The 55,268-nt window shown below is 64.9% G+C and carries 59 protein-coding genes and 1 pseudogene (2 of these 60 cut by a window edge); 24 read left to right on the top strand and 36 right to left on the bottom strand.

Annotation, left to right across the window (positions count from 1 at the left end):
- The 3 genes from ACFQU1_RS09840 to ACFQU1_RS09830 form a co-directional block, all read right to left on the bottom strand.
- Window positions 1-139, bottom strand: the 5' portion of a protein-coding gene (locus ACFQU1_RS09840) for an aspartate aminotransferase family protein (RefSeq protein WP_378131880.1). It extends 1,241 nt beyond the left edge of the window; the window shows 139 of its 1,380 coding nt (coding positions 1-139); its start codon is at window positions 137-139; its stop codon lies off the left edge, out of view.
- A gap of 28 nt (window positions 140-167) precedes the next feature.
- Window positions 168-1,658: an NAD-dependent succinate-semialdehyde dehydrogenase gene (locus tag ACFQU1_RS09835; RefSeq protein ID WP_378131878.1), complete on the bottom strand. Its 1,491-nt coding sequence runs from the start codon at window positions 1,656-1,658 to the stop codon at window positions 168-170.
- A gap of 148 nt (window positions 1,659-1,806) precedes the next feature.
- Entirely contained in the window at window positions 1,807-2,307 is a 501-nt protein-coding gene (locus tag ACFQU1_RS09830; protein WP_378131876.1) for an Lrp/AsnC family transcriptional regulator, read from the bottom strand.
- A gap of 91 nt (window positions 2,308-2,398) precedes the next feature.
- On the opposite strand from ACFQU1_RS09830, the gene ACFQU1_RS09825 reads away from it, so the two are divergent.
- From ACFQU1_RS09825 to doeB, 10 genes are all read left to right on the top strand, one after another.
- Window positions 2,399-3,784, top strand: coding sequence for a PLP-dependent aminotransferase family protein (locus tag ACFQU1_RS09825; RefSeq protein ID WP_378131873.1), 1,386 nt, complete (start codon window positions 2,399-2,401; stop codon window positions 3,782-3,784).
- Between the two features lie 136 nt (window positions 3,785-3,920).
- On the top strand, window positions 3,921-4,706 hold the full coding sequence (ehuA, locus tag ACFQU1_RS09820; protein WP_378132102.1) for an ectoine/hydroxyectoine ABC transporter ATP-binding protein EhuA: 786 nt from the start codon (window positions 3,921-3,923) through the stop codon (window positions 4,704-4,706).
- A gap of 36 nt (window positions 4,707-4,742) precedes the next feature.
- Window positions 4,743-5,609 carry an ectoine/hydroxyectoine ABC transporter substrate-binding protein EhuB gene (ehuB, locus tag ACFQU1_RS09815; protein WP_378131871.1) on the top strand — a complete coding sequence of 289 codons (867 nt, stop codon included), beginning with the start codon at window positions 4,743-4,745 and terminating at the stop codon, window positions 5,607-5,609.
- Window positions 5,610-5,795: 186 nt separating this feature from the next.
- The gene (gene ehuC, locus ACFQU1_RS09810; RefSeq protein WP_378131869.1) at window positions 5,796-6,455 is read left to right on the top strand and encodes an ectoine/hydroxyectoine ABC transporter permease subunit EhuC; all 660 of its coding nucleotides are present in this window, start codon (window positions 5,796-5,798) and stop codon (window positions 6,453-6,455) included.
- Between the two features lie 3 nt (window positions 6,456-6,458).
- Window positions 6,459-7,115: an ectoine/hydroxyectoine ABC transporter permease subunit EhuD gene (ehuD, locus tag ACFQU1_RS09805; RefSeq protein ID WP_378131867.1), complete on the top strand. Its 657-nt coding sequence runs from the start codon at window positions 6,459-6,461 to the stop codon at window positions 7,113-7,115.
- 12 nt (window positions 7,116-7,127) lie between these two features.
- Window positions 7,128-7,976, top strand: coding sequence for an ectoine utilization protein EutA (gene eutA / locus ACFQU1_RS09800; RefSeq protein WP_378131865.1), 849 nt, complete (start codon window positions 7,128-7,130; stop codon window positions 7,974-7,976).
- Entirely contained in the window at window positions 7,973-8,971 is a 999-nt protein-coding gene (gene eutB, locus ACFQU1_RS09795) for a hydroxyectoine utilization dehydratase EutB (RefSeq protein ID WP_378131863.1), read from the top strand. Before eutA ends, eutB begins: the two co-directional genes overlap by 4 nt.
- Window positions 8,959-9,951, top strand: coding sequence for an ectoine utilization protein EutC (gene eutC / locus ACFQU1_RS09790; RefSeq protein WP_378131861.1), 993 nt, complete (start codon window positions 8,959-8,961; stop codon window positions 9,949-9,951). The genes eutB and eutC overlap by 13 nt, the downstream gene beginning before the upstream one ends.
- A 15-nt stretch (window positions 9,952-9,966) precedes the next feature.
- On the top strand, window positions 9,967-11,145 hold the full coding sequence (gene doeA / locus ACFQU1_RS09785; RefSeq protein WP_378132099.1) for an ectoine hydrolase DoeA: 1,179 nt from the start codon (window positions 9,967-9,969) through the stop codon (window positions 11,143-11,145).
- A 16-nt stretch (window positions 11,146-11,161) separates the two neighbouring features.
- Complete coding sequence (doeB, locus tag ACFQU1_RS09780) at window positions 11,162-12,163, top strand: N(2)-acetyl-L-2,4-diaminobutanoate deacetylase DoeB (RefSeq protein WP_378132097.1); 1,002 nt, start codon at window positions 11,162-11,164, stop codon at window positions 12,161-12,163.
- A gap of 21 nt (window positions 12,164-12,184) precedes the next feature.
- Here the strand turns inward: doeB and ACFQU1_RS09775 are convergent, their stop codons facing one another.
- The 16 genes from ACFQU1_RS09775 to ACFQU1_RS09700 form a co-directional block, all read right to left on the bottom strand.
- Complete coding sequence (locus tag ACFQU1_RS09775; RefSeq protein ID WP_378131859.1) at window positions 12,185-12,598, bottom strand: Rieske (2Fe-2S) protein; 414 nt, start codon at window positions 12,596-12,598, stop codon at window positions 12,185-12,187.
- Window positions 12,595-12,915 carry an amidohydrolase family protein gene (locus ACFQU1_RS09770; protein WP_378131857.1) on the bottom strand — a complete coding sequence of 107 codons (321 nt, stop codon included), beginning with the start codon at window positions 12,913-12,915 and terminating at the stop codon, window positions 12,595-12,597. Before ACFQU1_RS09770 ends, ACFQU1_RS09775 begins: the two co-directional genes overlap by 4 nt.
- Entirely contained in the window at window positions 12,875-13,669 is a 795-nt protein-coding gene (locus tag ACFQU1_RS09765; protein ID WP_378131854.1) for an amidohydrolase family protein, read from the bottom strand. The genes ACFQU1_RS09770 and ACFQU1_RS09765 overlap by 41 nt, the downstream gene beginning before the upstream one ends.
- Window positions 13,666-14,766, bottom strand: coding sequence for an amidohydrolase family protein (locus ACFQU1_RS09760; RefSeq protein ID WP_378131852.1), 1,101 nt, complete (start codon window positions 14,764-14,766; stop codon window positions 13,666-13,668). Before ACFQU1_RS09760 ends, ACFQU1_RS09765 begins: the two co-directional genes overlap by 4 nt.
- 222 nt (window positions 14,767-14,988) lie before the next feature.
- Window positions 14,989-15,879, bottom strand: coding sequence for an oxaloacetate decarboxylase (locus tag ACFQU1_RS09755; RefSeq protein ID WP_378131850.1), 891 nt, complete (start codon window positions 15,877-15,879; stop codon window positions 14,989-14,991).
- Between the two features lie 82 nt (window positions 15,880-15,961).
- Window positions 15,962-16,957, bottom strand: coding sequence for a Bug family tripartite tricarboxylate transporter substrate binding protein (locus tag ACFQU1_RS09750; protein WP_378131848.1), 996 nt, complete (start codon window positions 16,955-16,957; stop codon window positions 15,962-15,964).
- A 129-nt stretch (window positions 16,958-17,086) separates the two neighbouring features.
- Complete coding sequence (locus tag ACFQU1_RS09745; protein ID WP_378131846.1) at window positions 17,087-18,595, bottom strand: tripartite tricarboxylate transporter permease; 1,509 nt, start codon at window positions 18,593-18,595, stop codon at window positions 17,087-17,089.
- A 9-nt stretch (window positions 18,596-18,604) separates the two neighbouring features.
- Window positions 18,605-19,180 (bottom strand): tripartite tricarboxylate transporter TctB family protein, encoded by a 576-nt coding sequence (locus tag ACFQU1_RS09740; RefSeq protein ID WP_378131844.1) that lies wholly within the window; start codon window positions 19,178-19,180, stop codon window positions 18,605-18,607.
- 554 nt (window positions 19,181-19,734) lie between these two features.
- Window positions 19,735-20,721 carry a branched-chain amino acid ABC transporter permease gene (locus ACFQU1_RS09735; RefSeq protein ID WP_378131842.1) on the bottom strand — a complete coding sequence of 329 codons (987 nt, stop codon included), beginning with the start codon at window positions 20,719-20,721 and terminating at the stop codon, window positions 19,735-19,737.
- Between the two features lie 8 nt (window positions 20,722-20,729).
- Window positions 20,730-21,611, bottom strand: a complete 882-nt coding sequence (locus ACFQU1_RS09730) for a branched-chain amino acid ABC transporter permease (RefSeq protein ID WP_378131839.1) — start codon at window positions 21,609-21,611, stop codon at window positions 20,730-20,732.
- A 40-nt stretch (window positions 21,612-21,651) separates the two neighbouring features.
- Window positions 21,652-22,368 (bottom strand): ABC transporter ATP-binding protein, encoded by a 717-nt coding sequence (locus ACFQU1_RS09725; RefSeq protein ID WP_378131837.1) that lies wholly within the window; start codon window positions 22,366-22,368, stop codon window positions 21,652-21,654.
- Window positions 22,361-23,146 (bottom strand): ABC transporter ATP-binding protein, encoded by a 786-nt coding sequence (locus tag ACFQU1_RS09720; protein ID WP_378131835.1) that lies wholly within the window; start codon window positions 23,144-23,146, stop codon window positions 22,361-22,363. The genes ACFQU1_RS09725 and ACFQU1_RS09720 overlap by 8 nt, the downstream gene beginning before the upstream one ends.
- 22 nt (window positions 23,147-23,168) lie before the next feature.
- On the bottom strand, window positions 23,169-23,906 hold the full coding sequence (locus ACFQU1_RS09715) for an SDR family NAD(P)-dependent oxidoreductase (RefSeq protein ID WP_378131832.1): 738 nt from the start codon (window positions 23,904-23,906) through the stop codon (window positions 23,169-23,171).
- Entirely contained in the window at window positions 23,903-25,168 is a 1,266-nt protein-coding gene (locus tag ACFQU1_RS09710; RefSeq protein WP_378131830.1) for an ABC transporter substrate-binding protein, read from the bottom strand. The genes ACFQU1_RS09715 and ACFQU1_RS09710 overlap by 4 nt, the downstream gene beginning before the upstream one ends.
- A gap of 69 nt (window positions 25,169-25,237) precedes the next feature.
- Entirely contained in the window at window positions 25,238-26,002 is a 765-nt protein-coding gene (locus ACFQU1_RS09705) for an acetoacetate decarboxylase family protein (protein WP_378132095.1), read from the bottom strand.
- A 59-nt stretch (window positions 26,003-26,061) separates the two neighbouring features.
- A complete protein-coding gene (locus ACFQU1_RS09700; protein ID WP_378132093.1) occupies window positions 26,062-27,180 on the bottom strand; it encodes an L-lactate dehydrogenase in 1,119 nt (372 codons plus the stop codon).
- Between the two features lie 307 nt (window positions 27,181-27,487).
- Here ACFQU1_RS09700 and ACFQU1_RS09695 point away from each other — a divergent pair, with 307 nt between their 5' ends.
- A complete protein-coding gene (locus ACFQU1_RS09695) occupies window positions 27,488-28,489 on the top strand; it encodes a GntR family transcriptional regulator (protein ID WP_378131828.1) in 1,002 nt (333 codons plus the stop codon).
- A gap of 135 nt (window positions 28,490-28,624) precedes the next feature.
- Window positions 28,625-28,870, top strand: a complete 246-nt coding sequence (locus tag ACFQU1_RS09690) for a type II toxin-antitoxin system VapB family antitoxin (protein ID WP_378131826.1) — start codon at window positions 28,625-28,627, stop codon at window positions 28,868-28,870.
- A gap of 68 nt (window positions 28,871-28,938) precedes the next feature.
- Here ACFQU1_RS09690 and ACFQU1_RS09685 read toward each other — a convergent pair whose 3' ends face one another.
- The 8 genes from ACFQU1_RS09685 to ACFQU1_RS09650 all read right to left on the bottom strand — a co-directional run bounded on the left by ACFQU1_RS09685 (window position 28,939) and on the right by ACFQU1_RS09650 (window position 37,597).
- Window positions 28,939-30,030: an amidohydrolase family protein gene (locus ACFQU1_RS09685; RefSeq protein WP_378131824.1), complete on the bottom strand. Its 1,092-nt coding sequence runs from the start codon at window positions 30,028-30,030 to the stop codon at window positions 28,939-28,941.
- A 90-nt stretch (window positions 30,031-30,120) separates the two neighbouring features.
- Window positions 30,121-31,194 carry an ABC transporter substrate-binding protein gene (locus ACFQU1_RS09680; protein WP_378131821.1) on the bottom strand — a complete coding sequence of 358 codons (1,074 nt, stop codon included), beginning with the start codon at window positions 31,192-31,194 and terminating at the stop codon, window positions 30,121-30,123.
- 79 nt (window positions 31,195-31,273) lie between these two features.
- Entirely contained in the window at window positions 31,274-32,140 is an 867-nt protein-coding gene (locus tag ACFQU1_RS09675) for an ABC transporter permease (RefSeq protein ID WP_378131819.1), read from the bottom strand.
- A gap of 1 nt (window position 32,141) precedes the next feature.
- Complete coding sequence (locus ACFQU1_RS09670; protein WP_378131817.1) at window positions 32,142-32,945, bottom strand: ABC transporter ATP-binding protein; 804 nt, start codon at window positions 32,943-32,945, stop codon at window positions 32,142-32,144.
- 184 nt (window positions 32,946-33,129) lie between these two features.
- A complete protein-coding gene (locus ACFQU1_RS09665; protein WP_378131815.1) occupies window positions 33,130-33,774 on the bottom strand; it encodes a GntR family transcriptional regulator in 645 nt (214 codons plus the stop codon).
- 228 nt (window positions 33,775-34,002) lie between these two features.
- Entirely contained in the window at window positions 34,003-34,380 is a 378-nt protein-coding gene (repC, locus tag ACFQU1_RS09660) for a plasmid replication protein RepC (RefSeq protein ID WP_378132091.1), read from the bottom strand.
- A gap of 464 nt (window positions 34,381-34,844) precedes the next feature.
- On the bottom strand, window positions 34,845-36,575 hold the full coding sequence (locus tag ACFQU1_RS09655) for a M28 family peptidase (RefSeq protein WP_378131813.1): 1,731 nt from the start codon (window positions 36,573-36,575) through the stop codon (window positions 34,845-34,847).
- Window positions 36,575-37,597 carry a ketopantoate reductase family protein gene (locus tag ACFQU1_RS09650; RefSeq protein ID WP_378131811.1) on the bottom strand — a complete coding sequence of 341 codons (1,023 nt, stop codon included), beginning with the start codon at window positions 37,595-37,597 and terminating at the stop codon, window positions 36,575-36,577. Before ACFQU1_RS09650 ends, ACFQU1_RS09655 begins: the two co-directional genes overlap by 1 nt.
- A 131-nt stretch (window positions 37,598-37,728) precedes the next feature.
- On the opposite strand from ACFQU1_RS09650, the gene ACFQU1_RS09645 reads away from it, so the two are divergent.
- From ACFQU1_RS09645 to ACFQU1_RS09610, 8 genes are all read left to right on the top strand, one after another.
- On the top strand, window positions 37,729-38,472 hold the full coding sequence (locus tag ACFQU1_RS09645; RefSeq protein WP_378131809.1) for a GntR family transcriptional regulator: 744 nt from the start codon (window positions 37,729-37,731) through the stop codon (window positions 38,470-38,472).
- The gene (locus ACFQU1_RS09640; RefSeq protein WP_378131808.1) at window positions 38,469-38,624 is read left to right on the top strand and encodes a hypothetical protein; all 156 of its coding nucleotides are present in this window, start codon (window positions 38,469-38,471) and stop codon (window positions 38,622-38,624) included. The genes ACFQU1_RS09645 and ACFQU1_RS09640 overlap by 4 nt, the downstream gene beginning before the upstream one ends.
- Before the next feature lie 134 nt (window positions 38,625-38,758).
- Complete coding sequence (locus ACFQU1_RS09635) at window positions 38,759-40,390, top strand: ABC transporter substrate-binding protein (RefSeq protein ID WP_378131806.1); 1,632 nt, start codon at window positions 38,759-38,761, stop codon at window positions 40,388-40,390.
- Window positions 40,391-40,559: 169 nt separating this feature from the next.
- A complete protein-coding gene (locus ACFQU1_RS09630; RefSeq protein WP_378131804.1) occupies window positions 40,560-41,501 on the top strand; it encodes an ABC transporter permease in 942 nt (313 codons plus the stop codon).
- Window positions 41,498-42,397: an ABC transporter permease gene (locus tag ACFQU1_RS09625; RefSeq protein WP_378131802.1), complete on the top strand. Its 900-nt coding sequence runs from the start codon at window positions 41,498-41,500 to the stop codon at window positions 42,395-42,397. Before ACFQU1_RS09630 ends, ACFQU1_RS09625 begins: the two co-directional genes overlap by 4 nt.
- Entirely contained in the window at window positions 42,390-43,469 is a 1,080-nt protein-coding gene (locus ACFQU1_RS09620) for an ABC transporter ATP-binding protein (protein WP_378131799.1), read from the top strand. The genes ACFQU1_RS09625 and ACFQU1_RS09620 overlap by 8 nt, the downstream gene beginning before the upstream one ends.
- Entirely contained in the window at window positions 43,469-44,545 is a 1,077-nt protein-coding gene (locus ACFQU1_RS09615) for an ABC transporter ATP-binding protein (RefSeq protein WP_378131797.1), read from the top strand. The genes ACFQU1_RS09620 and ACFQU1_RS09615 overlap by 1 nt, the downstream gene beginning before the upstream one ends.
- 3 nt (window positions 44,546-44,548) lie before the next feature.
- Entirely contained in the window at window positions 44,549-45,925 is a 1,377-nt protein-coding gene (locus ACFQU1_RS09610) for an MmgE/PrpD family protein (RefSeq protein WP_378131795.1), read from the top strand.
- Window positions 45,926-46,071: 146 nt separating this feature from the next.
- On the opposite strand, the gene ACFQU1_RS09605 is transcribed toward ACFQU1_RS09610, so the two are convergent.
- Complete coding sequence (locus tag ACFQU1_RS09605) at window positions 46,072-46,278, bottom strand: FCD domain-containing protein (protein ID WP_378131793.1); 207 nt, start codon at window positions 46,276-46,278, stop codon at window positions 46,072-46,074.
- Between ACFQU1_RS09605 and ACFQU1_RS09600 the strand changes: the two genes are divergently transcribed.
- Entirely contained in the window at window positions 46,180-46,941 is a 762-nt protein-coding gene (locus tag ACFQU1_RS09600; protein ID WP_378131791.1) for an autotransporter outer membrane beta-barrel domain-containing protein, read from the top strand. The genes ACFQU1_RS09605 and ACFQU1_RS09600 overlap by 99 nt on opposite strands.
- Window positions 46,942-47,215: 274 nt before the next feature.
- Here ACFQU1_RS09600 and ACFQU1_RS09595 read toward each other — a convergent pair whose 3' ends face one another.
- The 7 genes and pseudogenes from ACFQU1_RS09595 to ACFQU1_RS09565 all read right to left on the bottom strand — a co-directional run bounded on the left by ACFQU1_RS09595 (window position 47,216) and on the right by ACFQU1_RS09565 (window position 54,048).
- Window positions 47,216-48,280, bottom strand: a complete 1,065-nt coding sequence (locus ACFQU1_RS09595) for a serine hydrolase domain-containing protein (RefSeq protein ID WP_378131789.1) — start codon at window positions 48,278-48,280, stop codon at window positions 47,216-47,218.
- A 281-nt stretch (window positions 48,281-48,561) separates the two neighbouring features.
- Complete coding sequence (locus ACFQU1_RS09590; RefSeq protein ID WP_378131787.1) at window positions 48,562-48,717, bottom strand: hypothetical protein; 156 nt, start codon at window positions 48,715-48,717, stop codon at window positions 48,562-48,564.
- Window positions 48,717-49,949 carry a plasmid replication protein RepC gene (gene repC / locus ACFQU1_RS09585; RefSeq protein WP_378131785.1) on the bottom strand — a complete coding sequence of 411 codons (1,233 nt, stop codon included), beginning with the start codon at window positions 49,947-49,949 and terminating at the stop codon, window positions 48,717-48,719. The genes ACFQU1_RS09590 and repC (ACFQU1_RS09585) overlap by 1 nt, the downstream gene beginning before the upstream one ends.
- 195 nt (window positions 49,950-50,144) lie before the next feature.
- Window positions 50,145-51,167 carry a plasmid partitioning protein RepB gene (gene repB, locus ACFQU1_RS09580; RefSeq protein ID WP_378131783.1) on the bottom strand — a complete coding sequence of 341 codons (1,023 nt, stop codon included), beginning with the start codon at window positions 51,165-51,167 and terminating at the stop codon, window positions 50,145-50,147.
- Window positions 51,164-52,375, bottom strand: a complete 1,212-nt coding sequence (gene repA / locus ACFQU1_RS09575) for a plasmid partitioning protein RepA (protein ID WP_378131781.1) — start codon at window positions 52,373-52,375, stop codon at window positions 51,164-51,166. The genes repB and repA overlap by 4 nt, the downstream gene beginning before the upstream one ends.
- Window positions 52,376-52,556: 181 nt before the next feature.
- Window positions 52,557-53,731: pseudogene (locus ACFQU1_RS09570) on the bottom strand (site-specific integrase).
- Window positions 53,732-53,739: 8 nt separating this feature from the next.
- A complete protein-coding gene (locus ACFQU1_RS09565; protein ID WP_378131779.1) occupies window positions 53,740-54,048 on the bottom strand; it encodes a hypothetical protein in 309 nt (102 codons plus the stop codon).
- 60 nt (window positions 54,049-54,108) lie between these two features.
- Between ACFQU1_RS09565 and ACFQU1_RS09560 the strand changes: the two genes are divergently transcribed.
- The 3 genes from ACFQU1_RS09560 to ACFQU1_RS09550 all read left to right on the top strand — a co-directional run bounded on the left by ACFQU1_RS09560 (window position 54,109) and on the right by ACFQU1_RS09550 (window position 55,143).
- On the top strand, window positions 54,109-54,369 hold the full coding sequence (locus ACFQU1_RS09560; protein ID WP_378131777.1) for a type II toxin-antitoxin system Phd/YefM family antitoxin: 261 nt from the start codon (window positions 54,109-54,111) through the stop codon (window positions 54,367-54,369).
- A gap of 76 nt (window positions 54,370-54,445) precedes the next feature.
- Entirely contained in the window at window positions 54,446-54,712 is a 267-nt protein-coding gene (locus ACFQU1_RS09555) for a type II toxin-antitoxin system prevent-host-death family antitoxin (RefSeq protein ID WP_378131775.1), read from the top strand.
- A complete protein-coding gene (locus tag ACFQU1_RS09550) occupies window positions 54,709-55,143 on the top strand; it encodes a hypothetical protein (RefSeq protein ID WP_378131773.1) in 435 nt (144 codons plus the stop codon). The genes ACFQU1_RS09555 and ACFQU1_RS09550 overlap by 4 nt, the downstream gene beginning before the upstream one ends.
- A gap of 35 nt (window positions 55,144-55,178) precedes the next feature.
- On the opposite strand, the gene ACFQU1_RS09545 is transcribed toward ACFQU1_RS09550, so the two are convergent.
- Window positions 55,179-55,268: the 3' end of a protein-L-isoaspartate O-methyltransferase gene (locus tag ACFQU1_RS09545; RefSeq protein WP_378131771.1), read on the bottom strand. 582 nt of this gene lie beyond the right edge of the window; only the last 90 of its 672 coding nucleotides appear in the window; the start codon falls outside the window, past its right edge — the gene reads right to left on this strand; the stop codon is at window positions 55,179-55,181.

The following is a 55,268-nucleotide window of genomic DNA, read 5'->3' as shown; positions in this document are numbered from 1 at the left end:
GATCGACGATATAGACGCCCTCCCCGCCTTCCATGACGCGCGTCGGCAGTTCGCCGCGCGCATGGGCGGCCATATGGGTCGAGGGATGAAAGAAGTGGTCGCGGTCCCAGGCGGTCAGGTCGTTGCTGCGGTCGAGCATGGCGTGTCCTCGGTAATGGGCGGAAAGGTCAGGCGACGTCCAGGCAGAGATATTTGAGCTCCGTGAAAGCCTCGATGCCGTGACGCGAACCCTCGCGGCCGAGGCCCGACTGTTTGACGCCGCCGAAGGGGATGGGCGCGCCGGTGATCTTCACCCGGTTGACGGCAACCATGCCATAGTCGAGCGCACGACCGAGGCGCAGCATACGCGCGCCGTCACGGGTGACGACATAGGCGACGAGACCATAGTCGGTTGCATTGGCGCGGGCGATGGCCTCCGCCTCGCTGTCGAAAGGCGCCACGGCCGCGACGGGCCCAAACGTCTCCTCGCGCATGATGAGCGCCTCGTCCGGCACATCGACGAGCAGCGTCGGCTGATAGAAAAGCGGTCCCGCGGGATGGGCTCCGCCGGCGAGACGGCGCGCGCCGCGCGACAGCGCATCAGTGACCTGCGCCTCCACCTTGGCGAGCGCGCGTTCGTGCATCAGCGGGCCGATTTCCACGTCGGGCGCAAGGCCCGGCCCGACTTTCAGCCCCCGGATGCGCGCGGCGAAGGCTTCGCAGAAGGCGTTATAGATCGGCCGCTCGACATAGATGCGGTTGGCGGCGAGGCAGTCCTGGCCGGAGGTCGCGAATTTGGCGTCGATCGCGATCTCAACCGCACGGTCGAGGTCCGCATCGGCGAAGACGAGGAGTGGCGCATGGCCGCCGAGCTCCATGACGAGCCGCTTCATGCTGGCGGCCGAGCGTGCCGCGACCTGCCGGCCGATCTCCGTCGAGCCGGTGAAGCTGAGCGCCCGCACGCGCATGTCGTCGCACAAGCGCCCGACGATGGCTTCGGCATCGCCGGTGACCACGTTGAAGACGCCGGCCGGCAGCCCGGCGCGCTCGGCGAGTTCGGCGAGCGCCAGCGCCGAGAGCGGCGTATAGGACGAGGGATGAGCCACCACCGTGCAGCCGGCGGCCAGTGCGGCGGCTGCCTTGCGCGTCAGCATGGCGGAGGGGAAGTTCCAGGGTGTTGCCACGCCGACCACGCCGAGCGGCTCGCGGCGGACCAGCATTTCGGCGCCGGCGAGATGGCTCGTCACCGACTCGACATTGAGCCGTTTCGCTTCCTCGGCATACCACTCGACGAACGAGGCGGCGTAGTCGATTTCGCCACGCGCCTCGGCGAGCGGCTTTCCCTGTTCGAGGGTCATGAGCAGGGCGAGGTCTTCGCGGGCGGCGAGGATCAGCTCGTACCAGGCGCGCAGCCGGGCGGCGCGCGCCTGCGGCAGGAGGCCGGCCCAGGTGGGAAATGCGCGCGCGGCGGCGGCGATCGCCTCGCCCGCCTCCTCTGCACCGAGTGCGGCAATCCAGGCGAGTGCGGCGCCATTGGCCGGGTCACGGATCTCCACGACGGCGCCGTCGCCGCCGGCCGTCCATTTGCCGTCGACATAGGCGAGTTCGCGCAGGAGGCGGCGGTCGGCGAGCCGGGCGAGATCCGGATGGCGTTCGGGGCGTCCGAAATGGGCGGTCATGGATGAGGCTCCCTCGGCTGAAGCGCAGGGCCGATCGACCTCACTTTACGTTGGGCCGCGCGGAGAATGAGACCAAACTCCGCCGCCGGAACGGACCATCTATCGCCGCAACGGCCGATCCGCAGAGATAATCTCCGCGGACGAGGGCTCAAACCGTTTCGGCGGCGACCACCAGCGCGGCGAGCGGCATGGCCGGTTCGTCCTTCACCGTCTTGGTCACGATATAGGTGAAATACCGATCGATGCCGATCTCGCGCGCCAGGAGATCATCGACCAGCCGCTGGTAAGCATCGATATCCCGGGCGACGACCTTGACGAGATAGTCGACGCCGCCGCCGACGGACCAGCAGGCGACGATCTCAGGGATGTCCCTCACCGCCCGCTCGAAGCGGTCGAAATCGGCCTGACGATGAGCGCCGAGCGTCACTTCCATGAAGACGAGGGCGATAGGCGCAATGAGGCGCAGTGCCAGCCGCGCGTGATAACCGGAGATGATGCCCGCCTCCTCGAGGCGCTTCAGCCGCGTCCAGCACGGGGTCGGCGACAGGCCGACCCGCTCGGCGAGCGCGAGTTTCGTGATCCGGCCTTCCCGCTGGATCGCAGCAAGGATGCGCAGATCGGTCGCGTCGAGCTTGATCGGCGGCGGCATGGCGGCGATCCACTTGTTTTCCGTCGTGGCGGACCATGCCTCGGTGGCTTTCCGATTGTCAATTGCACTGATTTTAAGCATGAGTTGTCGCATGACAATGTGGCGCCCCGATCCGAATTCACTGAGCCGTCCGACCTATCTGTCGCTCGCCGACCAGATTGCCCGGGCGATCGCCGATGGGCGGCTGGGGCCGCAGGCCCGTCTTCCCACGCACCGGCAACTGGCGGAAGAACTTGGGTTGGCGACGCAGACCGTCAGCCGCGCTTATGAGGAGCTCAGCCGGCGCGGGCTCATCTCGGGCGAGATCGGCCGGGGAAGCTTCGTGCGGCCGCCGCAACGCGAGCCGGACCCGCCCTATATCCCGGAGCGGCTCGGCGAAGTCATCGACCTCTCGATCCTGAAGCCGGTCTGCGAGATCATGCATCTCGAGCGCATGAAGGCGGCGCTCGCCGATCTCGCCAAGACCCTGCCGGCGAGCGCCGTCCTGTCGTTCCGGCCGAATGTCGTTTTCCCGCGTCATCGGGCTGTGGCTGTCGACTGGCTGCGAACCTGCGGCCTCCAGGCGGCCGCCGGTAATGTCACCCTGACGAATGGCGCGACGGCGGGCATGACCATCGCGCTGATGACGGTCGCGCCGCCGGGCTCGGCGGTGGTGACGGAGGAAATCGGTCATCACACGCTGGTGCCGCTGTCGTCCTATCTCGGCCTGAAGCTGCGTGGCCTCCCCATCGACGCGGAGGGCATCCTGCCCGACGCGCTCGATCAGGCTTGCCGCGCAGGCGATGTGCGCGCCGTCTTCGTGCAGCCCACGGCGATCAGCCCGACCGCTACCTTGATGGGGCAGGCGCGCCGGGCGGCCATCGCCGAAGTGGCCCGGCGGCACGGCATCGCCATTATCGAGAACGACGTTCTCGGACCTCTCGTCGAGACCCGTCCCCCGCCGATCGCCGCGCTCGCGCCCGAGCGCACGCTCTATGTGACGAGCTTTACGAAATGCGTCATTCCGGGCCTGCGCATCGGCTATCTGGTGGTGCCGGATCGGCTGGTGCCGGCGGTTGCCAACCGCCATCTCGTCACCAATTGGATGGCTGCGCCGCTCTTGGCCGAGCTCGCCACGCGCTGGGTCGAGGATGGCACGGCGACCGAGCTCATGCTGTGGCAGCGCGGGGCCATTCGGCACCGCCACGCCCTCGCCGCGGAGATGCTGGCCGGCATCGCCTATCGGCATCAGCCGGAGAGCCTGCATCTCTGGCTGCCCCTCGCCGCCGAACGATCGGAAGAGGAGTTCGTGTCGCACGCCCGCCTGCAGGGGGTGGCGATCGCACCAGGGGCCTCCTTCTTCACGACGCCGGACGTGCATCATCCAGCCGTGCGCATTTCGGTCGGCTCGACCACCGAAGGCGAGTTGCGCGCCGGACTGGCGGTCGTCGCAAATCTCCTCCACGCGGATCCCGAGCCGGTGCTGCTCGCCATCTGACCGCCACGCGCGGACAGCACAGCGAGGAAAGCAAGCAAGACACACTCAAATTGTATTGAATTTATTTTCAAATTGACATGATTTAGGACCTCTCCCATCGTTACCCGATCTGCCGATGTCGCAACCAGGGGGCGACGTGACCGAGCCGATCATCGAATTCGACCGTGTCTCCAAGAGCTTCGGCGCCTTCACCTGCCTGAGCGAGCTCTCCTTTTCCGTCGCGCCGGGCGAAAAGCTCGCTCTCATCGGCCCGTCGGGATCGGGAAAGACGACGATCCTCAGAATACTGATGACGCTCGAATCGATCGATGGCGGGCATATCCGCATCGACGGCGAAGATCTCTTCGAGATGAAGCGCGACGGCGCCGCGAAGCCCGCCGACGAGCGCCACCTGCACAGGATGCGCGCCAAGATCGGCATGGTCTTCCAGCTGTTCAACCTGTTTCCGCATAAATGCGTGCTCGACAATGTGACGCTCGCGCCGGTGCTGACGCAGGGCGTCAAGCGCGCCGATGCGGAACGCCGGGCCATGGAGCTGCTCGACATGGTTGGCATGGCGGACAAGGCCAAGGCCATGCCTTCGCAACTCTCCGGCGGCCAGAAGCAGCGCGCCGCCATTGCTCGCGCGCTCGCCCTCCAGCCCAAGGTGATGCTGTTCGACGAGGTGACCTCGGCGCTCGATCCGGAGCTCGTCGAGGAAGTGCTCAATGTCATGCGCAGGCTCGGCCGCGAGACCGACATGACGATGCTGCTCGTCACCCACGAGATGAGCTTTGCCCATGATTTCGCCGATCGGGTTCTCTTCTTCGATGCCGGCCGCATCATCGAGGATGGCCCGCCCGACGCCATCTTCAGCAGTCCGAAGGAGGAGCGCACGCGCACCTTCCTCAAGAAGATCATCGCCGCCGGCCAACGTGTCTGACGGTGACGCGGCACAAATGAACCAGAGGAGAAGACCATGATCAGACAGAACGGATCGCGACGACTGCGCTTTGCGATACTCGCCGCAACGCTCGCGACCGCGGTCGCTGGCGCGACCGGTCCGGCTTCGGCCCAAGACACGCTGAATGCCCTGAAAGAGCAGGGCTTCGTGCGTATCGGCATCGCCAACGAGCCACCCTATACGGCGGTGAAGCCCGACGGCACGGTGACAGGCGCAGCGCCCGAGGTTGCCCGCGCCGTCTTCAAGCGCCTCGGCATCCCCGACGTCGTCGCCTCCATCTCCGAATACGGCGCCATGATCCCGGGCCTGCAAGCCAAGCGCTTCGATGCGGTGACGGCCGGCCTCTTCATGAAGCCGGAGCGCTGCCGGGCGGTCGCCTATTCCGAACCGATCCTGTGCGACGCCGAAGCCATGGCCGTGAAGAAGGGCAATCCGCTCAGCCTCGCGAGCTATGAGGACGTTGCCAAGAATCCGAAGGCGCGGATCGGCGCGCCGGGCGGCGGCACCGAGGAGAGGCTCGCGCTCCAGGCCGGTGTGCCGCGCGACCGCGTGATCGTCGTGCCGGACGGCCAGAGCGGCATCAAGATGCTGCAGGACGGCCGCATCGATGCCTATTCGCTGCCGGTGCTGTCGATCAACGACCTGCTCAAGAAGGCGAACGACCCGGGGCTGGAGACCATCGCCCCCGTCAGAGGCGCGCCGGTCTATTGCGACGGTGCCGCCTTCCGCAAGAACGACACGGCGCTCCGCGATGCCTTCGACAAGGAGCTCGCCGCAATCAAGGAATCCGGCGAATTTGCCAAGATCGTCGAGCCCTACGGCTTCTCGGCGAAGGCCGCCATGAGCACCAATCGCGACAAGCTCTGCACGGCGTCGCAGTGAGGATTGCGCCTCACCATCCTCCCCTCGAGGGGAAGGGTCGGCGCGCCGAAGGCAAGCCGGGTGGGGTGAATGACGCCCCCACCCCTCACCCCACCCCATAAGGGCGAGGGGCAAGCTGGGCACGAGGAGCCAGGCGGTGAAAGGTGCTGCCAACCGCCCTCGCGTCGCGACTGACATGGAAACCCGATGAGCCAGTGGCTCGGCTATATCCCCCTGATGCTCGAGGGCGCGCTGGTGACGATCGAGCTCACCGTGCTCGGCTCGGCGCTCGCGCTTGTCATGGCCTTCCTCGGGGGGCTCGGGCGTTTGTCGCCGAACCTGGCCGTGCGGGCGCTCGCCACCGCCTATATCGAGTTCTTCCGCGGGACTTCGATCTTCGTCCAGCTTTTCTGGGCCTATTTCGTGCTGCCGCTCTTCGGGCTCACGTTGACGCCGCTGCAGGCAGGCGTTGCCGCGCTCGGGCTCAATGTCGGCGCCTATGCCGCCGAGGTGGTCCGCGGCGCGGTCAAGTCGGTCGGCCGAGAACAGCACGAGGCCTGTGTCGCCCTTAATCTCACGCGCTGGCAGTGTCTCCGGCACATCATTCTGCCGCAGGCTTTCGTCGTCATGCTGCCGACCTTCGGCAACAATGCCATCGAACTCCTCAAAGGATCAGCGGTCGTCTCGCTCATCTCGCTCGGCGACCTGACCTTTCAGGCACAGGTGGTGCGCTCGCAGACGGGCAGCACGATGGTGCCCTTCGTCACCAGCCTGATCATCTATTTCGCCATCGCCTCCGTAATCTCGGCCGGGGTGCGCGGGCTCGAGCGGCGCCTGACGCGCGGCCTCGACGGCGTGAGGGCCTAGAGCATGGATTGGGATTGGGCCTTCGTTCGCGAGATCCTGCCGACGCTTCTCGAAGGCGTGAAGCTGACCATTCTGGCCACCTTGCTCGGCGCGGCCGTCGCCGCTGTCATGGGCCTCGTTTTCGCGCTCCTGCGGCGCTCGCGGAACCGCCTGGTGGCGCGCACCACCGCCTTCCTCGTCGAATTCGTACGCGGCACACCGCTGCTCGTGCAGCTCTATTTCCTCTTCTATGTACTGCCGGACCTCGGCATCCTGCTCGCGCCGCTGGTTGCCGGCGTCATCGGGCTCGGCCTGCACTACGGCACCTATATGGCCGAGGTCTATCGGGCCGGCATCGAGAACGTGCCGCGCGGCCAGTGGGAGGCCGCCAAGGCCTGCAATCTCACCACCACCCAGACATGGGTGCATGTGATCCTGCCCCAGGCTATTCCACCGATGATCCCGGCCTGTGCCAATTATTTCGTCGCCATGTTCAAGGAGACGCCGCTGCTCTCTGCGATCACGGTGCTCGAACTCATGAACCAGGCGCGCAGCGTCGCCAATTTCAACTATCGCTATCTTGAGCCGATCACCCTCGTCGGCGTGTTCTTCCTCATCATCAGCCTCGTGTCGGTCGTGGCGCTGCGCATGCTCGAGCGCCGCTTCGGACGGATCGGCTGACGGGAGCCCTTCATGCAGATCGACATCCAGCGGGCCGGCACGACACCACGCCTCGACGACAGACCGATCGAGAAGCGCATCGGGCTCGTCATTCTCGCCACCGACCACACGACGGAGGTCGATTTCCAGCGGATGGTCGCCAGCGAACGGATCGGGCTCTACACCGCCCGGATCGCCTATGCGAATCCGACTACCCCCGAGAACCTCAAGCGCATGCAGCCGCGGCTCAGCGAGGGCGCGAGCCTCATTCTGCCGGACGAGCCGCTCGATGCCATCTGCTATTCTTGCAATTCGGCCTCGGTCGTGATCGGCGATGCGGCGGTCGCGGCGGCGATTGAAGCCGCCAAACCCGGCGTGCCGGTGGTGACCCCGCCGCTCGCCGCTGTCGCCGGGCTGAAAGCGCTCGGCGTCAGGCGCATCAGCGTGCTGACGCCCTATACGGTCGAGACGAGCCGCCCCATGGCCGCCTATTTCGCGGGTCACGGTTTCGACATCGCGCGCTTCACCTGCCTCGGCTTCGATGACGACCGCGCGATGGCGCGCATCGGCCCGGCCTCTCTCGTCGAAGCGGCGGTCGAGGCGACGGCGGCGGATTCCGACGCGCTCTTCATCGCCTGCACGGCGCTGCGGGCCGCGGGCGCCGTGCCGGCCATCGAGCGCGCCATCGGCCGGCCGGTCGTCTCGAGCAATCTCGCGACCGCCTGGCAATGCCTTGGGCTGTGCGGCGAGACCGCGCCACGACCGGAGTCGGGGCGGCTGATGAGTTTGCTTGGGCGGACAGCGGACACGCCTGATCCCTCCCCTCAAGGGAGAGGATCGCTCGCCGTCGCGCCAGACGGTCACGGCGAGGGCTCGCCATGAGCCGCGTCACCCTCGCCGACATCGAGGCAGCGGCGCGCCGGATCGCCGGTCGCGTCTTGCGCACTCCGGTCGTCGCCTCGCCGAGCCTGACTGCGCGCTACGGCGCGCCCATCCTCCTCAAGATGGAGCAGCGGCAGACGACCGGCAGCTTCAAGCTGCGCGGTGCAACCAATGCGCTGCTGTCGCTGACGGCGGAGGAGAAGGCACGCGGGGTCGTCGCCGCCTCGACCGGCAATCACGGCCGCGGCCTCGCCCATGCAGCGGCGGCCGAGGGCGTGCGCTGCATCGTCTGCATGTCGGCGCTGGTGCCGACCAACAAGGTCGAGGCCATCCGTTCGCTCGGCGCCGAGATCCGCATCGTCGGGCGCTCCCAGGACGATGCGCAGGTCGAGGTGGACCGGCTCGTCGCTGAGGCGGGCATGACCATGGTGCCGCCCTTCGACCAGGCGGCGGTCATCGCCGGCCAGGGCACGATCGGCCTCGAAATGGTCGAGGACGTCCCGGATGTGGAGACGATCCTCGTGCCGCTCTCGGGGGGTGGCCTTGCCACCGGCATCGCCGCCGCCGTCAAGGCTCTACGGCCGTCCGCCCGCGCCATCGGTATCTCGATGGAACGTGGCGCTGCCATGCAGGCGAGCCTCGCCGCCGGCAAGCCGGTGCAGGTCGAGGAGCTGCCGACCCTGGCCGATTCACTCGGCGGCGGCATCGGTCTCGACAACCGCCATACCTTCGCCATGGCGCGCGACCTGCTGGATGAGGTGGTGCTCCTGAGCGAAGAGGAGATCGCCGCCGGCATCGCGCATGCCTATGCCGAGGAACGCGAAATCGTCGAAGGCGCCGGCGCCGTCGGCATCGCCGCGCTTCTTGCGGAAAAGATCAGCAGCCCGGCCGGACCGACCGTCGTCGTCCTCTCCGGACACAATATCGCCATGGACCTGCACCGCCGCATCATTTGCGGCGAGACCCTGACGGGAGATGCGCCTTGCCCCGCATGACCGTGCTCACCGAAGCGGACCTCCGCCGGATCGTACCGCTCGACGCCGATGTCGTCGCCTGCGTGGAGGAGGCTTTCGTCGCGCTCGCGACGAAGGCGGTCGCCATGCCGCCGATTCTGCGCCTCGACATCCCCGAGCACAACGGCGAGGTCGACGTGAAGACCGCCTATGTGCCTGGTCTCGACGGCTTCGCCATCAAGATCAGTCCCGGCTTCTTCGACAATCCGAAGATCGGCCTGCCGAGCGTCAACGGGCTGATGACGCTTTTCTCCGCCCGCACCGGTTTGGTCGAGGCGCTCCTCCTCGACAACGGCCATCTCACCGATATCCGCACGGCGGCGGCCGGCGCGGTCGCGGCGAAGCATCTTTCGCTGCCGGACGCTTCCGTTGCCGCCATCATCGGCGCGGGCGTGCAGGCGCGCCTGCAGCTCGAAGCACTCATGCTGGTGCGCCCCATTCGCGAGGCGCGGATCTGGGCACGCGATCGCACCAAGGCCGAGGCTGCGGCGGCCGAGCTGCGGAATAAGCTGGGGATCGACGTCTTGGTGGCGGCGACGGCCGAGGCCGCCGTCAGCGGCGCCGAGATCGTCGTCACCACCACGCCCGCGAGCAGTCCCCTCATCAGCGCCGAATGGCTCGCCCCCGGCCAGCACGTGACGGCCATGGGCTCTGACGCCGAGCACAAGAACGAGCTCGACCCGGGCGTCATCACCCATGCCGATCTCTATGTCGCCGACAGCCTCGCCCAGGTGCGCCGGCTGGGCGAACTGCATCACGCGATCGCCGCCGGCCGCGTTGCGGCGGACGCCGCCTTCCCTGAGCTCGGCGCGGTGATCGCTGGGCGAGCGCCGGGGCGCCCCTCGCCCGCGGCGATCACCGTCTGCGACCTCACCGGCACCGGCGTGCAGGACACCGCAATCGCCACCCTCGCCGCCGCGCGTGCCCGCGCTGCGGGCGTCGGAGCCCCCTTCGAGAGCTGACACGAGAGAACAATGATCGAACCGAAGCTCAATTTCACCCGCGCCGAATATGGCGAGCGCCTGGCCAAGACGCGCGCTGCCATGGAAAAGCGCGGCATCGACCTGCTCGTCGTCTCCGACCCCTCCAATATGGCCTGGCTCACGGGCTATGATGGCTGGTCGTTCTACGTGCACCAATGCGTGCTCGTGCCGCCCGATGGCGAGCCGATCTGGTATGGCCGCGCGCAGGACGTGAACGGCGCCAAGCGCACGGCCTATCTCGCCCACGACAATATCGTCGGCTATCCCGACATCTACGTGCAGTCGACCGAACGCCACCCGATGGACCTTCTGTCGCGCATCATCGAGGAGCGCGGCTGGGGCCGCTCCGTCATCGGCACGGAAATGGACAACTACTGGTTCTCGGCGGCGGCCTTCGCCTCGCTGCACAGCCATCTGCCGCATGCCCGCTTCGTCGACGCGACCGCGCTCGTCAATTGGCAGCGCGCCGTGAAGAGCGACCAGGAACTCGACTATATGCGCCGCGCCGCACGCATCGTTGAAGCGATACATCGGCGCATCGTGGAGAAGGTCGAGCCCGGCATGCGCAAATGCGATCTCGTGGCGGAGATCTACGATGCCGGCATTCGCGGCGTCGACGGCTTCGGCGGCGATTATCCGGCGATCGTTCCGCTTCTCCCGTCCGGTGCGGATGCCTCCGCGCCACATCTCACCTGGGACGACAAGCCCATGCGCTCCGGCGAAGGCACTTTCTTCGAGGTCGCCGGCTGCTACAATCGCTACCACTGTCCGCTATCGCGCACCGTTTTCCTGGGCAAGCCGACGCAAGCCTTCCTGGATGCGGAAAAGGCCGTGCTTGAAGGCATGGAAGCGGGGCTCGAAGCCGCTCGCCCGGGCAATACCTGCGAAGACATCGCCAATGCCTTCTTCGCCGTGCTCAAGAGATACGGCATCGTCAAGGATAACCGCACGGGCTATCCCATCGGCTTGAGCTATCCGCCGGATTGGGGTGAGCGCACGATGAGCCTCCGGCCGGGCGACCGCACCGTCCTCGAACCCGGCATGACCTTCCATTTCATGACCGGGCTTTGGCTCGAAGACATGGGGCTCGAGATCACCGAGTCGATCGCGATCACCGACAGCGGGGTCGAATGCTTCGCCGATGTTCCGCGCCAGCTCTTCGTGAAGGCGTGACGCTCCGATGAATATGATGACGATGCTGCCTCCCTCACCCGTGGCGCCGACGGTGAACTTCGACCGGGACGGCGTCCAGCACGGTTTCCTGCGGCTGCCCTACAGCCGCGATGATTCCGCCTGGGGATCGGTGATGATTCCGATCACCGTGGTCAAGAACGGTTCGGGCCCGACGGCGCTCCTGACGGGCGCCAACCACGGCGACGAATACGAGGGGCCGATCGCGCTCTTCGACCTCGCGCGGACGTTGAAGCCGGAACAGATCACCGGCCGGGTGATCATCATCCCGGCCATGAATTATCCGGCTTTTCGGGCGGGCACGCGCACGTCGCCGATCGACCGCGGCAATCTCAACCGGAGCTTCCCGGGCAAGCCGAACGGAAACGTGACGGAGAAGATCGCCGATTACTTCACGCGCTATCTGCTGCCGCTGACCGACGTGGTGCTCGACTTCCATTCGGGCGGCCGGACACTCGACTTCCTGCCCTTTGCGGCTGCGCATATTCTGCCCGACAAGGCGCTGGAAGCGCGCGCCTTTGCCGCCGTCGCGGCCTTCGGCGCCCCCTATTCCACGCGCATGCTGGAGATCGACTCGGTCGGCATGTACGACACCACCGCCGAGACCATGGGCAAGGTCTTCGTGACGACCGAGCTCGGCGGCGGCGGCACGAGCCGCGCCGAGACCGTGCGCATCGCCAAACGGGGCGTCGCCAATCTCCTGCGCCATTCCGGCATCCTGACAGGTGCCGCCGAGCCGGTCACGACCCGCTGGCTCGACATGCCGTCGGGGGAGTGCTTCAGCTTCGCCGAGGACGAGGGGCTCATCGAGCCCTGCGTCGATCTCGGCGAGGGGGTGCGACGGGGCGACGTACTCGCCCGCATCCATCCGGTCGGTCGTACCGGGCTCGCCCCGCTGGAGTGCCGCGCCACGCTCGACGGCCTGTTGGCGGCACGGCATTTTCCCGGCCTCGTCAAGGCCGGCGACTGCATCGCCGTCATGGGCACGCTCGACGACTAGCCGCCTGCGGCACCCGAGACCCTAAATCTCGACGGTAATATACGCGCCGTCCACGGTGACGGGCACGGTTTCAGCCACATAGGGGCCAGCGACGAGGCGCTCGCCGGGCTCCACCTTGACGGTGTAATTGCGTGTCTTGATGCGCTCCGGCTCGCACCAGGACTGGCCGGTGCGGATGTCGAATTCCCAACCGTGCCAGGGACAGCGAATGACCTCCCGCGCATGCGAGAGCCGATATTCGCCGGGGCGGTTCGACTCGATCAGCCCCGTCACAGCGCCATGGCAGAGACTGCCGCCCTCATGCGGGCATCGGTTGTGCAGGCCGAAGAATTCGCCGCCGAGATTGAAGATCGCGATCGGGCGGCCCTTGGCGTAGACGAGCTTGCGCGTGCCCGGCGGAATCTCGTCGAGCCTCGCGACGATGCATTTGATCATTGCTTGACCTGTCCACCCGTGCCGAAAACGCGATGAGCATTGTCCGTGAGAAACAGCCGACGCTGCTCGTCGGATAGTTTGTTCAGAGGCATGACATGCATCGGATCGTCAAAATCCCAATGCGGATAATCCGATGCGAAGCACACACGATCCCAGCCCATCCAGTCGATCGTCTCGAGCAGTTGCTCGCGCCGATCCGGCTCCTCGATCGGCTGGGTGCTCACCCAGACCTGCTGGCGGATGTAGTCCGACGGAAGGCGCTTCAGATGCGGCGTCTCACTCTTGAGCCGTATCCAATGCTTGTCGAGCCGCCACATGAAGNACGCCTTCGAAGATCAGGCTCGCGACGACGGCCTGGGCCGTCGCCGACTGGGCATGCATCTCCTCGATGTAATAGGACGGCCAGCCATTGGCTGTGTAGGGATAGGCGCCCTGGCCGAAGGAATGGATGCCGACCGCGAGATCGTGCCGGGCCGCGGCTTCGTAGATCGGCCAGTAGCGCTTCTGCCCGAGCGGTTCGGCCGTGCGCGCCAGGAGCAGGACCTGCACGAAATTCGGATCACCGGCGCGCCGCTCGATCTCCTCGACCGCCGCCGATGCATCGTCGTAAGGCACCACGATCGAGGCTTTCAGGCGCGGCTCCTTCGAGGTCCAGGTCTCTACCTGCCAGTCGTTCACCGCGCGGCAATAGGCGGCCGCCAGACCGGGATTGAGAAAGCCGCTCGGGCCCATGGGTGTCAGGATGCCGAGCTCGACATTATCGGGATCGAGATGCTGGCGCTGCATGAGCGCGAGATCGCTGCCCGCCCTTCCGCCGTCTTCAGGCCAGGCATCGCGGCGCGAAGCCTCCGGTTGACTGCCGGGATAAGGCGTCCCCTTTTCCACGCCATGGCGATAGCGTGTCCCGTATTCCTCCAGGAAGGTCTGCCAGCGCCGTTCGAGATAGGGATAGAGATCCTTGTGCGAGTTCCAGCGCGGATGAATATCCACATCCACCACGGGATATCGAAACTTCGCAGCCGCCGAAGGCGTATCTGTCTGGCCGATGATCGTCTTGTCGTGCACGTTCATGGGGAGACCTCCTGCAGCCGTTTGTAGGTTTCGAGAGGATTGTCTCTCCCGATCTTCTTGACGAGATCGGGAGAGAGCCCCTCCGGAACAGCATCCGTTCCGTCGAACTGCCAATGCGGATAGTCGGTCGAGAAGAGCAGCAGCCGGTCCGACCCCATGTGGTCCATGAACCGTCCGAGCTGATCGGGATGGGGCGGTCCGTCCACCGGCTGCAAGGTGAAGCGGACATGCTCCTCGACGATCTCCGAGGGCCTGCGCTTGACCCAGGGGACCTCCCACCGCAAGCCCTGCCAGTATTTGTTGAGGCGCCAAATGCTGGCCGGCAGCCAGGTGAAGCCGGATTCGATCAGCACCACCTTGAGCGTCGGAAAACGGTCGAACACCCCCTCACAGATGAGGCTGGCGAGTGCACCCTGGAAAGCCTGCGCCTGGGCCACATAGTCTTCCGTGTAGTAGGTCGGCCAACCAATGACGGTCGGGGGGTGGCGATACATGCTGCCGGCGTGGATGCCGACTGCCAACCCGTGGCGTTCCGCCGCTTCGTAGATCGGCCAGTAGCGTCGGCGGCCAAGGGGCTCGTCGGTCAGAACGGGCAATAGCACCTGCACGAACCGCCGATCGCCCGCCCAACGCTCGATCTCGGCAACGGAGAGCTCCGGGCTCTGCAGCGGGAGGACGATGGAGGCGCGCAGGCGCGGCTCCCGGTCGAGCCACTCGCGCGCCAACCAACCGTTGATCGCCTGGGCGATGGCAGCCGCCATGTCTTCGCTATGGACGAGATAAGCCCCGTAAAGGCAATTGCAGATCGCGGCGCTCGTCTGCCATGGATCGAGCGCCTGGGTGGTCAGCTCCTGCAGGTTGATCCCGGCCTTCACTTCCGCCGAATTCTGGTAGACGCGACCGGAAATACTTTCCTTGCTGCGCCAGTCGGGCCTGGCGGTGATAGGCGCATTGGCCGGATAAGCCGTGGAATCGAGCTCATGCATGCCGCGCTGGGTGAGGATTTCCGCCCAAGGTTCGGGTAGATGCGGCATCAGCGCCGCAATCCCCGGCACCGCCGGATGGATGTCGCAATCGATAACCCCGGTCGGCAGCATGCCCGCCCTCCAATTCCTATGGATGCAGCTGTATGCAGACATATATTAAACGGCCGAAATGTCAATGAGACCGGACATTTGCGGCTTGATGCCCTCGAAGCTGAGCGGTACGACGCCGACGTCGCGGCGCGCACTGATCGAACCGCGTCGGCCTGCTCGATGATGCCGCAGGCCCGCGGGCGAAACTGCCCTCGATGTGACGCGAAGTGGACCGCGGCCGCGCTAGGCGGCCGTCCGGCCCTGGGCCGCGATCATCGCTTCCGCGCTATATGTCTCGCCATGCGCCAGGAGCTCCGGCGTTCCGACGAGGGCGTTCAAGCCGTTGAAGTCGAGCATACGGTCGCGGAAGGCGTCGGTGGAACCGCTGCCGACCATGGTGCCATAGAAGTCGGTCAGCTGTTTGGCGATCGCACGCACGGCTCCGCCGGGGAAAATGGCGAGCGAGAAGCCGATGGATTCGAGATCGGCGAGCGGCAGAACCGGCGTGCGCCCGCCCTCGATCAAATTGACCATGAGCGGCTTCATGGCACCGAGCCGCGCCACCGTCCCGCGCATCTGCGCGACATCCTGCAGCGCCTCGACGAAAATAACGTCTGCCCCCGCCTCGGCATAGGCCTCGGCGCGATCGAGCGCCCGCTCGAAGCCTTCGATGGCGATCGCATCGGTTCGGGCGATGATCAGCATCTCCTGGCGCGCGTCGCAGGCCGCCTTGATCTTCCCCACCATTTCCGGCTGGGAAATCACCGACTTTCCTGCAAGATGCCCGCAGCGCTTCGGCAAGGTCTGGTCTTCGAGCTGGATGGCATTGGCGCCTGCGCGCTCGAAGGTGCGCACGGTGCGTTGCACGTTCAGCGCGTTGCCGAAGCCGTTGTCGCCATCGGCGATCAGCGGGACTTCGACCCGCTCCCTGATCGCCGTGATGATCTGCGCCACCTCCGTCATATCGACGAGACCGAGGTCCGAGCGCCCGAAGCGGGTATAGGCGATGCTCGCGCCCGAGAGATAGACTGCGCGCGCGCCGCATTGCTGGGCGATGAGTGCCGAAAGCGCATCATACACGCCTGGCGCCAGCAGCAGCCGCTGCTCCGCCAGCATGGCCTTGAGAGACGACATGACTGATCTCCTGCAGTTGGATGAGAGGGCAAGCGCCGTTCAGGCCCCTCCCGGCACCGACGGCACAGGCCCGACAGTCGCTTCACTTCGGAATTTTGGACAGAAGCTCCTTGATGCGCGCCTCTTCATCCTGCGCATATTTCGTCACCTCTTGGGCCGTCATGTAACGGACCTGGAAACCCAGCGCCTTGATCTTTTCCTGCTGATCCGGCGCTTCGACGATCTGCTTGATGCCGTCGCTCAGGGTTTGCACCATCGCGTCAGGTACGCCGGCCGGGAAAGTAAAGCCGCGCGAGACGCCGGAATAGATCGGAAAGCCGAAGGACTCCGCCGTCGGCACATCGGGTGCGAAGGGGCTCTTTTCCTTCGCGAAGACCGCGAGGAGGCGCAGGCGCCCCGCCGCGATCTGCGTGAGGAAATCGCCGACGCTACCCTGCTGGGCATCCACGTTGCCGCCCAGCAGCGTGTTGAGTGCCATGCCGGAATCGTTGTGGAAGATGGGCGTGAAGGTGACGTCGGCAGCCTGTTCCACGGCGATCACATCAAGGTGCTCCCGCCCGCGTGGGCTGCCCACTGCGACAGTCAGCTTGCCGGGATTGGCCTTCGCCGCCGTGATCAGATCCTGGAAAGTCTTGTATGGGCTCTCCGCCCGCACCGCGATGGCGCCGGGATCGAAGATGAAATTGGCGATCGGCTTGAAACTCGACAGATCGAACCGTGCCTGACGTGACTTGTCGAGATAGAGCGTCGCAAAATTCGGCAGTGAGAGGATGCCGAATGTGTAACCATCTGCGGGCGCGTCGGCGATCGTCTGATAGGCGATCTGCGTGCCGGCACCGGGCTTGTTGACGATCTGGAAACGACTTCCACGAAACTGCTTCTCGAACGCCTGCGCCACAAGCCGCGCCGTCAAATCCTGCCCGCTTCCTGCTGCGGACCCCACGACGATCTGAACGATCTTTCCCGGTTCTGGATATGTCGACTGGGCCGCTGCCGTGCCGGAGCCCGCCAAGGCGAGCGCCAATGCCCCGCATAAAACTCCGCTCGTCCGTTTTACTCTGGAAGTGATGGTCGTCATGAGGCGTTTCCTTTCTTGTTCGGCGTCAGCCAGTTCAGCTGGCTGATCTATTGGGTCGGTTTCGAGCCGATCTTGTTTATTCACGAGCGTCTTGCGAACACCCCGAGCTGCGTCCTTTGGCCGGGCTTGTCAGTCCTCCGCTTGGGCGAGTTGGCCACGCACGCGCACGAGGCCGCTCCGCCGCCACAGGGGAAGCGTGAAGATGAGCAGCGCCAGAACAAGGAGCGTGGACGACAAGGTGCTGCCGAACAGGATCGTCACGTCGCCGCGCGATATGCTCAGCGCCTGACGCACGGCTCCCTCCATCATCGGGCCGATAATGAGCGTGAGCGCCACGGGCGCGAGCGGAAATTCGAGCTTCTGCAGAATATATCCGGCGATGCCGAACAGGATCATCACCCAGACGTCGAACACGCTGTTGTTGACGAGGTAGGTGCCCAGACAGATGAACAGCACGATGATCGGCGTGAGAATACGCGATGGGATCTGCAGGATTCGCACCCACATGCCGATCAGCGGCACATTGAGAAGCAGGAGAATGAAATTACCGACGATCATGCTGGCGATGATCGGCCAGACGATCTCCGGATGCTCCTCGAAGAGCAGCGGCCCCGGCGCCAGACCGTTGATGATGAAGGCGCCAAGCAGAATGGCGACGCTTGGGGAACCCGGAATCCCCAAGGTGAACAAGGGGATCAACGCAGCATTGGCATGGGCGTTGTTGGCCGTCTCCGGCCCGGCAACCCCCTGGATCGCCCCCTTCCCGAACAGTTCCGGGCGTTTTGCGCAAGCCTTCTCCACCCCATAGGAGACGAAGGATGCGAGCGCCTGGCTCGTGCCCGGAATGAGGCCGAGCAGAAAGCCGAGAAGCGTGCCGCGAGCGATCGCTCCGTTCGAGTCCTTCATGTCCTGCCTGGAGGGATAGATCTTCTTCAGATCGCTGCGATTGAGCGTCGGCGGAGGCTTTTCGGCGCTTCGCAAAACCTCGCTCAGCCCGAAGAGGCCCATGACGACGGGCACGAAATCGAGGCCGCCGAGGAGCGGCACCAAGCCGAGTGTGAAGCGGGGCGACCCCATGGTCGGATCGGTGCCGATGGTGCCGAGCAGGAGCCCGAACACCGCCATGATCAGGGCCTTCAGCATCGATTCACCCGCGAGAAAGGTGAGTGTTGCGAGGCCGAGCAGCATCAGCGCGAAGAACTCCGGCGGCCCGAAAGCGAGTGCCAGCTGCGCGAGGACCGGCGCGAGCAGCACCAGCCCGAACACGGCAACGGTGCCGCCGATGAACGAGCCGATCGCCGCGATGGACAACGCGATCCCGGCACGCCCCTGCCGCGCCATGGCATGGCCGTCGAGCATGGTGGCGACCGAAGCGACTTCCCCCGGCACGTTCATCAAGACCGTGGTGATCGTTCCGCCGTAATAGCTGCCATAGAATATTGCGGCGAGCATGATGATGGCGCCGGTGGGCGGCAGGCTGTAGGTGAGCGGCAGCAGGATCACCATGCCGCCGGCCGAACCGATGCCGGGCAAGACCCCCACGAGCGTGCCGATAAGGCAGCCGATCAGTGCGTATAGGAGATGTTCGGGGGTGAGCGCGATGCCCAATCCGATCATGAAATCGTAGAGGACATCCACCGGCTGCCCCTACAATCCGATGAAACGAAGAAGGCCGCCCGGTGCCGCCGGCAGATAAACCCCGAGCCACTTCTGGAACACGAATCCGACACCGAAGCTGCCGCCCAAGGCAATGGTCAAAGCCGTGGGAAAAGCACGGCACCCATTGACGACGAGCAGGACGAACAGCACGCCGAACATCGTCAAAGCAAAGCCGATACGCTCGACCAAGAGCGCGAAGCCGGCGATGCTGGCGAGCGTGACACCCGCTTGGATGAGGGCCTTCGGCGGGGCCAAGAGACGCTCGGAAAAGCGGATCGGCTCGCCCCGAAACGACTGCGCCAGGACGAGGAACGCAAAAGCGGCGAGCAGCAGGCCCGCGCAGAACGGAAAGAAGCCGGGTCCCGGGCCAAGACTGCCATAGAGCGTCAGGCCATAAGCCGTCCAACAGACCCACAGGCCGAGAACGAGGAAAAGGAACGTGACAAGGCGATAGACGGCAATGGCAATCGGATCGGCCTCGGTCTTGCGGAACTCGCGACTATCGGGCTCGCCCGGCAGGTTCCCCCGCAACGCCTCGTCGCTTCCGCGTGGCATCGCCGTCATCGTTTCCTCCGTTCGAGGCACTTTGGTGGCCGTCGATTACGATGATCAAAGGTCTCAAATGCAGCAGTGTCAAGGGGTATGCACTTGTGTGCAGCCGGGTTTTACCTTCCGTGCGCACGGGCCAGGCGCCTTGATCAAGGCGCAGAAGCCGGCTTGCGCATTCTATCCGCGGTCCGAGACGGGCCCATGCGTCATCAGGATGGCCGAGCGCATTCTGCCCTGAAGCGGCCCAAGGGTCGCGTCTCTCGCAATGATTGAGCTGGTCGGAATTAGATTAAGCTGAACCGAAGGCGCTTGTTTTCATTCGCCTCGGTAGTATCGCTTTTCACGCGAAGTCCAGTCGCCGGGGCTGCTGCAATCCGGCGAACGCGAATCGTCCGAGAGCGGGGTGTCTGACTTATGCACGGCCCCGGCCCGTTCACCGAATCGATGCCGGATCAAGCGACGAGCCTATCCGCCGACAGGGCGGCATGCGTGTCGAGGCTGAGATCGGAATGATCCCGCGGCCGACTATCGAGGTTGAGAATGCCGCGCCGTTGATGGCGGATGATGCCTCAACCTTTCGCCTTCCTGGGCGATCTGTGCAACGCGAGGATTTCTCCGACGAGCCCACGCCGGAACAGGCAGACGGCGAGAACGAAGATGGCGCCCTGAATGACGAGCACCCATTCGCCGAGCCCGGCGAGATAGTTCTGCATGGTCACGATCACGGCGGCGCCGACCGCGGGGCCGACCACCGTGCCCATGCCGCCCACCAGCGTCATCAGCACCACCTCTCCGGACATCTGCCAGGTGACGTCGGTGAGCGAGGCGAGCTGGAAGACGATAGTTTTCGTGGCCCCGGCGAGCCCGGCGAGCGCCGCCGAGAGCACGAAGGCCACGAGCTTGTATTGATTGACCTTGTAGCCGAGCGAGATGGCGCGCGGCTCGTTCTCGCGGATGGCCTTCAGCACCTGCCCGAAGGGCGAGTGAATGGTGCGATAGATGATGGCGAAGCCTATAAGGAAGATCGCCAGGACGACGTAGTAGAGGTTGATATCCTGGCTCAAGTCGACGAGCCCGAACAGCGCCCCGCGCGGCACGCCCTGCAGCCCGTCCTCGCCGCCGGTGAAGGGCGCCTGCAGGCAGAAGAAGAAGAACATCTGCGCGAGCGCCAAGGTCACCATGGCGAAATAGATGCCCTGCCGGCGGATGGCGAGGAGGCCGGTGACGAGGCCGAGCACCGCGGCGAAGGCGACACCGGCGAGGATGCCCAGTTCCGGCGTCAATCCGAAGCTCTTCACCGTGTAACCACAGATATAGGCCGCTCCGCCGAAGAACATGGCATGGCCGAAGGAGAGCAGGCCGACATAGCCGATGAGCAGGTTGAAGGCGGTGGCGAAGAGGGCAAAGCACAGCACCTTCATGAGAAAGACGGGATAGATCGCGAAGGGCGCCGCCAGCAGCGCGGCGAGCGCAATCACGCCGCCGAGATAGGACAGCTTGATCGAGGCGCTTTGCGCGCCCGGAGAGACTGCGGATTTATGTGACGTGGCGAGCATCGGCATTCTCACTTGACGGTGCCGAACAGCCCGGCGGGCTTCAGCATGAGCACGATGGCCATGACGACGAAGATCACCGTCGAGGAGGCTTCGGGGTAGAACACCTTTGTCAGGCCTTCGACGAGGCCGAGACCAAAGCCGGTGACGATAGCGCCCATGATCGAGCCCATGCCGCCGATCACCACCACGGCGAAGACAACGATGATGAGGTTCGAGCCCATGGTCGGGCTCACCTGATATGCGGGCGCCGCCAGCACGCCGGCGAGCGCCGCGAGCCCCACGCCGAAGCCATAGGTGAGCGTGACCATGCGTGGCACGTCGATGCCGAAGGCCTGCACCAGATCGGGCCGTTCGGTGGCGGCGCGCAGATAGGAGCCGAGCTTGGTCCGCTCGATGATGAACCAGGTCAGGAGGCAGACGGCGAGCGAAAACACCACGACCCAGGCGCGGTAGTGCGGCAGGAACATGAAGCCGAGATTGGTGCCGCCGGGCAGCGGATTGTTGTAGGGCAGGCCCGATGAACCGTATTGGCGCCGGAAGATGCCCTCGATGATCAAGGCCAGGCCGAAGGTGAGCAACAGTCCATAAAGATGGTCGAGCTCATAGAGCCGCCGCAGCAGCGTTCGCTCGATCGCCATGCCGAGGACGGCGACCACGACCGGCGCGATCACCAAGGCGCCCCAATAGGGCACGCCGGCATAGTTCAGGAGCATCCAGGCGCCGAAGGCGCCCATCATATATTGGGCGCCGTGGGTGAAGTTGATGACGTTCAGCAGGCCGAAGATCACCGCGAGCCCGAGACTCAGCATGGCGTAGAAGGCGCCGTTGATCAGGCCCAGCAGGAGCTGGCCAAACAAGGCCTGCGGTGCGATCCCTAACAGATCCAGCATCAGCGTTCAGTTCCCCTTGGAAGAGCCGCTAATCCCGGCATCAGACGCCGAGAAAAGCCTCGAGCCGCGCCGCGTTCTTCGCGATCTCATCGTTCGGCACCATGTCCACCACCCGCCCGTGCTCCACGACATAGTGGCGGTCGGCGACGGTGGAGGCGAAGTGGAAGTTCTGCTCGACCAGCAGGACGGTGAAGCCCCTGGCCTTCAGCGTGCGGATGATGTCGCCGATCTGCTGCACGATGACCGGTGCGAGCCCCTCCGTCGGCTCGTCGAGGAGGAGAAACTTCGCGCCGGTGCGCAAGATCCGGGCAATGGCGAGCATCTGCTGCTCTCCCCCCGACAGCTTGGTGCCCTGGCTGTCCCGCCGCTCCTCGAGCCTCGGGAACAGCGCGTGAATCTCGTCGAGCGCGAGCCCGCCCGGCTTGATCACCGGAGGCAGAAGCAGATTTTCCCGCACGGAGAGCGAGGAAAAGATGCCCCGCTCCTCCGGACAAAAAGCAACTCCCAGGCGGGCGATCCGATTGGGCTCGAGCCTCACGGTCTCCGTATTCTCGTAACGGATGGAGCCGCTGCGTTTGCGTAAGAGCCCCATGACGGCCCGCATGGTCGTGGTCTTGCCCGCGCCGTTGCGGCCGAGCAGCGTCACGACCTCCCCGCGATGCACCTCGAAAGCCATGCCGTGCAGCACGTGCGATTCGCCGTAATGGCCGTGCAGATCGCGCACGCAGAGGAGCGCGCCGTCCTTCGCCTCAGCCATGGCCGGTCCCCATATAGGCTTCGATCACCTGCGGATTGCGTGAAACCTCCGCGTAAGGCCCCTCGGTCAGGATCTCGCCGCGGGCAAGCACCGTGATCATGTCCGACAGGTCGGCGACCACCTTGAGATTGTGCTCGACCATCAACACGGTGCGATTGGCCGATACGCGCCGGATCAGTTCGGCGGTGCGAGCGATGTCTTCGCGCCCCATGCCAGAGGTCGGCTCATCGAGCAAGAGCATCTCCGGGTCGAGCGCCAATGTCGTGGCGATCTCCAGCGCGCGTTTGCGCCCATAGGGCAGTTCTGCCGCATCATGCCCGGCATAGGCGGCGAGGCCCACCTCCTCCAAAAGCTCCATGGCGCGGTCGTTCAGCGTGCTCAGCGAGGTTTCGGAACGCCAGAAGTGGAAGGACGTGCCGACCGGACGCTGCAGGGCGATGCGCACGTTCTCCAGCACCGTCAGATGCGGGAAGGTCGCGGAAATCTGGAAGGAGCGGACCATGCCGAGCCGCGCTACATCAGGCGGCTTGGTAAGCGTGATGTCGCGCCCGTTCAGCCGGATGGTGCCGCGCGTCGGCTCGAGAAATTTCGTGATCAGATTGAAGCAAGTGGTCTTGCCCGCGCCGTTCGGTCCGATGAGAGCATGGATGGTGTGCCGGCGGATGCGCAGGTCGACGTCCTTGACCGCGGCAAAGCCCTTGAATTCCTTGGTGAGGCCGGTGGCTTCGACGATCAGCTCACCACCGCCGGCTCCGATCGTCTGCGAAGAACTCGACATCATCTCGCTCCAGATCGCGACGTCACGGTACGGTTGCGCCGGCATCCACCGTCCAGGCGGCACCGTTCACATGCGCAGCCTCCGCCGAGAGGAGGAAAGCCACGACATTGGCGACGTCCTCCGGCCGGCCGTAGCGCGCCGACCCGGCCCGCTTGATGCCGCCGCTCTGCTCGGCCTGGGCATCGAGCGCGCGGATCATCCGCGTCTCGACGGGGCCCGGCAGCACGGCATTCACCCGGATGGCCGTGCCGGCCACGTCGAGAGCGGCAACGCGGGTGAGGCCGAGAACGGCATGTTTGGTCGCCACATAGCCCGCGAGCCCTGGCCGACCCCGGACGGCCGAGGTCGAGGCCGTGTTCACGACGGCCCCAGTCCCGCGCTTGCACATACGGGCGAGCACATGTTTGAGGCCGAGGAACACGCCCTTGGCATTGACGGCCAGCAACCGGTCGAAGACATCTTCGGGATAGTCGAAAATGGGCGCGATGACACCCTCGATTCCGGCATTGTTGGCGAAGGCGTCGATCGGCCCGAGGCGTTCTTCGGTAGCCTCGACGAAAGCCTCGACATCGGCGCTGCGCGAGACATCCGCCCGGAGGAAGAGGGCGCGCCGTCCTGCAGCCTCGACGAGGCGTGCCGTTTCCGCGCCGAGGCTCTCGTCCAGATCGACGACGGCCACATCGGCACCGCCGGCGGCGAGGCGGAGCGCGATGGCCCGGCCGATGCCACCGCCGCCACCTGTGACCAGCGCTACGCTCACAACTTCACCAGCGAGCAGCCGCCCTCGTTCAGGGGACGCCAGACCTGCTCGGCCGGAATGGTCTTCACGACGTTATAGTAGTCCCAGGGGTATTTGGACTCGGCCGGCGTCTTCACCTGGAACAGATACATGGGGTGGATCTTGCGGCCGTCGACGCGAATGCTGCCCTTGCCGAACAACGGATCGTCCGTCGGCAGTTCCTTCATCTTGGCAACGACGGCGGCGCCATCCGCGCTGCCGCCGGCGGCATCCACGGCGCGCAGGTAGTGAAGGACGGAGGCATAGGCGCCGGCATGCAGCGCGCTCGGATAGCGTCCGTCATTGCGCGGGGCGAAGCGCTTCGTCCAGGCGCGGGTGTCATCATTGAGGTCCCAGTAGAAGGCCTCGGTGAACTGCAGCCCCTGGGCCACCTCGAGGCCGAGCGAATGAACATCCGTAATATAGAGAACGGTCGCCACAAGGCGTTGGCCGCCAGAGGTGATGCCGAACTCCACCGCCTGCTTGATGGAATTGATGGTATCGCCGCCCGCATTAATGAGGCCGATCACCTCAGCTTGCGACGACTGCGCCTGCAGCAGGAATGACGAGAAGTCCTGCGTGTTGAGGGGCGCCCGCACGCCGCCGATGACCTTGCCGCCGTTGCGCGCGACGACGTTTTTGACGTCCTGCTCCATGGCGTGGCCGAAGGCGTAGTCGGCCGTCAGCGTGAACCAGGTCTTGCCGCCGGATTGCACGACCGCGGTGGCGGCACCTGTCGCCAGCGCATAGGTATCGTAGGTCCAGTGGATGGTATTGGGCGAGCAGGCCTTGCCTGTCAGGTCGGAGGACGACGGGCCGGAGGCCAGCATCACCTTGTTCTTCTCGCGGACGATATTGCCGACCGCGAGCGCCACGGCGGAATTGGGCACGTCGACGATGACATCGACGCCCTCCTGGTCGATCCATTTGCGCGCGATCGAGGCCGCCACATCCGCCTTGTTCTGATGATCGGCGCTGAGGATCTCCACCTTCAAGCTCTTGCCGGAGGCACTGAAATCCTCGGCCGCCATCTGGGTCGCAACAACCGAACCCTTTCCCGTCACATCGGCATAGAGGCTCGAAATGTCGGTGAGCACACCGATCTTCAGCGGTTTGGCGGCCTGCGCCCAGGCGATCGGCGTGGCGGCCGTGAGCGCGAAAGCACTCGCCGCGGCCGAAAGAAAGCTCCGGCGGTCACAGGTATAGCCGATCAGTCCGCGCCCTTTGCTATTGTCCGTCCTCATCTGAAAGTCCTCCCATTTGTTTTTGACCTGGCGGGCCGTGCGCACCAGCGACGGCACCACAACGACCATTCAAGGAATGAGGCGCTTGAGGAGGCGCCGATCCTCCACGGCGAACCCGCCGCCATAGACATCGGAGACCATGAACTGCGCCGAGAGGATCTCCGGCTCGAGCTCGGTCAGCGGGTCGTATTGGCTGGGGTGCAGCTTCATGGTGACGCGACCCGGCACCGGCGCCGAATAGGCGAGCGGCGTGCGCCGGTAGACGACATCCGCATAGGCCGTCTCCAGGCGCTCGGGATGGGGGAGACGCCGCACGTGGATCTCGCCGCCCGGCTGTTCGGCGCCGTCGACGAGCCGCACCAGCGGCGCGGAGCTATCCGGCGTGAAGGAGAAATCGGCGAGCTGGACGCCACGCCGGTTGACCCCGCCTTCGATGGCGCCGTTCGCCGCTTCGTCGAAGCGGTAGGTGCAGTCCTTCTTGGTATAGCCGAAGAGCTCGCGCCCCGCCGCAATGCCCATCGGGTCGCTGCAATACATGTAGATATGCGTCTGGGTGAACAGGTCCTCGTAGCGCACCGCGACGGTGACCATCAGGTCGAACATGCGGCCCTGGTGGAGCGAGAGCGTATGCCCGGGCGATGCCATGAAGCGAAAGGCGACGCGGTCGTTGACGAGCTCGAAGGGCGTGTCGGCGAGGAGGGCGGCAACCTTCTTCTGGTCGACGCGCGTCATCACCTCCAGCGTCCGCAGCGCGCATTCCCACTCCACCGGATAGGCCGGCGAATAGGGCGGGTTCACGCCGCTGTTCGGATGCATTTCGTAATCGCCAAACATCTTGTCCACTGTCGTGATCTCCCACAGCCGGCCGCGTTACCGGCCGAATTCCTTGAGCTTCAGGCGAATTGCGTCGCATACTCCCTGGAGGCGGAGCTCTCGGCGTTGGCCAGGAGCGCCCGCTCGGCTTCCGCCACATCGGTGATGCCGCAGAGCGCCATCGTCAGATCGAGTTCCTTGCGCAGAAGCTCCAGGCAACAGGTGACGCCCGCCTCGCCGAGCGCGCCGAGGCCGTAGAGAAAGGCGCGGCCGATCATCACGCCTTTCGCACCGCGGCCGAGCGCCTTCAGAACGTCCTGCCCCGAGCGGATGCCGCCGTCGAACAGCACCTCGATGCGCTCGCCGACCGCATCTGCGATCCGCGGCAGCATGGCGATGGACGACGGCGCACCGTCGAGCTGGCGCCCACCATGATTCGACACGATAAGTGCATCGGCGCCAGTGGCGGCGGCGATCCGGGCATCCTCAACATCGAGAATGCCCTTCAGGATGAGTTTGCCGTCCCAGAGCCGGCGCAGCCAGCGCACGTCGTCCCAATTGAGCGTCTGGTCGAACTGGGCATTCACCCAATGGGCGAGCGAGGAAACGTCCTCCACCCCGTCCACATGGCCGACGATGTTCCGAAATGTGCGGCGCTTGGTGCCCAGCATCGCCAAGCACCAGCTGGGCTTGGTGGCGAGATTGGCGAGGTTGCGCAAGGTGGGCTTGGGCGGGGTCGAAAGGCCGTTCTTGATATCCTTGTGGCGCTGACCCTGGACCTGCAAATCGAGGGTCAGGACGAGAGCCGAACAATTGGCAGCGCGAGCCCGGCCGACGAGTCGCTCCATGAAAGCGCGGTCCTTCATCATGTAGAGCTGGAACCAGAACGGTTGCGTCGTATGCTCGGCCACATCCTCGATCGAGCACACGCTGACGGTCGACAGCGTGAAGGGCACGCCGAACCGCTCGGCAGCGCGCGCCGCCAAAATCTCGCCGTCGGCCCATTGCATGCCGGCGAGGCCGGTGGGCGCGAGGGCCACCGGCATGGTGACCGGCTCGCCGAGCATGTGGGAGCGCTGGTTGCGCGCGGCGATGTTCATCCCGACGCGCTGGCGCAGCTCGATCTTTGTGAAATCCGCTGAATTGGCCCGGTAAGTCGTCTCGCTCCACGAGCCGCAATCCACGTACTCGTAAAACATGCGTGGCACGCGTCGTGCCGCCAAACGGCGCAGGTCTTCGATGCTGGTGATCGTGGCGCGCGAGGATGTCACTGAGCCGTCCGTGTCGTTTCCAGATCCGATGCTGCCTTGCCGGCGAGGCGACGGCTTGCGCCGTTCATGTTTCGTATTTTGCGTCCAATGTACGTTTCGGTTAAAAGGCATTCGATAGGCGATGTCAAGCCAGATGCGTCGCCAGCTTACTTGCCGTGGTACCGCGGCGTCGGTTAGGCGATAGGGGCTTGAAGGCAGAATGTCGGCGGCAGCCAACGGGAGAAGCGACAGGACCATGAAGCAGGCCCAATCGGTTGCTCGGAAAACCGGCGAAGCCGACACGGCAGGCTCTCTGCAGGAGCGTATCTACCGGCTGCTGAGGGGGATGATCGAAGACGGTCAGATCAAGGCCGGTGAGCGCCTCCTCGAGGCAGAGGTGGTGCGCGCGTTCGGCATCAGCCGCTCTCCCGCACGGCAGGCATTGAAATGGCTGTGCCGCGACCGCCTCGTGGAGGAGCTACCTGGGCGCGGTTACCGGGTCTCTGGCGCGTACGAGGAGGTCGAGAGCGCGGGGCTCGCCGTGCTCGATCCCGTCAAGATATCGGCCCCACGGCAATGGGAGCGGATGTACAAGGAGGTGGAGCAGGAACTGTTCGTGCGAACCTTGTTCGGTTCGGTCCGGCTCAATGAGCTGCGTCTCGCCCAGCATTTCGAGGTGAGCCGAACGGTGACCCGCGACCTTCTCGCGCGCATGCACGGTGTCGGGCTGATCGCCAAGGACAGCGCCGGCCATTGGATGGCGGAGAAGATGACGCCGGATCGCATCCGGCACCTCTATGAGATGCGCGCCTTGCTCGAACCGCCGGCGCTGCTCAAGGTTGCACCCATCGTTCCGCCGGAGCACCTGCACGCGATGCGGGCGCATATCCTCGCGGTATGGACCAAGAAGCCCCTCGAAAGTGTCGAATTCGACGCCGTCGAAAAAGAACTTCACATCGACATGCTGGGACTATGTCCCAACGAGGAAATCCTGCGCGCGCTGCGCCGCACCCATCTCCTCTTCGGCCCGACGCGTTACCTGTTCGATCCCATCCTCGGCATCCCGATCGAGCTCATCGAGGCGGCGCTCGGGGAGCATCTCGCGATCATCGACTTTCTTCTCGCCGGCCAGCCGGATGAGGCAGCGCGCGCGCTGCATGTCCACCTCGACGACGCCGTGGACCGCTGGCTCATGCGTTTCGAGATCACGACACGCACCGACCCGCTGCAGTGTCCGCCCTACATCACACAGATCTAGATCTCGCACCAATGTCGCTGGCCAATTCGAGAGGCTCATCGCCCTCCCCCACTGGAGTTAGTGCATGCCCGCCAGCGTCATCCTTGCAGTGATTTCTCCCAGATGAGATCTTGATTACTAAGTAGGGATATCAACATGCCGCTATTTATTCGCGACGAGGACGTGAGCGCCATGGCCGAGGAGTTGGCGCGGCTCACGCATGCGCGCAGCAAGACCGAGGCCGTGCGTGCCGCGCTCCGCCACGCGCTGGATCGTACCCGCGCGAAGGTGCCCGTCGGTGACCGGCTGGCCAAAATTCATGCGAAGGCCGCGACGATCGGGCTTCCGAATCCTGACTTCGATATGAAGTCGTATAGCGACAAGATGGGGGGCGACGCCTGATATTCGTCGCCCCCGGTGCTGATGGTGGCGTGGGGATGCTGCCGGCTCGCCAAGGGCCGGCCCAAGGCCTAAAGCCCCAGCAATGCTTTCGCCGTGCCGCCGGCCACCTTGGCGCGGATCTCGTCGCTGAAGGACTCGACGCTCAGCACATGCTGCACGGGGTCATAGTCCGCCATGTCGTAGGGATAGTCGGTGCCCATGACGATCTTGTCCGGGCCGTAGACCTTCACGAGATATTCGAGCTGGTGGGGCGTGAAGACCACCGTGTCGAAATAGACGCGGCGCAGATATTCGCTCGGCGGCCGCGGCAACCCGCCGTTCGAGTCCTTGCGTGCGCCCCAGGCATGGTCGATGCGCCCGGAATAGCCCGGCAGGTAGCCGCCGCCGTGCACGGCGAGCAGCTTTAGGCGCGGATGCCGCTCCAGCACGCCGTCGAAGATGAGATAGTGCAACGCCACCGTGGTCTCGAGCGGGTTGCCGATAATATTGCTGAAGTAGAAGCGCTTGAAGCGCTCTCCATCGGTGAAGCCGTTCGGGTGAATCATCACCAGCGCGCCGAGTTCTTCGGCCTTCGCGAAGACCGGCTCGAATTCCGGCGAGGACAGCTCCCGGCCGTTCACATTGGTGAGGAGCTGGACGCCCTTGAGACCGAGCTCTTTGACGCAGCGCTCGAGTTCGCCGGCCGCGGAGCCGGGATCCTGCAGAGCGAGTGTGCCGAGGCCCGCGAAACGGTCCGGGCGACGGGCGACGAAAGCGGCCATGCCGTCATTGACCATGCGGTTGGCAGGCACGCCGTATTCGGCATCGACCGTGTAGTAGCACTGATGCGGCGGCGGAGCGACCACCTGGATGTCGATGCCGAGCTTGTCCAGCACCTTCAGCCGGTCGTCCATGTCCACCATGGTCGTTGTACGATCCTGCTCCTGGCGTTGGTTGATCGCGCGCGTCTCCTCATTCGAGAAGCGGACCATGGCGATCTTGCTCGGGTCGAGATGGGGAGCCACGAAGCTGTGGGCCTCCGGCACGCCGGCATGGGCGTGAATATCGATCGTCGTCGTGGTCAGCCGGGCCGGCTTCGGCGATGGCGCCCGGGCGGACGTCGGCCCGTAACGGTTGACATTGCCGCCCAGCGTTGCGGCGTCGATCATGCTGTGGTCCATAAGAATTTCTCCTGGCGGAATACCGCATTCGGCGGCGGCACGGTCGAAGGGGCAAGACGGGCGGCAGAACCTGCCTGCCGCCCGCCGGCCTCACATGTTCTTCTTCTTCCATTCGGCGACGTCGGCGGCCACCGCATCGCGAGAGAAGTCATTGGCTGGCCCAATGAAGGAGTCGTCGAGGAAGGTCGCCGGGTCGATCTCCTCCTTCAGCTCGCCGATCTTGACGAGCGGCGGCTGCACGGTTTTCCAGATATCGGGCTGGACATCGCCCAGCCGCTTCGTGACGGAGTAGCCGAGCACGATGGACGCATCGAGGAACTGCTGGCCGAAATCGTCCGTCGGCCATTCCTCGGGAACGGCCTTCTTCAGCATCGCGGCGAGCGCCTTGGGGTCGATCTTGGCGACCTCCATGCCCTTCGAATAGGCGCGGAAGAAGCCTTCGAGCGGCTTGCGCAATTCGTCCACCCGATCGGCGGCGGCAACGAAGGAATTGGCGGGCTGCTCCTTCATCTCGTCCGGCGTGATGAGCCGGATCTTCATGCCCGCCGCCTGCAGCGACAGCCAGTCGGGCGTGGCGCCCGCGATCGCCGCGACACGGCCACTCCTGAGCGCCATCGCCATGGTCGGGCCTGCTTCGCCTACGACGACGGTGTTCACGTCCGAGACGGGGACGCCCTTGTAGTTAAGCGCGACGGCGAGCGTGGCGTGGTCACGGTCGCTGACGAGGCCGACCGTTTTGCCCTTCAGGTCGGCCACCGATTGAAGCGGGCTGTCGGCGAGCACGGCGACGCCCTCGGGCGCGGTCTGGTGGGCCTCGTAAAGAACTTTGATCTTGATGCCGGCCTGCACGGCCTGGAAGGTCTGCGGCGCGTCGAGCATGGCGAGCTCGGCCTGCCGGTTCTGCAGAAAAGCGACATAGGGCACGGTGGTCGCGGAGGGCAACAGGTTCACCTCGACGCCCTCTTTGGCGAAATAGCCGAGCGCCTCGCCGGCGACGATCGGATAGAAATTCGCCGAGCGTGGCAACGGCATGATGATGTTGATCGTGCGTAGCTTCTGCGCGTCGGCCGGACTCGTGCCGGCCGGCAGGATCAATACGGCGAGCGCCGCCGCCGCGAGGCCGGCGGTGACCCGGCCGGCAAGGAATGTCACCCTGTTGAGCATGGCAGTTTCCTCCGCTCGGCCCATGACGGGCCGTTCCATTGATGTGTCGCGGTATCGGGACAGTCGGCTGGGCGGGCCTTCAGTGGGCCCGCCACGCCTTGGCGCGCCGGCGGCTCATCGCCGCCATGCGGGCGTCGTTACGCCAGTACACGAGGTGGTCGTCCATTTTCTCCATGGCGACGAACAGCAGGTAGCCGACCACGGTGAGCACCACCAGCACGGCGAAGGAGGCAGACATGTTGAGCGCGAAGCTGTAGCGCTGCATGAGAACCCCCAGCCCTTCGCCGGCGGAAATGAACTCGCCCACGATGGCGCCGATGAGTGCCAGAGAGATCGCCGCCTTGACACCCGCCATGATGATCGGCGTGGCGTTCGGCAGCATGAGGCCGAAGAAGATCTGCCGCTTGCTGGCTCCCAGCGAGCGGAACATCTCATGCGCGTCCTCATCGATATTGAGAAGTCCAGTCAAAGTATTGATGAAGGGCGGGAAGAAGCAGATCAGCGCACCGATGGCGATCTTCGGGCTGGTGCCGAAGCCGAGCCATGCGATGATGATCGGCGCGAGCGCTATACGCGGGATGACCTGCAGCACGATGACATAAGGCGAGATATAGCGCCGGAAGGTCTCGCTGAGGCCGGCGGCGACGGCGAGCGCGATGCCGACGATCGAGCCGATGACGAAGCCGGCAATCGCCTCCCACAGCGTGACACCCATGTGATACCAAACATTGGCTCGCACGAAGAGCATGTCGTAGAGCGAGACGACGATTGCGCTCGGCCGCGGCAGGATCAGCGGATCGACCAGCCCGGTCGCGCTCGCCGCCTCCCATACGGCAATGATGGCCAGGAACAGGGCGAGATGCCGTGCGGCGCGCCCGAGCAGCAGTCCTGGTTCCGAGGCGAGGCCGGTGGCGCCGGGCAGACGGTCATTGGCGGTGAGGCTCATCTCAATGCCCTCCGAGTACGGCGCGCACATCCGAGACGAGCGCATTGAAGGCCGGTGTCTGCATGAGCGAGATGTCGCGGGCATCGCCGAACGGCACCTCCACGATCTTGGCGAGGCGGCCGGGCCGCGGCGTCATCACCATCAGCTGGTCGCCGAGAAAGATCGCCTCGGGAATATTGTGGGTCACGAACAGCACGGTGGCCCCGACATCGCTGACGATGCGCAGAAGCTCCAAATTGAGCCGCTCGCGCGTGAACTCGTCGAGCGCGCCGAAGGGCTCATCGAGCAGCAGTATGGTCGCGCCGGTCTGCAGCAGCCGGGCGAGCGCGACGCGCTGCTGCATGCCGCCCGATAACTGTCGGGGAAAGGCGAATTCAAAATCCCTGAGCCCGACGAGCCGCAACAGGTCCATGGCGCGGGAGCGATCGGCCGCCGACACGGTGCCCCTCACCTCGGTCGGCAGCAAGACGTTCTCGACCGCTGTGCGCCATTCGAGCAGGGTTGGCTTCTGGAACATCATGCCGACGTCGCTGGACGGCCCGTCCACCCCTCGCCCCATCACGGTGAGGCTGCCGGATGTTTGGCGAATCAGGCCGGCGACGAGGCGCAACAGCGTGGACTTGCCGCAACCGCTCGGCCCGACAAGCGAAACGAATGTGCCGCGCTTGATGTCGAAGCTTGCGCTCTCCAGGGCGACGACTTCGCGGTTGAAGACCTTGGCGACGTCGCGGGCGGATATCACCACGTCGTCGGTTCGAGGCCGGGCCTGTTCGGCCACGGCGAATTGGGTGGCAACAGCGTTCACCTATTCCCCTCCTTCGCTGGCGCGCAGCCGGGCGCATTCACCCGGACGGGCGTCGGTCGAGATGGACGTTCCTCGCGGGTCGGCCTGCATTTTTGCCCGATAGGCGTGCAGGTCCTACCGTCGTTCACTCACGGTTTGGGTGCACGGGTCTTCGCCCGAGACGTCTTCTTATGGTCCGCCGATGTCACGCGACGATCGGGCGGCTCTCCAGGGCGCGCAGGATCTGGGCCTGCGACTTGCCGATGTGCCGGCGTACCACGCGGGCCGCGGCATTGCCGTTACGCGCCTGCAACGCGTCGATGATCTCGTTGTGATCGCGCAGCGGCCCCTCGCTGCCCCCACGATCGGCGATGGCGGCCAGGCTGATCATGCACAGCCTTTCGTAAAGCTCCATCAGGCGTGCGGTTTCTTCAGCCAGGCGGCGATTACGCGAGAGCATCGCGAGTCGATTGTGGAATGTGCGATTATACTCGGTGAAAACTGCGTTAGACGAGCTGTCGGCGTCGCGGTAACGATCGAGATCCCCGAGTTCTTCGTCTGACGCCACAAGGGCAGCCTTACGCACGCATGCGGTCTCGAGAATAAACCGCATCTCGAGCACATCCTCGGCATCGCTGACCGAGATCGGCCGTACACGGTGGCCACGGCGGGGCTCGATCTCGACGAGCCCCTCCAACTCCAGCTTCTGCATGGCGTCGCGCACTGGAGATTTGCTAACCCCGAAGCGTCCGGCGAGGTCCGCCTCGCGCAACTCGGCGCCCGGCATGATCGAGCAGGACAGAATCTCCCGCCGAACCAATTCGTAGACCCTGTTGCGCACTAGCTTCATCAATCTCTCTCTTCTGAGATATCACCACGATATAATGATCGATCGATAACGTCAACAGCGATGCGCATGAGACGAACTCGAAGCGGCTGTGGATAGCAGTTCTGAGGCGTCATGCGGGCTGTGAGGTTCAGCCTGGACTGAGCTGTTCGACACCACAGTTTTAGTTTTTCGAGCAGCGAGATATGTCAGATACAAGAACGGATGCGGCCACGAAGCTGCCTGCCTGCATCATCGCCGAGAGGTCGAAGCCGAAGGCCTCCTCGATGCGCGCCCCTGCCCTTTCCGCGCATAGCGCTTCCCGTTCGGGCTGTCGCGCCTGATGATCAGTCCGGCATCGACGAGGGCGGACAGGTGACGTCGCAATGTCGCCGGCGCGATGCCGTGGGCGCGAAGGGCGAGCTCACGATTGGACGGATAGACGATCAGATCGCCGGACGTGAGGGCCGTTTCCTGATGGAAGCTCAGGAGCGCCTGAAGGATGGCAAGCGCGCGATCCGTGACGCCGAGCCGATCTTTGGCTTCGGTGAGATCGCGGAACAGCGTCCATTTGTGGACCGTCTTGTCGTTGGACAGGTTTTGGAGGCCAACTGCGCTGCCACATGGCAAGCGTCGCCGGCCGCCGCCCAAAGGGCGTCGTTGCAAGTGTCATGTTGTCCTCACTTCCGTGAGGAAAGGCTCACGCCCGCCGAAACGACGCCGCCGACTCTTGACAGTGATTCGTCCGGTTCTCGGCGCGCGGCCGACAGCCTGGAGAACGGCTGGTGGGATCTTTTGAACGACGGATAAAAACCGCGAGAGCGCGGCATGATCGACGCCGAGAGCTGCCCGGGTCGTGTCTTTGTCGAAGCCTTTGTCGAGAAGGGTGGACGCGAACAGGGCCCTTTCAATGTAGGACAGGTCGGCACGGACGGCGTTTTGAGTTCTCCGTCAACGTTCGAAGCCGCCGTAGCTGGGCCGGTAGCTTCGGTCGGCCGTACCTTGCGTTGCTGACGGACCATAACGATGACCCATGCAGCTCAGCTCGCGCCCCGGCCCGATATAGCCGCGGGCGTCCCGCTGGGCTTCATCGGTCATGCCGTGTAGCCGCCGGCAAAGGGGCTGAGTTCCCGGCGCGCCTGGCTGACGGCGTGCCTGATGGCATTGAGCGCCCGGCGCGCCTCGATCTGGAGCGGATACCACGCCTCAGTGCCTTCCTGGACGGCGGCGAAGCGGCGCAGCGGGTCGAGCGCGGGCCATTTTGTCTGCGGCAATGCCGGGTCATGGGCGAAGCGCTGGCCGCTCGTGTAATCGATCGGCACGAGCGCACGCCCCACACGCATGAGCACGCGGTCCGCCTCCCCTGCCCTGGCCTCCTCCAGGGCTGTCCTGGTCGCGGCAAAGGCCGCGCAGGCACGGCGCAACTCCGCGATCTCGGCGAGCACCTCATTGAGGGAAAGACCGTGCGCGGCGCCGAGCCCGATCTGCCGCAGCGTGGCCTGCAAATCCTCAACCTGGCTCGTCGGATCGAGCGGAAGCATCGGCTCGGTCAAGAGCCGCAGGATGAGCCGTCGATAGATCCGGGTGTCGCGTTCGAGCAGCGCCGGGTCGATCTTGTCGAGGAGATCGTCCGGCGTGTGCCACCACCAGCCGAGACTGGCGCGCAGGCCGAGATCGTCTTCCGGCTGGGTGCTGAGCACGCCGAAGATCGAGGGAATGCCGATGCCCCAGAAGGACTGGTCGGCATTGCGGCCGAGACGGCTGCCGGAGAAGGGCTCGCCGGCTTCGGTGCTGAGCACGTCATGGGCCAGTGCCGCGAGTTCTGTGGCCGCGCCCGCTTCGGCGAAGCTCGTCGCGCCCATGCCGCCCGTCGAATCCACATTGACGTGAATCGCGCAGCGGCGCTCAAGCTCCTGCCAATGGGCATCGGCATACCAGGCGGAGCTAGCGTAGCGACCGTGGGAATGGCCGGACCAGAAGCAGAAGCGCAGGTTGCGCCGCCAGCGCGGCTGCACGGCGGCGGCAAGCCGCGCCACCTCCATCATGGTGACATTGGCGGCGCCGTTGTCCATCACGCCCTTGTACCAGGTATCGTGATGGCCGGAGAACAGGATGAAGGGCGTGTCCTCCGTCGCCTCCGGCGCCGCCATGTCGGCGACGAGGATCGGCGTCTGCCGCCAGCCGGTATCGACCTCGGCGTGAAGGACCACATTCGGCTTTTCGCCGCGCGCCAGCGCCTCGCGCAGCGCCCCGCCGTCGGCGGCGCTCACCGTCAGCGCGACGGTGATCGGCATCATCGCCATGGTGCGCGTGTCGGGACTGCCCCAGACCGGCGAGATGCACATCTCGTGCAGATGCTCGTGCGGGCTGATGTGCAATTGACCCGCCGCGCCGGCCTGGGAGGCGCATAGCGCGACCTGCGGCGTCGCCATGCCGTCGACGAGGACGATCGCACCGCGGAGGTCCTTGCCCGCGAAATCGCCCTCTGTGCCCTTGCCGACATAGACGAGCGGCGCGGTCGTGCCGCCGGCCAGCGAGGGCTGCGACATGGAATGGGTGATGGCCTTCAGCTCGCGGCCGTCGGCCACCACACGCGCCTTGCCAGGAAGGCTGATATAGGCCGGATGATGGAGAATGCGCGTGACATAGCCGTAAGCCGCCATCTGCCGCTCGATATAGCGCAGGCTCTCGGCCTCCTCGGCGGTGCCGCTCAGCTTCGTCCAGCGGGCGAGTTCCGCCAAATGCCGCATCATCACCTCGGCATCGACCCGCGGCGCGGCGTCCAGGAGGCCGTCATCCGCGTGACGATCAATGGTCTGCGCCATCAGCTTCTTCCTTCCACATGATCGCGCAATTCGGAGAAGAGCGCGGCACCGACCGTCCGCCGTCCGGCTTCGACATCCCCGATCATCGCGATGAGACGGTCGACGAGCGGGGTGTCGAGCCCGTGCCGGCGCGCCGTCGTCTGCACCGGGCCGAGTTGGGCGGCGACGTCGGTCCGACGCTTGCGCACGACGATGTCGCGCCATACGCCGCTGTGCGACTTGGCGGTATGCGTGTTGTAGTCGATGAGCGCGTTTAGCGACATGTCGATCGCCGCTACATCCCTGCGTGCGAAGGCGTCCGGATCGAAGCCGTTGAAGCCGAGCGGCTTCACGCCAGCGGCGGCCGCAACCGTCAGCACCTCCTGGATCAAGGCAACCGTCGTGCGCTTCCAGGCGGGATTGGCGATGAAGCCGGCGATCGATTCATCGGCGAGCGCCGAGGTCTTCAGCAATGTCCCGTAGGCCGCCTTGCCCCAGAGATAGCCGAAGATATTGTCGGTCTCGACGGCGTCGCGATCGAAGATCTTGAGGAGCGCGTGAAGCGCGGCGATGCGCGGGCGATGCGCGCCGTTGAGCTCGCCCACCACCACTGCGCCACGGCCGCCGTAGAGGATCCGGCCCGGCTCCTGATAGTCCGCCATAAAATTCACGAAGGCGCCGATGGTGCGCTCGCGGCCGACGATATCGGCGATGACCAGCTCGTTCAGGCCGTTCTGGCAGGAGACGACCATGCCATTGGGCGCGAGATGGGGCGCGAGCGCGCGCGTCGCCTGCTCCGTGTGATGCGCCTTCACGGCCAGAAGAATGAGCGGATGCTGCCCGCTCATCGCGTCCGGGGTCACTGCCGGCCCCCCGGTCGTGAAACTGTCGATCGGCCCTTCGATCTTCAGCCGGTTCGCCTTGATCTCCGCCACATGCGGCGCGTCAATATCAACGAAAAGCACATCTTTCCCGGCACGCGCCAGATAGGCGCCGATCGTGCCGCCGATCGCCCCCGATCCCCAGATGACCACCTCTGCCACGCACCGACCCTCCGCTGATGGCCGCAATATAATGGCCGCATCTTGACATAAGACATTTTTGACGAGAACGTCATCTGACAAAATGCAAGTTTATCAGAAAATATCAGCTTTGATTGTCTGACGATTTAGGCATGGTCCAGCAGCAGGCTTTTCACGGCGAGGACGACAACGAGCGCGGCGGCGCAGGTGTCCGCGAAATGGCGGCGGATCGAATTCGCGCCGCGATCGTCTCGGGCGACCTGCTTCCAGGCCAGCGTGTGCCGGAGCGGGAGCTCTGCGCGCTGACGGGCGCGGCGCGCACAACGGTGCGCGAGGCTGTCCGGCAGCTCGAATCCGAGGGCCTTATCACCTCCATCCCCTATCGCGGCCCGGTCATCGCCGAGCTCACCGACAGGGAGGCGCGCGACATCTACGAGCTGAGAGCCATGCTCGAAGGCCAGGCCGGGCGGCTCTTCGTCCAGCGCGCCAGCGGCGAATTCGTCGCGGAGCTGCGCCGCACCGTCGAGGATATCGGACGGGCACATGCGGCGCGCGACATGGTGGGCGTGATCACCAGTTCCGACGAGTTTTACAAAGTGCTCACCGAAGGAGCCGCCAACAAGGCGCTGAGCCAGGTGCTGCTCACGATCCACAACCGGCTTGCGCTCTTTCGCTTCAGTTCGACGCGTTGGCCGGGCCGGGCCGAGCGCAGCATGGCGGAGCTGCGCGACATCGCTGATGCCGTGCAGGCGCGCGATGCCGCCGCCGCGGAGGCCGCCTGCATCCATCACATCGAGGCCGCCGCCGAGCTCGCATTGATGGTGCTCGCCGAGCGAGCCCGCGGCGCGGCGGCGGCCAGCCGCTCCCGGTCGTCGAACCATGGGGCAAGATCATGAGCGTCGGTCGTATCGAGCGGCACGAAGCGCTCGTCGCGATCCCGCCGCACAGCCTCGGCACGCCGCAGGACATCGCCAATGCCGTGATGTTCTTTGCACCCGATACGGCCGATTACATCACCGGACAGCCGGTCAACGGCGGGGCTTCTTGAAGTGGCAAGTGAACCGAGGGTGAAAAGCCGCTTTGGAAAGGAACGTTGAGGGAGCAATCTTCGAAAAGCGGCAGAAAACTTACTTGCCGCGACGTACAAAAATATTGGGAACAGCAAACAGAGGGGTACTCGTCATGACAGCCAAGACCGATCTTTCGGCCGGCTTGAAGCCGCGGCGACGCGATCTGCTCAAATTCACCGCGGCGGCGGCGGTGGCCGGCATTGTTCCGCGCGTGGCTTTCGCGCAGAAGGCGGGCGTGCTGCGCGTCGGGCTCAGTGCCCGCGACCTCGGCCTCCTGCATCCGCATGTGGCGACCGCCTCCAACGATACGCCGATCATTAATTCGATCTTCAGCGGACTTCTGGCCTACACGCCGCCGAAGGTGAGCATCGAGGCGATCGCGCCCGATCTCGCCGAGCGCTGGGAGGCGGCCCCCGACCACAAGAGCTATACGTTCCACCTGCGCAAGGGTGTGAAGTGGCATAAGGGCTACGGCGAGGTCACGGCCGAAGACGTCAAGTTTTCGCTGGAATGGGTGCGCGACAATCCGCAATCCACCTTCCGTCCGCTCTACGCGAATATCGCCGGTGTCGAGACGCCTGATCCTTATACCGTCGTCGTCAAGCTGAAGACCGTCGATCCGGTGTTCCCGGTGCTGGTCTGCGACTGGCAGGGCGGCTACATCATCTGCAAGAAGGCGATCCAGGAGCTCGGCGACAAATACAAGAGCCAGCCCATCGGCTCCGGCCCCTTCCAGTTCGAGGGCTACCGGCCGAAGGAAAGCGTCACGCTTGTCGCCAATCCCGATTATCACGGCGGCAAGCCGAAGCTCGAGCGGGTGATCTATTCCTATATCCCGGACGAGACGTCGCGGCGCTTCGCCTTCGTCAAGCAGGAAGTGGACATGATCCAGGGCCAGGCCAACGAGGACTGGCTGAACGAGGTCGAGAAGGCGACGCCGGGCAAGCCGATGGTCGATCTGCTCGGGCCGACCCGCATGGTCTCCATCCACATGAAGAAGAGCGTGAAGCCGCTCGACAATCCCATGATCCGTCAGGCGATCGCCCATGCGATCAACCGCGACGACTATGTACAGTTCTTCGGCCGCGTCTTTATTCCCGCTTATTCGCCGACGCCCTCGGAATATTTCGGCACGCCACCGAAGGATAAGATCCCGGCCGAGCTCGTCTATGACTATGATCCGGACAAGGCGAAGAAGCTGCTGGCCGATGCCGGCTTCCCGAACGGCTTCAAGCTCGAGACCATCATCAGCGAGCGCACCGACTATCTGAACCTCGCCCAGATTGCGCAGGAGCAACTCTCGAAGGTCGGCATAGACCTCAAGCTCGACGTGGTCGACCAGAGCACCTATGTGTCCGGCATCATCAAGGACAACAAGGGCTCGCTCGTCTGGTCGACGGCATCGCGCTTCCCCAGTGCCGACACCCTTCTGCGTGAATTCTGGCTGTGCGCCTCCGATGTCACGAAGCCGACGGGCGTTCAGAATTTCGCGCTCTACTGCAATCCGGACTTCGACGCGGCGTACCAGGCGGGGGTCGCCGCCTTCGAACCGGCTGAGCGCGCCAAGCATTTCGCCGAGGCCGAGTTCCTGCTGCTCAAGGATCTGCCGTCGGTGACGATCGGCGGATTGGCGACGGCTGCTTTGAGACAAGGCTATGTCGATCTGGGCTATACGGTCGAGAAGGGTCAGAATATCCTCGCTCTTCCCTACATGTATCAACTGACTCAGAACACCAGCGTCTGAGGGTTGGGCTGCCGTGCCGCCTTCGCCGGGACGGCTCCGGCATCCACTCTCGAGCAGGCCGGACCATGGGCCTGGCGTGAGCCGCCCAGGCAACGCGGCCGAACGCAATCCGCGAGCGGAACGAAAGCGGTCCCGAGAGGGCCTGCCGCGCAATAGGTAGCAAGCGCCGATGTTGAGGCTGATCGTCACCCGCATCCTGTTCACGGTCATGGCCATCTTCACGGTCCTGACCGTGCTGTTCTTTGGCGTCAGACTGGGGACAGGGGATCCCACCGTCGCCATCCAGGGGAGTTACGCCACGCCTGAGACGCTCGCCGCGATGAGCAAAGCGCTCGGCCTCGACAAGCCTCTTTGGGAGCAATACCTGATCTATCTGGGCGGGCTCGCCAAAGGCGATCTGAGCGTCTCGATCCAGAACGGCCAGTCCGTGCTGAGCCAGATCCTGCAGGTCGTGCCTTATACTTTCGACTTGACGCTCTCAGGACTGCTGATCGGGCTCATCCTCGGCGTTCCGCTCGGCTTCCTGGCCGCGGTCAAGCGCAATACGGCCTATGACCACGCAATCCGCATCGTGAGCCTCACGGGCATCTCGGTGCCGCCCTTCATCATGGGCTATTTGCTGATCATCATCTTCGTCATCGGGCTCAACCTCTTCCCGGTGGCGGGCGGCGGCGACCTCGGCAATCCCGCCGACCGGTTCAGCCATCTGGTGATGCCGGCACTGTCGCTCGGCCTCATCATGACGTCCTACATCACGCGCCTGACGCGCACGACGGTGCTGGAGATCCTGACCAAAGACTTCATCCGCACCGGGCGTGCCAAGGGGCTCGGCCAGCGCATCCTCCTCACCCGCTATGTGCTGCGCCTGTCGCTGGTGACGATCGTCACCCTCGTCGGCCTCTATGCCACCATAACGGTCGGCAGTTCGGTGGTGATCGAGGTGGTCTTCAGCCGGCCCGGCGTCGGCCAGCTCATCGTCGGTGCGATCACACAGAGCGACTATACCGTCGTACAGGGCGCGGTGATCTTCTACGCAGCCTTCGTCGGGATCGTAAATCTCGCCGTCGATATCGCCTATGCCTTCATCGACCCGAGGATCAGCTACGAATGACGGTCATGCAGGAGCCGGCCGCATCCGGCCCCACCGCCCGCCGCCAGGACGGCCTCGTTCACAGCCTCCTGCGCTTTCTCGCACGGCTTCCACTGACGGCGAAGATCGGCGGCGTGATGGTGGCGGTCGTCGTGCTCATCGCCATTTTTGCGCCGCTGCTCGTGACGCATGATCCGACGACGCAATCGATGATCCAGCGCAACCGCGGCTTCTCCGCCGCCCATTGGCTGGGAACCGACGCTTTCGGTCGTGACGTCTATAGCCGGCTGATAGTCGGCGCGCGCTACAGCCTGGCGATCACGACGGCCTCGCTGCTCGCCGCCGCCGTCGTCGGCACCTTCTTGGGGCTTGCCGCCGCCTATAACCGCGGCGGCAAGCTCGACATCGCCGTCGTCTGGCTGGTCGACGTGCTGATGACCTTCCCGACGCTCATCCTCGGCGTCATCGTGGTCGCCATCTTCGGGCCCGGCCCGCTCAATGTTGCGCTGGCGATCTCCGTCGCTTTCCTGCCGCGATTGACGCGCATGGCGCGGGGCGTCGCGCTCAGCATCGTGTCGAACGAATATATCGAAGCGGCGCGCGCCATCGGCGCAAGCCCGGCGCGTATCATCGCACGCCATCTCCTGCCCAATATCATGAGCGAAATGACGGTGATCACCGCGCTCTGGCTCGGCACGGGCATCGAGGTGGAAACCAGTCTGAGCTTCCTCGGGCTCGGCGTGCAGCCGCCGACGCCGAGCTGGGGCCTGATGATCAAGGAGGGCATCGGCACGCTCTACGTCAATCCCTGGCCGTCCCTGCTCCCCGTCGCAGCGATCCTCTTCGTCATCCTCGGGCTCAACCTGCTCGTCGACGGCATCCAGGAACTCAAAAATCCGGGAACGCGTGATGGCTGAGCGCATGCAATCGGGCCTGGCCGCCGGCCCGCTTATCGAAGACGACGCCGTGCCTCGGCGCGCGCCGGCCGAGCCGTTGCTCCGCGTCGATGAACTCACCACCTGGTTCAACCTGCGGGCCGGGCGGGTGCGGGCGATCGACGGGATATCGTTTTCGGTAACCCGCGGCGAATGCCTCGCCATCGTCGGTGAATCCGGGAGCGGCAAGAGCGTGACCGCCCTCTCGCTTCTGCGGCTCGTGCCGACGCCGCCGGCCGAGATCGAGGCGCGTGCAGTGCGTTTCGAGGCGACGGACCTCATGGGCCTCAGCGAAGAGGAGATGCGCAAGGTGCGCGGCCGCGACATCTCCATGATCTTCCAGGAGCCGATGACCTCGCTTCATCCAATTCTCAGGATCGGCAAGCAGATCACCGAGACGCTGGTGCTCCACACCAATCTCTCCACGACGGAGATCAAGGCACGCGCCTTGGAGCTGATGCGGCTCGTGCGCATACCCGACGCGGAGGAGCGGCTGCGCCAATATCCGCACGAGCTGTCGGGCGGCATGCGGCAGCGGGTGATGATCGCCATCGCGCTCGCCTGCAACCCGAAGCTGCTCATCGCCGATGAGCCCACGACTGCGCTCGACGTGACCATCCAGGCGCAGATCCTCGATCTCATCCGCAACCTGCGGCAACAGCTCGGCATGGCCATCCTGTTGATCACCCACGACATGGGCGTGGTGGCGGAAAATGCGGACCGCGTCCTCGTCATGTATGCCGGGCGCGTCGTCGAGGAGGCCGGGGTCGAGGATCTCTTCGCCAATCCGCTGCACCCCTATACGAACGGGCTGATGGCCTCCATTCCGCGCATCCCCGTCGGGCGGAGAGGACCGGGCAAGCGGGAACGGCTCAACGAGATCCCCGGGATCGTCCCCTCCCTGCAGGAGCGCCCCGAGGGCTGTGCCTTCGCGCCGCGCTGCGGGCTGGCGACGGATCGATGCCGTCGCCAGCCCCCGCCGCTTACCGAAAAGCGGCCTGACCATCTCGCCGCCTGCTGGGAATGGGAACAGCTGGTGAAGGAGGCCTCGTGATGTGCGCCGCGAACAGAACCGGCCTCGCGACGCCCGCCGAGGCGCCGCTGCTCGAGGTGAAGAACCTCAAGAAGCACTTCCCCATCCGCAAGGGGCTCTTGCGGCGCGTCGCCGGCCATGTCTACGCGGTCGACGGCGTCTCCTTCACGCTACGGCGCGGCGAGACGCTCGGCGTCGTCGGCGAGAGCGGCTGCGGCAAGTCGACGACCGGCCGCGTGGTGATGAAGCTGATCGATCCGACTGCCGGCACGATCAGGCTCGCCGGCGAGGACATTACGCAGGTGCCGCCGGATCGGCTGCGCCAAATCCGCCGCCAGATGCAGATCATCTTCCAAGATCCCTATTCCTCGCTCGATCCCCGCCAGAGCGCGGGCTCGATCGTCGCCGAGCCCATGATCGTGCATGGCACGGCGCGCGGCCAGGAACTCGAAGACCGAGTGGCCGATCTCTTCAAGCGCGTCGGGCTGCGCACCGACGACATGCGGAAGCTCCCGGTCGCCTTTTCCGGCGGGCAGCGGCAGCGCGTCGGCATCGCCCGGGCGCTTGCGCTCAATCCGAGCCTCATCGTCTGCGATGAGCCGGTGTCGGCGCTTGACGTCTCGATCCAGGCGCAGGTCGTCAACCTGCTGATGGATCTGCAGGACGAACTCGGCCTCTCCTATCTCTTCATCGCCCATGATCTCGCAGTGGTGCACCACATCAGCCACCGCATCGCGGTGATGTATCTCGGCCGTATGGTCGAATTCGCCGAGACGGAAGACCTCTTTGCGGAGCCGCTGCACCCCTATACGCGGGCGCTCCTGTCCGCCATTCCTATTCCCGATCCCACCGCCCGGCGCGCCGAGCGCATCGTGCTGGCCGGCGACCTTCCGAGCCCGTCCAAACCGCCGAAGGGCTGCCATTTCCACACGCGCTGCCCCTTCGCCTTCGACCGCTGCCGGGTGGAGGATCCCCCATTGCGCGAGATCCGGCGGGGCCATTTTGCAGCCTGCCATCTGCTCGACGGCCAAAATGTAGACGCGTCGAATGCAGCGGTGACCGTGGCCGGTTCAGCCTTATCCGAGGGAGAGCCATAGCCGATGACCGTGGAGCGCCGATTAGCAGAGCATGTCGCGCGGCTCCGCTATGATGACTTGAGCGATGCGGCGCGCGATGCAACCGACCGCCTCTTCCTCGATACCCTCGCCGCCATGCTGTCGGGCGTCGGCAATGGCGAATGCCGAGGAATCGTCGGCAAGCTCGTGGGCGATGAGCAAGGCGGACACTGCACGGTTGCCGGGCGAGCTGAGGGCGTCAGCGCCGCCACGGCAGCGCTCACCAACGGCATCTTCGCCCATTGGTGCGAGTGGGATGACGTGCATGATGCGGCCGGCATTCACGGCAGCGCAGTGATCTTTCCGGTGCTGCTGGCCGCGGCCGAGGAGAGCGGCCTCGGGCCGGACGTCGGTCGTGAGTTCGTGACGGCCGTGGTCGCCGCCTATGACGTCGCGGCGCGCATCGGCCTGGTGATGAACGTCAACTCCTTCCACGGCTGGATGACGACGGGAGCGGCGGCCGCGATTGGTGCGGCCGGTGCGGCAGCGCGGCTTCTCGGCCTCGATGCGGCCGGCGTCCTCTCGGCCATGGGCATCGCCGCAACCGGCGGTGGCCTCTCGCGCCAGTCGCTCGCCGATCGGACCAGCGGCAAGAACGCGCTCTGCGGCCTTGCGGCAAGGAACGCCATCGATGCGGCGCGCATGGCCGCGGCCGGCATCGTCGGCGCGCCCAATTTCTTCGCGGGCGTCTACGGCATCAGCGCGCTGCACGCCGGCGGCAAGGCCGATATCGCGCCGCTCCTCGGCGATCTCGACGAGCGCTTCCTCATCACTGACGCCGGCGTGAAAGCCTATCCGAGCTGCCGCTCAACGCATCCTTCAATCGATTTGATGCTCGATCTCCTCGCCGAGCGCCCGGGCATTGGCGCGCTGGTGGAGAAGGTCGCCTTCACCGTGCCCGACCTGCCCTTCGCGCTCTGTGGCCGGTCTTTTACGCCGGGCGACAATCCTCGTGTTTCGGCGCAGTTCAGCATTCCCTTTACGGCTGCCCTCGCGCTCACCCGCGGCGCAGTCGCGCCGCAGGATTTCCTGCCGGACAATGTCCTCGCCTTCGCTGGCGACCATGGCGCCCTGATCCGGGCGATCACCGTCGCCGCGGCCGATCCGCCGATCGGCGCGCAGAAGACTGTGCCAGCCCGGGCACGCGTGACGCTGCGGACCGGCGAGGTGCTCGACCGAGTAACCGACAGCATCAAGGGCTCCGTGCACCGCCCGATGACCCCGCAGGAGGAATGGAGAAAGCTCGCCGCCGCCTCCGCCGGTGTGCTGACCGAGGCTCAATGCGAGCAGTTGCGCACGGCCGGGCGAGACTTGCGCCGCTCGGGCCCCGCACCCGCGCTGGAGATCCTGCGCGGCGCCTGAGGCGTCTCACATTGCACGGGCGGGCGTAGGGCTCACGGGTAAGTATCAGCCACCCGGCACTCGGGGGTCCGCTGTCGACGAGCACCTTATCGCTAGGACATACCCGCAGGCGATCACCGCCGTGATGGCTTCGCGTGAAGACGTCCTTAGGGCACGAGCTTTTCGATACGCTCATAGGCATTGGCGAGGTGGCGCGAGAGCACCTCCGCCAACGCGTCTGCGTCGCGTTTTTCAAGCGCGGCGATCATTTCCTCATGCTCGGCGATGGACGACTGCCACTTGTCATGGGTCTCGTTGCCGAGAAATCGGATCCGCTTCAGCCGAGCCTGGATCGTCTCGTGCGCCCCGGGCAACAGGGAGGGACGATCGGACAGACGCAGACCCAGGCCTTTCTGTCGTCCGTCGAGATGGGCTATCAGTTCGAGGTGGCCAGCGCGACCCTGCTCACGCCGACGGTCGGCCTGCAGACCATTGCGCTGCGGCAGGACGCGTTTTCGGAATACGGCGCCGGCCCTCTCAATCTCAATGTGGACGGCAAGAATTTCGTGGCGATGCGCAGCCTCCTCGGCGCAGATCTGAAGCATCGCGTCTCCCTCGGTGCGGACGGCCTGTTGGAAGCAAGCTTGCGGCTCGCCTGGGCACACGACTTCGCGGATTCGGACAGATCGATTGCGGCCTCCTTCCAGCAGCTGCCGAGCGCTGCCTTCGTCGTCCATGGAGCGCAGCCGACGCGCGATGCTGCGGTGATCGGCATCGGGCTTTCCCTGCACGGCACGGCGCAATCTTCGTGCGCTACGATGGCCTTTACGGCGGCAACCAGCAGGCACACAACGGCGCCGCCGGTCTCAGCCTCACCTTCTGAGGCCTCAGCCGCCATCGCGCGTCCGGTTCTTTCGAGCGACGCTACGAGTCCGCATGGGATGGCGGTTTGCCTGATGCGTTCCGCGATCTTGAAGACAAAGGCCGGGCTGAATGCCCGATCGGCGCTGTGCTCACGAAGTCATAAGTCTCGTTAGCCAGCCCAGGATTGTACTCGTCGAGGATCCGGCCGGGTCGGAAATTAAGCCTGCCACCGGCACTCGCCTCGTTCACTGCAATGGAGGCGTACGAGGGTTCGGCTTCTGTGAGGTTTGCGGCAATAAGAGCAAATCCGCGGACTCGCTCGGCGTTCGAACGACCAGGCAGACCGGCGCGGCTTCCTCGCCGCGCTTAGTCTAGCTTATGTCGCATGGACAGTACAAGCTTCGCGCGGAACTCGCCGTAGCAGACTACGTGTCGCCAACGTTGAGATCACGACGCGTCGAAGGCTTCGATCATCACGCTGATAATGTTCGCCAAGGGTTTGTTGGACAGAAGGACGGCATCGTAGCCGCCGGGCAAATGAATAATACCGGTGTTCAGCCCCGCGCCGCCGCGGGTCGTGAGCCCGCCATTATGGTGATAGGCAAGGCCGTAGCAGGTCGCTCCGGGATACCAGCCGAGCATTCGCTGCATCATGAAGTTCGTGTAGCTGGGCTTGAGGACCTTATTGCTCCTGAGGCCCATCAGATAGGTCAGCGTCGCCGCGGCCGAGGCGATCCACCCGCCGGGGCCGACGCACTGCATCTCTGGCCAGTAGTGACCGGTGCCGTTCGGGTCGGAGGGATTGTAGCAGAGCGTCGCCGCCGTCTCATCGTCGGGGACGGGGCTGAACACCGTCGTATCGATGCCGAGCGGCGTCAGGATCGCCGACTGGACCCAGCTGACGTAGTCGCTCACCCCCTGCTGCTGACAGATGCTGTCCATCATTGCCTGCAGGATGGTGAAATTCGTATTCGAATAGACGTAGAGCTGGCTCGGAATGACGGGTTGCGATTGCAGATATTGCTCCACGAACGCGTCCGCCCCCTCCGAAGCGTAGAGCGCGCCGTTCTCCGGCAGGCGCGCGTTCATCGCCAGGAGCTCGGCAATCGTCACCGTCTCGACGCCTGCGGCCGGCTGAAGGTTGGGATAGAGCGGCTGGATATAAGGCCAGAAGCAGTCATTGACGCTCGTGATCCACCCCTTCTGGATCATCGTGAAAATGGCAGTAGCAGTGACCGTTTTGGAAACGCTGGCGAGATTGCAGCGGCTGTCGACCGTGAACGCGAGGCCTTGGCCGTTCGAGGTGTCCTGCGGCATGCGGGCGTAGCCCCAGGCTCCCTCCTCGACGAGGCGACCGTTGAGCCCGATGCAATAGGCATAGCCGCCGGGCGAGGTGCCTAGGTACTCGTTGAAAACGGTCGCCCATTGCGGCGTCGGTGAGACGGCCAAGCGGCGCCGGGGCCGCGGATCGAGGTCGGCTTCTTCAGTGCGAGGCTGCGTGATCGAAACCATGAGGAACTCCTCCAGGGGAACAATCCAAACCGCTGACCTTGTTCAGCGGTAGGAGCATACCTTGTCCCGGGAAAAGGCACGACCACCCCGAACGGCCGGCGGCGGTTGCCGATCTCTGACCCGAAGCGCCCTCACGAGGGCTTGATAAACGCACCGCGCTGCAAAGCCAACTCGGCGCCTAGGCGAAAGTGGAATCGGTCGGCATGACCACCAGGTCGCGGATGCAGATGCTGGCCGGCACCTGCCAGCAATAGAACACGATATCCGCGAGGTCCGCGGCTTCAAATGAAGCTCGGATTGCCGAGGCGCTCGCGGTACTCCTCGAAGCAGATCCCCATCTCGGCGTGAATGTCGGTCCTGATAAGCCCAGGCGCGATGTTGACGACCCTTACGGTATGGCCGGCTTGGCTCTTCTGCATCGACACCGGGCGCCCCATCACGCGGATCGCTTGGCACGCAGCTGCGAATTAATCTGCGACATCAAGATCGGACCGAGCGAGAACTCTCCGGCCTTTGCCTTCTCGGTCAGGCCGCGTAGATATCCGCCGGCCGATCGAATAGCCGCGCCGCGCTGCAGGATGCACGCGACCACCACCGCGGCCTGCATTTCGCCCATCACGGTTTGCGCCTCCTCCCAGGCGCTGGGACTGATTCCGAGCATCGACCGCACCACGGCCGCGGTTGCCAGCAGGTCGCGCCAGCTGGAAATCCCGCCCTTCGCGTAATCGGCGATATCGGGGCAAGCATTCATCACCATCCCAAGCGGATAGGCCGCTTCTGCAGGTCTCGGCGGTTGGGGCTCTGGCACCGCCCTCGCCGCCCGGCTTGTTCGAAAGCTCGGTTCAAGTTCAATTAGATGGTCTGGATTTGATTTCTGTATGTGGTGCTCACTTCGGGACTCTTTGGCGTTCATATTTTCTGTTTTGATATGCGTTTCCAACAAGTTGAGGACGTCGTCAGCGAGCTGAGATAGCTCCTCGGCCGCATTCTCCAGCTGGGCTCGCGTCGCCGTGCGCGGGATTCCTTCAACGACCGAGCGAAAGCCTGCGTGGACCTCCGCCCAGTCTGCAGGCCCCTGCCCTCCCCTGCGTGTCGGGACGCCCTCCTCAATGCCAGTCGCGATCATCTTGGCGATGTCGCGCCGGCACAGCGTGATGCGTTCGCGCGCGAGCTTGATGGCGCGCGCCTCGGCTTCCACCGCGGCCGCGAGGCTCTCGAGCTCCTCCGCTCGGACGACCAGCGGCGAGAGGTCGAAGCCGAAGGCCAGCTCGATCTCGCCAGAGGCGCTCTTGCGCGCATAGCGCTTGCCGTTCGGGCTGTCGCGGCGGATGACCAGGCCCGCATCGACCAGGACGGCGAGGTGGCGTCGCAGCGTCGACGCCGGCATACCGTGTGCGCGAAGCGAGAGCTGCTGGTTCGACGGGAAGACAACGAGGTCGTCGTCACCGGTCAGCGCGGTCTCGGGATGGAACGTGAGAAGCGCGTTCAAGACCGAGAGGGCGCGCTCTGTCACACCGAGGCGCGGCCGCGCGAGGCAGATCGCGTGGAAGATCTTCCACTTGTGCACGACCTTCTCAGGTGGACGTGACGATGCGGCGATCTGCGTTGCCACATGGGCGAGCGTCAGCGATCGCCGCCCGAAGGGCGTCGTTGATTGATACGGTTCCATGTCTTGCCCTCATGCGGGCAAAGGAAATCTGCTCGCCGAAACGGCGAAAAATCGCAACAGAACTCTTGACTGCGATTCGCGGAAGTGTGATTCTCAGTGTCGCCAAACTACTAGAGAAGGGCTTCCGGAATTCCGTTTCGGGGGCCTTTTTCTTTTGCCGTGCTGCTCCTGGTTCGCGGTCGACGAATGAGGCGCCTACGCCTCGTCGTTCTCCTTGTCCCTGCGCGATTGTGTAAAGGCTTCGAACAGGTCAGGGAGTTGGTTGACCAGAAAGTCTGCGAATTCAGCAGGCACCTTCTTGTCGATAGAGAGTTTGATGTCGCGGTCAGCGCGTTGGACTTGACCGATGCGCTGACCGTCCCTGCCCACCACCGGCCGGGATCGAGGCTTCTTTGCTGCGTCCGGCTCCGCTCGTTGGGCGGCCGCATTGAAGGCGGCAAGAAACCTGCTGTCCGAATCCCCAGCTGCGAACGATGCATCGCCGATCGCCGCCCTAGCCCGTTTGACCGCAGCGCTCTCTGCGAGCATATCGGCAAATGTCTGCCATCGACCGCGACCGATTTTCGGCGCCTTGCCGATTGCGTCGATAATGTCGCGAGGGATCGCGTTTGCGACGGCAATCAATTTCGACGCTTCCGCTCTGTCGATCGCGAGTGCGTCCTGAACAACAGATCGCTTGTGCCCGGCATCTTCGATGTGCACGGCGAAGACCGCACGTTCGATGAAGCTCAGGTCTTCTCGCGGCGCATTTTCCAGACCTTGAGCGACCACAAGCGCTTCGTCGCTCAGTTCCTTCAAGATCGCCCGCAAGGGAATGCCGAGCTCGCGAGCGACCCGCACTCGCCGATGTCCGTAGGCGCTTTGATACCGGCCAGGAGTTGTCGGGTGTTCGCGCACCAGAACTGGGACTTCTTGCCCTCGCTGCGCAATCGAGCGCTTAAGAAGTTCGTAGGACGTCGTGTCATCGTTGCGGAAACGGTCGGTCACCGGCGATGGATCGACCAGATCGGCATCGATCTCAATAATCATTGCGCCGGCGGCGATTTTCTCACGCAGCTCGTGGTTTTCCCTCTCGACTTCAGAGAAAGAATCCTTGAGCGAGCGAACCGCTCCGGACGAGACACGCGCCGGCGCCGCCGGAGGATTGTTGTCAGCGGACAACGCACCCGTGTGGGGTGCCGTGAAGAGGCTCTTAATCGTGTCAGTGCGCTTGTTCATCGCCCCCACACTTTCTTCATGAGTTGCGCGATCTCCGCGTTGACGGCGTCAACGGACTCCAACGCCCTGTCATAGGTCCCGCGCCCTACCGACCCGCGATCGAGTTCGTACAACGATTGCTTCGTAAGGCCGGCGTTCGCGATCGCCGTCGACTTCCATACGGTCGCTTGCAGCACGTCAGAACCGAAGAGGTTTCGCAGCAGAGCGACTATTTGCGCTTCGGGGACGTCATTTGGATCGTGACGCGTGATGACGTAGCGGATGAAATCATGATCGAGGCGGCCGCCCGCTTCCTCGATGACCGACATGAGATCGGACGTCATGAGGAGAAATTGGCTCATAGAGGCGACATCCACCATCTGAGGATGGATAGTCACAAGCATGGCGGTAGCAGCGTTGAGCGCGCCCATCGTGAGGTAGCCGAGTTGCGGCGGGCAGTCGATGACGACCACGTCGTAGTCGTCCGCCACTTGGTCGATGCCAGACGCGACGCGACGGAAGAACAGATCGTGTCCCCGTTCTCGCCGTTCGATCATCGCCCGCGGCGTATGGTGCTCGAACTCCATGAGTTCGAGATTGCCGGGGACTAAGCCGATCCCATCGAAATACGTCGGCCGGACGACATCGCGCATTGGCCTTCGTTGGTCGTCATACCGAATGGCCCCATAGATCGTTTCGTTCTGCCCGATGTCGAACTCAGGCTGATACCCAAACATTGCAGAGAGCGACGCCTGTGGGTCGAGATCGATTGCAAGAACTCGAAAGCCGGACAGTGCCAGGTACTGGGCCAGGTAGAGTGCGGTCGTCGTCTTTGCCGAACCGCCCTTGAAGTTGGCGACGGTGATAATCTGAAGCTTCTCGCCACCGCGGCGTCGAGGGAAGAAGTCCAACGCCTCTCTCGGTCGCGCCTGGGCCAGATACGCGCGTAACTCGTTGATCTGCGCGAGCGTATAGGACCTCCGTCCGCCATGGCCAATGGCAGGGGTTGGACCGAGGCCGTCGAGCGACAACTGCCGAAGATAGCCATCCGAGACGCGGACTATTTTCGCGACTTCCCCTGAGCTAAAGGAGCGAAGCGACTTGCTGGCGGCTGGGGGAAAGAGGGCCGTACCAAGCGAGCGGAGCTGGCCGGAAAGAAGCCCAGCATGACGCGTAATCCGCCCGCTGGCGGTCTCAATCGGCGGCAGTTCAGCTTCTTCGGCGCTCATCATAGCGATCTCAAGACGGTTTCTCTGCGTCAGACGGCAGTTTTCCGTCTCGACAAAGACACGATTCCCGAGTCGCCGCAAGCGTTTATGGGTTAACGATAGGTTAACGTCACTGCCGCCGCGTGGAACCCAGCCGCTTGAACCACGCAATGTTGTCTGCTGACAACAAAGTCCGCGCCGCTCATCTCACTCCATAAAGGCGAGCCGCCCTGCCCTGCGCGCGCTCCGCCTCGTTGTAGTAGCTCGCAGCCTGCTGAATAGACCGGTGCTGCGACTGCTGCATCGCCTCCGGCAAGGCGATGCCCTGGCGGGCAGCCTCGGTGAGATACCCTGCCCGCAGCCCGTGCGCAGCGAACTCCTTCGGATCGAGTTCGGCCATCGCGCAGCGTCGCTTGATGATCAGGTTGATCGATTGCGGCGTCAGCGCACGCCCCTTGATCGCCTCCCACCGATCGATCGCGCGGAACACCGGACCTTTCCGAATGCCCGCCCGCTCGAGCCATTCCCGCAACGCCTCGACTGGCGGACCAACTCGGAACACCCTGCCCGCGTCGTCGGCGTCGTCGGTCTTCGTGCGACCGAGCTGGATCGAGACGCACGACAAGATCGGAGAATTCGTGTCGCGCGGATTAAGCGGCACGTCAGGTTCGTCGGTCAGCTGCTCGAGACGGAGCCGCGCCACCTCGCTGCGGCGCCGGCCTCCCGACGCGAAAGCCAGGAACAAGATCGCGAGATCGCGGGTGTCGGCAAGCCGGTCGCTCGCGCACGTGGCCACCAACTTGTCGAGAATGTCTCGCGTCACCGCGCGCTTGCTCTTCCGACGGCGCGGCCGCGGCGACGCGCGAACCGCCAGCCGCACGGCCGAGCGGAGGCTGGGCGTGCCGAACGGGCTTTCGATCCCTTTCCAGCGGTGCAGCGTGCCCCAGCTTGCAAGGCGCCGCTTCACGGTATTCGGCGCATGGGGGCCCACGCTGCGCAGCAGGCCCTGGGCGTGCAATGTGGCCGCGACCTCAGCCGGCATCCCGTGCCGCGGATCGGTCTCGCGTTGGCCCGCGTCCCAGAGGTGATGCGCGACAAATTTCAGAGCCAGTGCTTCAGTTGCCGGCCAGGGCAGCGGCACGCCGGTGGCGGCCGTCGCCCATCCTTCGAGATACGCCAGATCGGACGCCAGCGCACGCAGGCTGTTCTCGCCCATACCCTCACGCGCGAGGTGCTTGAGCGTCGAGACGTCGTCGTCGGTCAGGAGCTGCGCGAGCCTGTCGCGTCGGTCCATGGGAGGATTGCGGCTAGCGTGTCGAGCTCCAGAGCTCGCTGGGACTCGGCGTCGAGGGCGTGGCCTTTGATGATGTCATCCACGCAGCGCCTCAGAATCCGTAGTTCCGCTCGGTCGGCGCGAAAACAAAGACGCTGGTGCCGCGCCACTCGGTGATCTGCAGGTCGCCATCTTTCAGGCGCGTCCAGGTCGCGATGGCGTCGCTGTCGTCTTTGGCGAGCTCGGCCGTCATCCACGGCCGCAGTTCGCCGATCCGCGTCCCGTCCGGCCGGATGACCGACCGGGTGTCGCGCCAGTCGTCGTCGACGGGGGCGAGGCTGAAGTCGAAGCCCGGGAATGCCGAGGCCAGCGCAGGGACAAAATCGGCTTCGGCCGAGGCGGGATCGAGCCCGCCGAACACAGCCTGCAGGGAGACGACGTCTGGCAGGCGGACAGGGGAGGGGGTCAGGGAGAACCACTTTTGGCCACCGCGACCGCCACTGAGGTCTCCAAGGACTTCGACGCCTACCAGGACGCCGCCGTACGCGAGCCGGTGGTGATCAGGAAGGACGGCCGTCCGCACACCGTGCTGTTGGCCTATGAGGACTTCGTCCGGCTGCCGAAGCGCGATCGCCGGGTGCAACGCACCAACGACCTGGATGAGATCGAGATCGCCGCGGTCGAGGGTGCCGAAACGGCGTTTCGGCCCGCGCATCGCGACGTCTCCGCCGATGGCGACTGACGCACGCCGACAGACGGTCCACCCTTGAAAGTTACCCTCGAAATCGCTATTTTGGCGGAAATGGAGATTTTTCCTCATGGCCACTGTCACGCTCAGCGCCAGCGAATTCCAGGACCGCGTCGGCGAGGCGCTCGACCGCTCGCTCAGCCAGCCGGTGCTGATCACCAAGCACGGCCGGCCGCGCAATGTCGTCCTTTCGTACGACGAGTACGAGCGCCTGCGCGCCCGTGATCGCCGGGCGGTGCGGGCGGAGGACCTGACCGACGAGGACATCGCCGCGCTCGAAGCGAGCGAGATGGTGCCTGGGTACGAGCATCTGAACGCCGAGCTCGAGGCGAAGTGAGTCTTGAGCCGAAGGTCGGCTGGCTCCTCAGCTACAGCTACCTCTGGGCCGACGAACACCAGCGCGGCGCAGAGGAGGGGGTCAAGAACCGCCCCTGCGCGTTGGTCGCGGCGACACGTCGCGACGGCGACCGGATCGTGGCGATCGTCGTGCCGGTGACGCACAGCCCGCCGGCCGACCCCGAGACCGCCATCGAGATCCCGGCCGTAACTAAGGCGCGCCTCGGCCTCGATGCCCAGCGCTCGTGGATCGTCTGCAATGAGGCGAACGTCTTCGCCTGGCCGGGGCCGGACCTGCGCGCCGCCGGCAGCCGCACGCCGCCGAGCATCTGGTACGGGCCGCTGCCGCCGAAGCTCGCCACGGCGGCGCGCGAGAAGCTGCTCGGCTTCGCCAAGGCCGGCCGCCTGCGCCGTGTGCCGCGCTCCGAGTGACCCGCCGCACGACCGACGATGTGCCGTCCCGCACCTCACGGCGTTTCGTCTCGACACAACGCCCAATCCGCGCTGACAAACCAGCAGGTCTCGGGCGGGGCAGGGGACTTCCAGGCGAGTCTGCG

This window comes from Chelatococcus sp. GCM10030263, assembly GCF_042666455.1.
Taxonomy (GTDB): domain Bacteria; phylum Pseudomonadota; class Alphaproteobacteria; order Rhizobiales; family Beijerinckiaceae; genus Chelatococcus.
Note: the sequence above shows the minus strand (reverse complement) of the source record. Positions and strands in the feature narration are given on the sequence as shown.

What these genes read in the sequence shown, in the direction of transcription:
- ACFQU1_RS09835 (WP_378131878.1), bottom strand. Translation starts at nt 1,658, where the DNA reads ATGACCGCCCATTTCGGACGCCCCGAACGCCATCCGGATCTCGCCCGG.
- ACFQU1_RS09830 (WP_378131876.1), bottom strand. Translation starts at nt 2,307, where the DNA reads ATGCCGCCGCCGATCAAGCTCGACGCGACCGATCTGCGCATCCTTGCT.
- ACFQU1_RS09825 (WP_378131873.1), top strand. Translation starts at nt 2,399, where the DNA reads ATGACAATGTGGCGCCCCGATCCGAATTCACTGAGCCGTCCGACCTAT.
- ehuB (WP_378131871.1), top strand. Translation starts at nt 4,743, where the DNA reads ATGATCAGACAGAACGGATCGCGACGACTGCGCTTTGCGATACTCGCC.
- ehuC (WP_378131869.1), top strand. Translation starts at nt 5,796, where the DNA reads ATGAGCCAGTGGCTCGGCTATATCCCCCTGATGCTCGAGGGCGCGCTG.
- ehuD (WP_378131867.1), top strand. Translation starts at nt 6,459, where the DNA reads ATGGATTGGGATTGGGCCTTCGTTCGCGAGATCCTGCCGACGCTTCTC.
- eutA (WP_378131865.1), top strand. Translation starts at nt 7,128, where the DNA reads ATGCAGATCGACATCCAGCGGGCCGGCACGACACCACGCCTCGACGAC.
- eutB (WP_378131863.1), top strand. Translation starts at nt 7,973, where the DNA reads ATGAGCCGCGTCACCCTCGCCGACATCGAGGCAGCGGCGCGCCGGATC.
- doeB (WP_378132097.1), top strand. Translation starts at nt 11,162, where the DNA reads ATGACGATGCTGCCTCCCTCACCCGTGGCGCCGACGGTGAACTTCGAC.
- ACFQU1_RS09775 (WP_378131859.1), bottom strand. Translation starts at nt 12,598, where the DNA reads ATGATCAAATGCATCGTCGCGAGGCTCGACGAGATTCCGCCGGGCACG.
- ACFQU1_RS09770 (WP_378131857.1), bottom strand. Translation starts at nt 12,915, where the DNA reads ATGTGGCGGCTCGACAAGCATTGGATACGGCTCAAGAGTGAGACGCCG.
- ACFQU1_RS09760 (WP_378131852.1), bottom strand. Translation starts at nt 14,766, where the DNA reads ATGCTGCCGACCGGGGTTATCGATTGCGACATCCATCCGGCGGTGCCG.
- ACFQU1_RS09755 (WP_378131850.1), bottom strand. Translation starts at nt 15,879, where the DNA reads ATGTCGTCTCTCAAGGCCATGCTGGCGGAGCAGCGGCTGCTGCTGGCG.
- ACFQU1_RS09750 (WP_378131848.1), bottom strand. Translation starts at nt 16,957, where the DNA reads ATGACGACCATCACTTCCAGAGTAAAACGGACGAGCGGAGTTTTATGC.
- ACFQU1_RS09740 (WP_378131844.1), bottom strand. Translation starts at nt 19,180, where the DNA reads ATGACGGCGATGCCACGCGGAAGCGACGAGGCGTTGCGGGGGAACCTG.
- ACFQU1_RS09735 (WP_378131842.1), bottom strand. Translation starts at nt 20,721, where the DNA reads ATGCTCGCCACGTCACATAAATCCGCAGTCTCTCCGGGCGCGCAAAGC.
- ACFQU1_RS09730 (WP_378131839.1), bottom strand. Translation starts at nt 21,611, where the DNA reads ATGCTGGATCTGTTAGGGATCGCACCGCAGGCCTTGTTTGGCCAGCTC.
- ACFQU1_RS09725 (WP_378131837.1), bottom strand. Translation starts at nt 22,368, where the DNA reads ATGGCTGAGGCGAAGGACGGCGCGCTCCTCTGCGTGCGCGATCTGCAC.
- ACFQU1_RS09720 (WP_378131835.1), bottom strand. Translation starts at nt 23,146, where the DNA reads ATGTCGAGTTCTTCGCAGACGATCGGAGCCGGCGGTGGTGAGCTGATC.
- ACFQU1_RS09710 (WP_378131830.1), bottom strand. Translation starts at nt 25,168, where the DNA reads ATGAGGACGGACAATAGCAAAGGGCGCGGACTGATCGGCTATACCTGT.
- ACFQU1_RS09705 (WP_378132095.1), bottom strand. Translation starts at nt 26,002, where the DNA reads ATGTTTGGCGATTACGAAATGCATCCGAACAGCGGCGTGAACCCGCCC.
- ACFQU1_RS09700 (WP_378132093.1), bottom strand. Translation starts at nt 27,180, where the DNA reads ATGTTTTACGAGTACGTGGATTGCGGCTCGTGGAGCGAGACGACTTAC.
- ACFQU1_RS09695 (WP_378131828.1), top strand. Translation starts at nt 27,488, where the DNA reads ATGAAGCAGGCCCAATCGGTTGCTCGGAAAACCGGCGAAGCCGACACG.
- ACFQU1_RS09690 (WP_378131826.1), top strand. Translation starts at nt 28,625, where the DNA reads ATGCCGCTATTTATTCGCGACGAGGACGTGAGCGCCATGGCCGAGGAG.
- ACFQU1_RS09685 (WP_378131824.1), bottom strand. Translation starts at nt 30,030, where the DNA reads ATGGACCACAGCATGATCGACGCCGCAACGCTGGGCGGCAATGTCAAC.
- ACFQU1_RS09680 (WP_378131821.1), bottom strand. Translation starts at nt 31,194, where the DNA reads ATGCTCAACAGGGTGACATTCCTTGCCGGCCGGGTCACCGCCGGCCTC.
- ACFQU1_RS09675 (WP_378131819.1), bottom strand. Translation starts at nt 32,140, where the DNA reads ATGAGCCTCACCGCCAATGACCGTCTGCCCGGCGCCACCGGCCTCGCC.
- ACFQU1_RS09665 (WP_378131815.1), bottom strand. Translation starts at nt 33,774, where the DNA reads ATGAAGCTAGTGCGCAACAGGGTCTACGAATTGGTTCGGCGGGAGATT.
- ACFQU1_RS09655 (WP_378131813.1), bottom strand. Translation starts at nt 36,575, where the DNA reads ATGGCGCAGACCATTGATCGTCACGCGGATGACGGCCTCCTGGACGCC.
- ACFQU1_RS09645 (WP_378131809.1), top strand. Translation starts at nt 37,729, where the DNA reads ATGGTCCAGCAGCAGGCTTTTCACGGCGAGGACGACAACGAGCGCGGC.
- ACFQU1_RS09640 (WP_378131808.1), top strand. Translation starts at nt 38,469, where the DNA reads ATGAGCGTCGGTCGTATCGAGCGGCACGAAGCGCTCGTCGCGATCCCG.
- ACFQU1_RS09635 (WP_378131806.1), top strand. Translation starts at nt 38,759, where the DNA reads ATGACAGCCAAGACCGATCTTTCGGCCGGCTTGAAGCCGCGGCGACGC.
- ACFQU1_RS09630 (WP_378131804.1), top strand. Translation starts at nt 40,560, where the DNA reads ATGTTGAGGCTGATCGTCACCCGCATCCTGTTCACGGTCATGGCCATC.
- ACFQU1_RS09625 (WP_378131802.1), top strand. Translation starts at nt 41,498, where the DNA reads ATGACGGTCATGCAGGAGCCGGCCGCATCCGGCCCCACCGCCCGCCGC.
- ACFQU1_RS09620 (WP_378131799.1), top strand. Translation starts at nt 42,390, where the DNA reads ATGGCTGAGCGCATGCAATCGGGCCTGGCCGCCGGCCCGCTTATCGAA.
- ACFQU1_RS09615 (WP_378131797.1), top strand. Translation starts at nt 43,469, where the DNA reads ATGTGCGCCGCGAACAGAACCGGCCTCGCGACGCCCGCCGAGGCGCCG.
- ACFQU1_RS09610 (WP_378131795.1), top strand. Translation starts at nt 44,549, where the DNA reads ATGACCGTGGAGCGCCGATTAGCAGAGCATGTCGCGCGGCTCCGCTAT.
- ACFQU1_RS09600 (WP_378131791.1), top strand. Translation starts at nt 46,180, where the DNA reads ATGCTCGGCGATGGACGACTGCCACTTGTCATGGGTCTCGTTGCCGAG.
- ACFQU1_RS09595 (WP_378131789.1), bottom strand. Translation starts at nt 48,280, where the DNA reads ATGGTTTCGATCACGCAGCCTCGCACTGAAGAAGCCGACCTCGATCCG.
- ACFQU1_RS09590 (WP_378131787.1), bottom strand. Translation starts at nt 48,717, where the DNA reads ATGGGGCGCCCGGTGTCGATGCAGAAGAGCCAAGCCGGCCATACCGTA.
- repC (WP_378131785.1), bottom strand. Translation starts at nt 49,949, where the DNA reads ATGGAACCGTATCAATCAACGACGCCCTTCGGGCGGCGATCGCTGACG.
- repB (WP_378131783.1), bottom strand. Translation starts at nt 51,167, where the DNA reads ATGAACAAGCGCACTGACACGATTAAGAGCCTCTTCACGGCACCCCAC.
- repA (WP_378131781.1), bottom strand. Translation starts at nt 52,375, where the DNA reads ATGAGCGCCGAAGAAGCTGAACTGCCGCCGATTGAGACCGCCAGCGGG.
- ACFQU1_RS09555 (WP_378131775.1), top strand. Translation starts at nt 54,446, where the DNA reads ATGGCCACTGTCACGCTCAGCGCCAGCGAATTCCAGGACCGCGTCGGC.